45 protein-coding genes and 3 pseudogenes are annotated in these 41,163 nt (G+C 62.8%); 29 read left to right on the forward strand and 19 right to left on the reverse strand.

Annotation, left to right across the window (positions count from 1 at the left end; all coding sequences use genetic code 11):
* Nucleotides 1–179, forward strand: a pseudogene (locus V1479_RS24670) (SLC13 family permease); the annotation flags it as partial.
* Here V1479_RS24670 and cysG read toward each other — a convergent pair.
* The 7 genes from cysG to V1479_RS24705 all read right to left on the reverse strand — a co-directional run bounded on the left by cysG (nucleotide 144) and on the right by V1479_RS24705 (nucleotide 10,608).
* A complete protein-coding gene (gene cysG, locus V1479_RS24675) occupies nucleotides 144–1,670 on the reverse strand; it encodes a siroheme synthase CysG (RefSeq protein ID WP_173194038.1) in 1,527 nt (508 codons plus the stop codon). The pseudogene V1479_RS24670 and the gene cysG overlap by 36 nt on opposite strands.
* On the reverse strand, nucleotides 1,642–4,317 hold the full coding sequence (locus V1479_RS24680; RefSeq protein ID WP_368805182.1) for a nitrate reductase: 2,676 nt from the start codon (nucleotides 4,315–4,317) through the stop codon (nucleotides 1,642–1,644). The genes cysG and V1479_RS24680 overlap by 29 nt, the downstream gene beginning before the upstream one ends.
* 5 nt (nucleotides 4,318–4,322) lie before the next feature.
* A complete protein-coding gene (nirD, locus tag V1479_RS24685; RefSeq protein ID WP_173194036.1) occupies nucleotides 4,323–4,652 on the reverse strand; it encodes a nitrite reductase small subunit NirD in 330 nt (109 codons plus the stop codon).
* Nucleotides 4,653–4,656: 4 nt separating this feature from the next.
* Nucleotides 4,657–7,107 carry a nitrite reductase large subunit NirB gene (gene nirB / locus V1479_RS24690; protein ID WP_368805183.1) on the reverse strand — a complete coding sequence of 817 codons (2,451 nt, stop codon included), beginning with the start codon at nucleotides 7,105–7,107 and terminating at the stop codon, nucleotides 4,657–4,659.
* Between the two features lie 20 nt (nucleotides 7,108–7,127).
* A complete protein-coding gene (locus tag V1479_RS24695; RefSeq protein WP_244649369.1) occupies nucleotides 7,128–8,429 on the reverse strand; it encodes an MFS transporter in 1,302 nt (433 codons plus the stop codon).
* 365 nt (nucleotides 8,430–8,794) lie between these two features.
* Complete coding sequence (locus V1479_RS24700; protein ID WP_173194034.1) at nucleotides 8,795–10,006, reverse strand: CmpA/NrtA family ABC transporter substrate-binding protein; 1,212 nt, start codon at nucleotides 10,004–10,006, stop codon at nucleotides 8,795–8,797.
* Entirely contained in the window at nucleotides 10,003–10,608 is a 606-nt protein-coding gene (locus tag V1479_RS24705; protein ID WP_173194032.1) for an ANTAR domain-containing response regulator, read from the reverse strand. Before V1479_RS24705 ends, V1479_RS24700 begins: the two co-directional genes overlap by 4 nt.
* 653 nt (nucleotides 10,609–11,261) lie before the next feature.
* On the opposite strand from V1479_RS24705, the gene V1479_RS24710 reads away from it, so the two are divergent.
* Together V1479_RS24710 and V1479_RS24715 are read left to right on the forward strand one after the other, a co-directional pair.
* Complete coding sequence (locus tag V1479_RS24710; protein ID WP_368805185.1) at nucleotides 11,262–11,861, forward strand: Crp/Fnr family transcriptional regulator; 600 nt, start codon at nucleotides 11,262–11,264, stop codon at nucleotides 11,859–11,861.
* 150 nt (nucleotides 11,862–12,011) lie between these two features.
* Complete coding sequence (locus V1479_RS24715; RefSeq protein WP_173194030.1) at nucleotides 12,012–12,419, forward strand: VOC family protein; 408 nt, start codon at nucleotides 12,012–12,014, stop codon at nucleotides 12,417–12,419.
* An 87-nt stretch (nucleotides 12,420–12,506) separates the two neighbouring features.
* On the opposite strand, the gene V1479_RS24720 is transcribed toward V1479_RS24715, so the two are convergent.
* The 5 genes from V1479_RS24720 to V1479_RS24740 all read right to left on the reverse strand — a co-directional run bounded on the left by V1479_RS24720 (nucleotide 12,507) and on the right by V1479_RS24740 (nucleotide 16,674).
* Entirely contained in the window at nucleotides 12,507–12,962 is a 456-nt protein-coding gene (locus V1479_RS24720; RefSeq protein WP_368805186.1) for a Ros/MucR family transcriptional regulator, read from the reverse strand.
* A gap of 349 nt (nucleotides 12,963–13,311) precedes the next feature.
* Nucleotides 13,312–13,944: a TetR/AcrR family transcriptional regulator gene (locus V1479_RS24725; RefSeq protein ID WP_368805187.1), complete on the reverse strand. Its 633-nt coding sequence runs from the start codon at nucleotides 13,942–13,944 to the stop codon at nucleotides 13,312–13,314.
* Between the two features lie 47 nt (nucleotides 13,945–13,991).
* Nucleotides 13,992–14,477 (reverse strand): DUF1772 domain-containing protein, encoded by a 486-nt coding sequence (locus tag V1479_RS24730; RefSeq protein WP_173194028.1) that lies wholly within the window; start codon nucleotides 14,475–14,477, stop codon nucleotides 13,992–13,994.
* A gap of 1,035 nt (nucleotides 14,478–15,512) precedes the next feature.
* Nucleotides 15,513–15,977 carry a thermonuclease family protein gene (locus V1479_RS24735; protein ID WP_368805188.1) on the reverse strand — a complete coding sequence of 155 codons (465 nt, stop codon included), beginning with the start codon at nucleotides 15,975–15,977 and terminating at the stop codon, nucleotides 15,513–15,515.
* Nucleotides 15,978–16,113: 136 nt separating this feature from the next.
* The gene (locus tag V1479_RS24740) at nucleotides 16,114–16,674 is read right to left on the reverse strand and encodes a hypothetical protein (RefSeq protein ID WP_368805189.1); all 561 of its coding nucleotides are present in this window, start codon (nucleotides 16,672–16,674) and stop codon (nucleotides 16,114–16,116) included.
* A 916-nt stretch (nucleotides 16,675–17,590) separates the two neighbouring features.
* Between V1479_RS24740 and V1479_RS24745 the strand changes: the two genes are divergently transcribed.
* Complete coding sequence (locus V1479_RS24745; RefSeq protein WP_173194022.1) at nucleotides 17,591–17,875, forward strand: DUF982 domain-containing protein; 285 nt, start codon at nucleotides 17,591–17,593, stop codon at nucleotides 17,873–17,875.
* A gap of 273 nt (nucleotides 17,876–18,148) precedes the next feature.
* Here the strand turns inward: V1479_RS24745 and V1479_RS24750 are convergent, their stop codons facing one another.
* Complete coding sequence (locus V1479_RS24750; protein ID WP_368805207.1) at nucleotides 18,149–18,775, reverse strand: lipocalin-like domain-containing protein; 627 nt, start codon at nucleotides 18,773–18,775, stop codon at nucleotides 18,149–18,151.
* Nucleotides 18,776–18,844: 69 nt separating this feature from the next.
* Here V1479_RS24750 and V1479_RS24755 point away from each other — a divergent pair.
* From V1479_RS24755 to V1479_RS24810, 12 genes and pseudogenes are all read left to right on the forward strand, one after another.
* Nucleotides 18,845–19,024: pseudogene (locus V1479_RS24755) on the forward strand (winged helix-turn-helix domain-containing protein); the annotation flags it as partial.
* Between the two features lie 180 nt (nucleotides 19,025–19,204).
* On the forward strand, nucleotides 19,205–20,443 hold the full coding sequence (locus V1479_RS24760; RefSeq protein ID WP_368805209.1) for a hypothetical protein: 1,239 nt from the start codon (nucleotides 19,205–19,207) through the stop codon (nucleotides 20,441–20,443).
* 335 nt (nucleotides 20,444–20,778) lie between these two features.
* Nucleotides 20,779–21,882, forward strand: coding sequence for a copper-containing nitrite reductase (gene nirK / locus V1479_RS24765; protein WP_368805190.1), 1,104 nt, complete (start codon nucleotides 20,779–20,781; stop codon nucleotides 21,880–21,882).
* 51 nt (nucleotides 21,883–21,933) lie between these two features.
* Nucleotides 21,934–22,248 carry a hypothetical protein gene (locus tag V1479_RS24770; protein WP_368805191.1) on the forward strand — a complete coding sequence of 105 codons (315 nt, stop codon included), beginning with the start codon at nucleotides 21,934–21,936 and terminating at the stop codon, nucleotides 22,246–22,248.
* Between the two features lie 3 nt (nucleotides 22,249–22,251).
* Complete coding sequence (locus tag V1479_RS24775) at nucleotides 22,252–22,815, forward strand: SUMF1/EgtB/PvdO family nonheme iron enzyme (RefSeq protein WP_368805192.1); 564 nt, start codon at nucleotides 22,252–22,254, stop codon at nucleotides 22,813–22,815.
* Nucleotides 22,816–22,935: 120 nt separating this feature from the next.
* A complete protein-coding gene (locus V1479_RS24780; protein ID WP_368805193.1) occupies nucleotides 22,936–23,313 on the forward strand; it encodes a hypothetical protein in 378 nt (125 codons plus the stop codon).
* Nucleotides 23,310–24,554 (forward strand): NnrS family protein, encoded by a 1,245-nt coding sequence (locus tag V1479_RS24785; protein ID WP_368805194.1) that lies wholly within the window; start codon nucleotides 23,310–23,312, stop codon nucleotides 24,552–24,554. The genes V1479_RS24780 and V1479_RS24785 overlap by 4 nt, the downstream gene beginning before the upstream one ends.
* Nucleotides 24,555–24,701: 147 nt before the next feature.
* Nucleotides 24,702–24,869 (forward strand): periplasmic nitrate reductase, NapE protein, encoded by a 168-nt coding sequence (gene napE / locus V1479_RS24790; protein ID WP_368805208.1) that lies wholly within the window; start codon nucleotides 24,702–24,704, stop codon nucleotides 24,867–24,869.
* A 2-nt stretch (nucleotides 24,870–24,871) separates the two neighbouring features.
* Nucleotides 24,872–25,177 (forward strand): chaperone NapD, encoded by a 306-nt coding sequence (locus V1479_RS24795; protein ID WP_368805195.1) that lies wholly within the window; start codon nucleotides 24,872–24,874, stop codon nucleotides 25,175–25,177.
* Nucleotides 25,174–27,675 carry a periplasmic nitrate reductase subunit alpha gene (gene napA / locus V1479_RS24800; protein WP_368805196.1) on the forward strand — a complete coding sequence of 834 codons (2,502 nt, stop codon included), beginning with the start codon at nucleotides 25,174–25,176 and terminating at the stop codon, nucleotides 27,673–27,675. Before V1479_RS24795 ends, napA begins: the two co-directional genes overlap by 4 nt.
* Entirely contained in the window at nucleotides 27,648–28,145 is a 498-nt protein-coding gene (locus V1479_RS24805) for a nitrate reductase cytochrome c-type subunit (RefSeq protein WP_173194016.1), read from the forward strand. The genes napA and V1479_RS24805 overlap by 28 nt, the downstream gene beginning before the upstream one ends.
* Nucleotides 28,146–28,829 (forward strand): annotated as a pseudogene (locus V1479_RS24810) (cytochrome c3 family protein); the annotation flags it as partial.
* A 122-nt stretch (nucleotides 28,830–28,951) separates the two neighbouring features.
* Here the strand turns inward: V1479_RS24810 and V1479_RS24815 are convergent.
* Genes V1479_RS24815 through V1479_RS24825 form a run of 3 tightly spaced genes read right to left on the reverse strand, consistent with a single transcriptional unit; the run spans nucleotide 28,952 to nucleotide 29,959 of the window.
* Nucleotides 28,952–29,245: a DUF6522 family protein gene (locus V1479_RS24815; protein ID WP_368805197.1), complete on the reverse strand. Its 294-nt coding sequence runs from the start codon at nucleotides 29,243–29,245 to the stop codon at nucleotides 28,952–28,954.
* Nucleotides 29,238–29,459, reverse strand: a complete 222-nt coding sequence (locus tag V1479_RS24820; RefSeq protein WP_173193765.1) for a hypothetical protein — start codon at nucleotides 29,457–29,459, stop codon at nucleotides 29,238–29,240. Before V1479_RS24820 ends, V1479_RS24815 begins: the two co-directional genes overlap by 8 nt.
* A 56-nt stretch (nucleotides 29,460–29,515) precedes the next feature.
* Complete coding sequence (locus V1479_RS24825; protein WP_173194010.1) at nucleotides 29,516–29,959, reverse strand: pseudoazurin; 444 nt, start codon at nucleotides 29,957–29,959, stop codon at nucleotides 29,516–29,518.
* A gap of 139 nt (nucleotides 29,960–30,098) precedes the next feature.
* Here V1479_RS24825 and V1479_RS24830 point away from each other — a divergent pair, with 139 nt between their 5' ends.
* Complete coding sequence (locus V1479_RS24830) at nucleotides 30,099–30,797, forward strand: Crp/Fnr family transcriptional regulator (protein ID WP_173194008.1); 699 nt, start codon at nucleotides 30,099–30,101, stop codon at nucleotides 30,795–30,797.
* A gap of 27 nt (nucleotides 30,798–30,824) precedes the next feature.
* Here the strand turns inward: V1479_RS24830 and V1479_RS24835 are convergent, their stop codons facing one another.
* Genes V1479_RS24835 through V1479_RS24845 form a run of 3 tightly spaced genes read right to left on the reverse strand, consistent with a single transcriptional unit; the run spans nucleotide 30,825 to nucleotide 32,276 of the window.
* Nucleotides 30,825–31,688, reverse strand: coding sequence for a DUF6544 family protein (locus V1479_RS24835; protein ID WP_368805198.1), 864 nt, complete (start codon nucleotides 31,686–31,688; stop codon nucleotides 30,825–30,827).
* Nucleotides 31,689–31,747: 59 nt separating this feature from the next.
* Nucleotides 31,748–32,017: a DUF6455 family protein gene (locus V1479_RS24840; RefSeq protein ID WP_368805199.1), complete on the reverse strand. Its 270-nt coding sequence runs from the start codon at nucleotides 32,015–32,017 to the stop codon at nucleotides 31,748–31,750.
* A gap of 1 nt (nucleotide 32,018) precedes the next feature.
* Complete coding sequence (locus V1479_RS24845; protein ID WP_312860709.1) at nucleotides 32,019–32,276, reverse strand: DUF1858 domain-containing protein; 258 nt, start codon at nucleotides 32,274–32,276, stop codon at nucleotides 32,019–32,021.
* A 176-nt stretch (nucleotides 32,277–32,452) separates the two neighbouring features.
* Between V1479_RS24845 and V1479_RS24850 the strand changes: the two genes are divergently transcribed.
* The 12 genes from V1479_RS24850 to V1479_RS24905 are packed head-to-tail and all read left to right on the forward strand — an operon-like array spanning nucleotide 32,453 to nucleotide 40,922.
* Nucleotides 32,453–32,899 carry a group III truncated hemoglobin gene (locus V1479_RS24850; RefSeq protein WP_368805200.1) on the forward strand — a complete coding sequence of 149 codons (447 nt, stop codon included), beginning with the start codon at nucleotides 32,453–32,455 and terminating at the stop codon, nucleotides 32,897–32,899.
* A gap of 1 nt (nucleotide 32,900) precedes the next feature.
* On the forward strand, nucleotides 32,901–33,380 hold the full coding sequence (locus tag V1479_RS24855) for a DUF4149 domain-containing protein (RefSeq protein WP_368805201.1): 480 nt from the start codon (nucleotides 32,901–32,903) through the stop codon (nucleotides 33,378–33,380).
* 3 nt (nucleotides 33,381–33,383) lie between these two features.
* Nucleotides 33,384–33,839, forward strand: coding sequence for an Rrf2 family transcriptional regulator (locus V1479_RS24860; RefSeq protein WP_368805202.1), 456 nt, complete (start codon nucleotides 33,384–33,386; stop codon nucleotides 33,837–33,839).
* A gap of 34 nt (nucleotides 33,840–33,873) precedes the next feature.
* Nucleotides 33,874–35,508, forward strand: a complete 1,635-nt coding sequence (gene ccoN, locus V1479_RS24865) for a cytochrome-c oxidase, cbb3-type subunit I (RefSeq protein ID WP_173194530.1) — start codon at nucleotides 33,874–33,876, stop codon at nucleotides 35,506–35,508.
* Nucleotides 35,509–35,511: 3 nt separating this feature from the next.
* Nucleotides 35,512–36,264, forward strand: coding sequence for a cytochrome-c oxidase, cbb3-type subunit II (ccoO, locus tag V1479_RS24870; RefSeq protein WP_368805203.1), 753 nt, complete (start codon nucleotides 35,512–35,514; stop codon nucleotides 36,262–36,264).
* 10 nt (nucleotides 36,265–36,274) lie between these two features.
* Nucleotides 36,275–36,448 (forward strand): cbb3-type cytochrome c oxidase subunit 3, encoded by a 174-nt coding sequence (locus tag V1479_RS24875; protein WP_173193995.1) that lies wholly within the window; start codon nucleotides 36,275–36,277, stop codon nucleotides 36,446–36,448.
* The gene (gene ccoP / locus V1479_RS24880; protein WP_173193993.1) at nucleotides 36,436–37,317 is read left to right on the forward strand and encodes a cytochrome-c oxidase, cbb3-type subunit III; all 882 of its coding nucleotides are present in this window, start codon (nucleotides 36,436–36,438) and stop codon (nucleotides 37,315–37,317) included. Before V1479_RS24875 ends, ccoP begins: the two co-directional genes overlap by 13 nt.
* Nucleotides 37,314–37,502 (forward strand): hypothetical protein, encoded by a 189-nt coding sequence (locus tag V1479_RS24885; protein ID WP_173193991.1) that lies wholly within the window; start codon nucleotides 37,314–37,316, stop codon nucleotides 37,500–37,502. Before ccoP ends, V1479_RS24885 begins: the two co-directional genes overlap by 4 nt.
* Before the next feature lie 11 nt (nucleotides 37,503–37,513).
* Entirely contained in the window at nucleotides 37,514–38,332 is an 819-nt protein-coding gene (locus V1479_RS24890; protein ID WP_173193989.1) for a DUF2189 domain-containing protein, read from the forward strand.
* A 3-nt stretch (nucleotides 38,333–38,335) separates the two neighbouring features.
* Nucleotides 38,336–40,588 (forward strand): heavy metal translocating P-type ATPase, encoded by a 2,253-nt coding sequence (locus V1479_RS24895; RefSeq protein ID WP_368805204.1) that lies wholly within the window; start codon nucleotides 38,336–38,338, stop codon nucleotides 40,586–40,588.
* Complete coding sequence (gene ccoS / locus V1479_RS24900) at nucleotides 40,585–40,791, forward strand: cbb3-type cytochrome oxidase assembly protein CcoS (RefSeq protein WP_173193987.1); 207 nt, start codon at nucleotides 40,585–40,587, stop codon at nucleotides 40,789–40,791. Before V1479_RS24895 ends, ccoS begins: the two co-directional genes overlap by 4 nt.
* Complete coding sequence (locus tag V1479_RS24905) at nucleotides 40,791–40,922, forward strand: hypothetical protein (protein ID WP_368805205.1); 132 nt, start codon at nucleotides 40,791–40,793, stop codon at nucleotides 40,920–40,922. The genes ccoS and V1479_RS24905 overlap by 1 nt, the downstream gene beginning before the upstream one ends.
* The last annotated feature ends 241 nt before the right edge of the window (nucleotides 40,923–41,163 follow it).

Raw genomic sequence — 41,163 nt, forward strand, 5'->3', positions numbered from 1 at the left:
GTAGCCGTCATGTTTGGCGCAAGCGCGAGCTTTGCGACGCCTATTGGCTATCAGACCGCACGCTTGTCTACGGCGCCGGCAATTACAGGTTCAGCGACTTCGTTAAAATCGGGCTGCCGATGAACATCGTCGTCGGAATAGCGTCATGTTACGCGATCTATCTGTACTATGGTTTGTAAGGCGGCACGCCGCTCGAACGAGACTTGCGGGCAAGTGTCCCCGAACTCGTCCGTCCACGATGACCCTGCGGCCATGACGGTGGCTGGGTCCGCTCTTCTCTCGGCGAACACGGAACCGATTCCGATCACCACCGGACCTCCGTTGAGGAGGGTGTTGATCCCCTTTGACAGATCCGCCAGATCGCAACACAGTTTGGTCTCACCAATCCGCCCAATGTCGGCCGCAATAACAACCGGCGTCTCTGGCGGCATGCCATGAGAGATCAATAACGAAGCGATCGAGGAAGCTGTCCGTCCGCCCATATAGAAGATCGTCGTGGTCGAGGGGTCGGCTATCGCCATCCAATCGATATCATCGGGCAGGCCGCCATGCTGTGAATGCCCAGTGATGAAACGAACCGATCGCGCCTTGTCACGGTGCGTGAGGGAAACGCCAAGTGTGGCGGCCAAAGCGAGCCCGGCAGTGACCCCTGGCACCACGTCGTAGCCGATGCCATGCCTTTCCAGTTCAGCGATCTCCTCGCCTGCCCGCCCGAAGATCATTGGGTCGCCCGACTTTAGCCGTACCACCCGTCGCCCGGCGTTGGCGAGTTTTACCATCAGGTCGTTGATCTCGTGCTGTTTGCAACTTGCACGCCCCGCCCGCTTGCCCACGAGAATACGTTTTGCCTCGCGCCGGGCCAGTTCCAGCACCTCATCCGACACGAGATCGTCGAACAGGATGACGTCGGCCGCCTGCAGGGCACGTATCGCCTTCAGCGTGATGAGCTCTGCGTCTCCGGGACCTGCCCCGACGAAGGTGACGTGCCCGCGGGACTCGATGTCTTGCAGTCCGCCAAGGAGGGAGGCTTCACTGGTTTCATCCGCGGCTGGCCCGAACGCACGGTCGACGAAGCGCTCCCAGAACCTGCGCCTTGCCGGCCCAACCGGCAGCGCCTCGGCGACACGGCGGCGCCAATCCCGAGCCAGCCCCGCCCACCCAGCGAGTGTGGGCGGAAGCAGCGTCTCGATGCGCCGCCGGATCGCCTGCCCCAGCACGGGTGCTGCGCCTGACGTGGATATGCCGACCACGACCGGCGAGCGGTTGACGATCGTTCCGAACTGAAAGTGGCAATACTCCGGCCGGTCGATGATGTTGCACGGTACCCCAGCCTCGCGCGCCGCCTGCTCGAAAGCCACCGCCTCGACGTCGTGTTCGGCGTCGCAGAGCGCCACCGCCGCGCCATTCAAGTCTCCCGCGCGCCAGCTTCGCGGAAAGTGACGGATTGCCGGGTGACGCACCGCCACTTCCTCCATGCCCTCGGACAACTCGCCAGCATAGAGGTCGACGTTGGCACCTGCCGACACCAGCAGTTCGACCTTCCATGCGGCGGCCTCGCTGCCACCGACGACGACGGCACGTTTGCCTGTCAGGTCGAGGAAGACGGGAAGGACGCTCAGCGCTCCTATGCGCGGCGCGGGGTCACTCGGCAGCCTGGAGACGATGTGCATCGAGCAGTGTCCTGATTTCGGAGCGGCACGAGCCGCAATTGGTACCCGCGCGAAGCTGCTGACCGATGTCCTCCAACGATGCGGCCCCACGCGTTACTGCTGCCGCGATCTGATGTTCGCCGACGTTGAAGCAGGAGCAGATGACACGGCCGATCGACGGCATCGGCACGGGCGAACGTCCAGACAGAAGCGCCATGCGCTGCCCCGCCGCCAGCGGCTCACGCGCGCCAAGCAACGACACCAGCCAGTCTCGTGGAGGAAGTTGACCAGGGGGTGCCACCAGCAGTGCCTCGGCAAGAGCACCGGCCGGATCGAGGGCAGCAGCGCGGTATGTCAGGCCGCGCCGGTCGGTGTATTCCATAAACTGGTTGCGTGGCGACCCATCCAGCAGGCGGCGCGACAGGAGGATGCCCTGGTCCGGCGTTTCGGTGCCGCACAATTCGTAGACCCAGCCGCCGTCGACCGGATGCCGCGTCCAGTGGACGAAGCCCGTTGGCCGCAACTCGCGACGCGTCATCAGCACGCCCGTCCAGGCGATGGCCTCACGTTCAATGCGTACTGGAACGTTCTTCAGTTCCGGCTGGCCCGAGAACGGATCGCTCAGCGGCGTGGCAAGCGATCCCGCGCCTGCATTGGCGGCAAAATGGCCGCTCCAGTGCATCGGTAGGAAAGCTGTACCCGGTTTCTGATTGTCCGAGACGGTGACGCGTGCCCGGGCGAACCCGTAGCGGCTCGATATATGAGCGAGATCGCCATCCCTCAGCCCGCGCCGGTGTGCGTCCAGCGGGGCGATTTCGAGTGTCGGTGCGGGCACGTTCGCCATCAGACGGGGAACCCGGCCAGTTCGTGTCATGGTGTGCCACTGGTCGCGCAGCCTCCCGGAGTTGAGCGCGATGGGACGCTTCGCATCTACCGGCAGCGCCACGCCCTCCTGACGAACGGCAACAAAGCGCGCTCTTCCATCCGGTGTCGGGAACCGGCCGTCCACCAGCAGGCGCTCCGCGCATGGCTCACCACTCGCCTGTGGCCAGTGGCGAGGCGGGAAATGCTCATACTCGGCATCGGCAATCTCGGCCAACGCACCGATGTCGAAAAGCCTGTCGCCGTGGTTCTCGAACGCCGACAACCGGGCATGTTCCCGGAAAATTTCCAGCGGTCCATCATAGGTGAAGGCATCGCCGAATCCCATGCGCTGCGCGACATCGCAGATGATGCGCCAGTCCGCTCGCGCATTGCCGGGCACCGGCAGGAAGGGCCGCTGGCGCGACATGCGTCGCTCGGAATTGGTGACGGTGCCGCCTTTCTCGCCCCATGCGGCAGCTGGCAGCAGCACGTCGGCATAACGGGTCGTGTCGGTGCGGGTTACGTCCGAGACCACGACGAACTCGCACGATTTCAGAGCGGTGCGCACACGCGCCGAATCCGGCATCGAGACCGCCGGGTTGGTGCCCATCACCCACAGCGCCTTGGCTCGCCCGTCGCCGGCGGCGCGGAACATGTCCACCGCCTTCAGACCCGCCTGCCGCGCCATCGCAGGGGCGCTCCAGAACCGTTCGACGCGCTCGACGTCTTCCGGCCGGTCGAAATTCATGTGGGCGGCAAGCTGGTTGGCCAGCCCGCCGACCTCGCGCCCGCCCATTGCATTGGGCTGCCCCGTGACCGAAAACGGCCCCATGCCGGGCTGGCCAATGCGACCGGTCGCAAGGTGACAGTTGATGATGGCGTTGACCTTGTCGGTGCCATGCGCCGACTGGTTCACGCCCTGGCTGTAAACGGTGACGGTTCGCGACGTTGCGGCAAACAGCTCGTACAACAGCCGCACGTCGGCTTCCGCCAACCCGCATCCGGCGGCAACAGCGCCGGGCGAGGATGCTTCCGCGCTCGCGACCGAAAGCGCTTCGGCAAAGCCGGTCGTCGAAGAGTCGACAAAATTGCGGTCGATCACGCCGGCAATATCGAGATGGGCCAGCAATCCGTTGAACAGGAGCACGTCGGTGCCGGGGTCGACTGCGAGGTGCAGGTCGCATTCCTCTGCGGTGGCCGTGCGCCGGGGATCGATCACGACGATCTTGGTGCCCCGCGCCTCGCGAGCCGCCAGCAACCGCTGATAGAGGATCGGATGACACCATGCGGTGTTGGATCCGGTCAGCACCACAAGGTCGGCCTGATCGAGGTCCTCATAGGTGCCAGGGACGATATCCTCGCCGAAGGCGCGGCGATGGCCGGCAACCGACGACGCCATGCAGAGCCGCGAATTGGTGTCGATGTTGGCCGAACCGATGAAGCCCTTCATCAGCTTGTTGGCCACGTAATAGTCTTCGGTCAGCAATTGCCCGGAAATGTAGAACGCGACCGAATCCGGTCCATGTTTTTCGATGGTTTCCGAAAAACGACGCGCGACGAGGTCCAGCGCCTCGTCCCACGAAGTCTCGCGCCCGCCGATCTCCGGCACAAGCAGCCGTCCCTCGAGGCTGGTCGTCTCGCCCAGCGCCGAGCCCTTCGAGCACAGCCTGCCGAAATTCGCCGGATGGTCGGTGTCGCCGCGGACGGTCACGTTGCCGTCCGCGGCGACACGCGCCAGCACGCCGCAACCCACCCCGCAATAGGGGCAGGTCGTCCTCACTTCGGTTGCCGGCAGATCCTGCATTGCCGTCACTCCGCCGCCATCAGTGCGCGCTCGAGCCCCAGCAGGATGCGCCCGTCGATCACCCGCACAGGGATGGTCTTGACGGAGCCCTCATCCGCACCCAGCGCCTTGCCGGTTTCGAGCGAAAACACCCAGTTGTGCAGCGGGCACGTCACCGCGTTGCCGTGGACGATGCCCTGGCTCAGCGGACCGCCGCGATGCGGGCAATGATCCTCGATTGCATAGATCTCGTCGTCCGCCGTGCGGAACACGCCGATACGGCCCTGCGGCGTGGTCACGCAGCGTGCCCCGCGCGCCGGAATGTCCTCGATAGTGCCGATTTCATGCCAGTTCATCGCGTCACTCCGCTGCCTGCTGGAAGGAAAGGGCCGCCATTGGCTGGAACTCGTGCTTGTCCTTGCCGGACACGCGTTCCGACCACGGATCGACCTGCGCGAATTGCTGGCTGTAGACGAAGCGGTCGTAATAGGCCTTGCGGCGTTCGACATCGTCGAGCACCTGCCGCCGCACCTCGTCATATCCGATGCGCTTCGCCCACTTGTAGATGCGCTCCAGATAGCGGGCCTGCTCGCGATACATCTGCGTCAGCGCGACGATCACCTCGAGCGCCTCGTCCTCCGTCTTGACCAGACCGAGAACCTCGGTGCCCTTGATATCGAGCCCGGCGGCTCCGGCGAAGTGAATCTCGAAGCCGGAATCCACGCAGATGACGCCGACATCCTTGCAGGTGGCCTCGGCGCAGTTTCGCGGACAGCCCGACACCGCCATCTTCACCTTGGCGGGTGTCCACGAACCCCACATGAACTTCTCGATGCGGACGCCGAGACCGGTGGAATCCTGGGTGCCGAAACGGCACCAGTCCGACCCCACACAGGTCTTCACCGTGCGCAGCCCCTTGGCGTAGGCATGGCCGGAAACGAAACCCGCCTGCCCGAGATCGGCCCACACCGCGGGCAGGTCCTCCTTCCTGATGCCCAGCATGTCGATACGCTGGCCGCCGGTCACCTTCACGGTCGGGATCGCGAACTTGTCGACCACATCGGCGATGGCCCGCAATTCCTTCGAAGAGGTGACACCGCCCCACATGCGCGGCACGATCGAGTAGGTGCCGTCCTTCTGGATGTTGGCGTGAACCCGCTCGTTGATGAAGCGCGACTGGTAGTCGTCGGCATATTCGTCGGGCCAGTCGGCGACGAGATAGTAGTTGAGCGCGGGCCGGCATTTGGCGCAGCCGCAGGAGGTCTTCCACTCAAGCTCCTGCATCACGGCGGGGATCGTCTTGAGACCCTTCGCCTTGATGAGCCGACGCACCTCGTCATGGCCCAGTTCCGTGCAGGAGCACATCGGCTGAACCGCAGTGGGGTTGTAGCTGTCGCCGAGCGAAAGCTGCATCAGCTTCTCGACCAGCCCGGTGCACGTGCCACAGGAGGCGGACGCCTTGGTGTGGGCGCGCACGTCGTCCAGCGTCGTCAGTCCCTTGGAGGTAATGGTTGAAACGATCTTACCCTTGCAGACGCCGTTGCAGCCGCAGATTTCCGCATCATCCGCGAGTGCCGCAACGGCCGCCAAAGGGTCCGCCGAGGCACCCCCCTGAAACGCCTGCCCGAAGATCAGCGTGTCGCGCATCGCCGATACATCGGTCTGTTTCTTCTGCAGATCGGCGAACCATGCCCCGTCCGCCGTCTCGCCGAACAGCACCGTACCGATGATGCGGTCGTCCTTGAGCACAACGCGCTTGTAGATACCGGCCGAAGCGTCGCGCAGCACGATCTCCTCGCGGTCGTCGCCGTCGGCGAAATCCCCGACGGAGTAGAGATCGATGCCGGTGACCTTCAGCTTCGTCGGCGTGTCTGCATGGGCGAAATGGTCCTCGCCGGTTTCGGCCAGCACGGCCGCCGCCACGCGCGCCATCTGATAAAGTGGCGCAACCAGGCCGTAGACATGCCCGCCCACCTCCGCGCATTCGCCGAGCGCGAGGATATCCGGATCGGACGTGCGCATCCGGTCGTCCGTGACGATGCCCCGGTTGACCGTCAGCCCGACATCCTTTGCCAGCGTCACGTTGGGCCGGATGCCTACTGCCATCACCACCAGCGCGGCCGGAATGATGGTGCCGTCATCGAGTTCGACGCCCTCGACCTTGCCATCGCCAACGATCTGTTTCGTGTTTGCCCGCGTGACGACCTTTATGCCTCGCGCCTCGACCGCCCGCTGCAGCAGGTAGCCGGCGGCCGGATCGAGCTGACGCTCCATCAGCGTCGGCATGACGTGGAGCACCGTCACCTCCATGCCGCGCTCCTTCAGGCCGGCGGCGGCTTCGAGGCCGAGAAGGCCACCTCCAATCACAACCGCCTTCTGGCGCGACTGGGCGGCCAGAAGCATGGCGTCGACGTCGTCGAGATCGCGGTAGGTCAGCACGCCCGGCAGATCGTTGCCAGGCACCGGAATGATGAAAGGGACGGACCCAGTCGCGATCACGAGCTTGTCGTAGGATTCCGTCACGCCATGGTTAGACGTCACCGTCTTCGCCTCGCGGTCGATGGCGACGATCTTGTGGCCCTTGTAGAGCACGATGCCGTTGGCGACGTACCAGCCATCGCCATGGATCACGATCTCCTCGAAGCTCTTTTCGCCCGAAAGCACCGGCGACAGCATGATGCGGTCGTAGTTCACGCGCGGTTCGGCGTTGAAGATCGTGATGTCATAGCGGCCGGGCGCGGCTTCCAGCAGATGCTCCAGCATCCTGCCGGGAGCCATACCGTTGCCGATGATGACGAGTTTCTCTGTCATGGCCATCATCTCCCGCCCGATCATTCCGCGGCCTGGGCGAGCGAGCCCGACGGCTCGGCAGCGCGCTTTTCCATCTCCCGGATCGCCAGATGCATCCACATCAGGCAGACGCCCACCAGCACGAAGAGCAGCATGAAGCAGCTCGACCAGATACCGGTGAGGTCGTTGAGCGCGCCGAACGCGATGGGGAGGATGAAACCACCGAGGCCGCCGATCATGCCGACAAGGCCGCCCACCGCGCCGACATTGTCGGGATAGTAGACCGGGATGTGCTTGTAGACGGCCGCCTTGCCGAGGCTCATGAAGAAGCCCAGCACGAAGGCAACCGCCACGAAGGCAACCGGGCCGATGGCCATGTGGAATGCGATCTGCCCGTCGATGCCCTGCACGAGATAGTCGGTCGCCGGGATCGACAGCACTGCGCAGCACACGGCGGAGACCGCAAAGGTCCAGTAGAGCACGGTGCGTGCGCCAACGCGGTCGGAGAGCACGCCGCCATAAGCGCGGAAGATCGAGGCGGGGATGGAATAAGCCGCGCCGATCATGCCGGCGGTGGCGATGTCGAAGCCGTAGACGCCGATCAGGTAGCGCGGCAGCCACAGCGCCAGCGCGACGAAGGCGCCGAACGCGAAGAAGTAGTAGAGCGCGAAGCGCCAGACCCGCATGTCGCGCAGCGGTGCAAATTCGGCCAGGAAGCTGCGCGGCTGGCCGGCGCCGGTGAGGCGACGCTGGCGGATCACCGGGTCATCCTCAGTGGAGAGCCAGAAGACAGCGGCCATCAGCACAAGCGCGGCGGCCCACACCAGCGCCACGCTCTGCCAGCCCCATGCCAGCAGCACGAAGGGCGCCGCGAACTTGGTCACGGCCGCGCCGACATTGCCGACGCCGAAGATACCGAGCGCTGTACCCTGGCGCCCCGCCGGATAGAAGCGCGAGACATAGGCGACGCCAACCGCGAAGGAGCCGCCCGCAAGGCCGACGCCGAGCGCGGCAACCAGCATGTGCGCATAGGTGGTGGCAAAGGCGAGCAGGAACGTCGCCAGCGCCGATGCAAGCATGGTCGCGGTGTAGACCAGCCGGCCGCCGAGACGGTCGGTCCAGATGCCGAGCAGCATGCGGACGAGGGATCCGGTCAGGATCGGCATGCCGACCAGGAGGCCGAACTGCGTTTCGCTCAGGCCGAGCTCGTCTTTGATGCGAACGCCGATGATCGAGAAAATCGTCCACACGGCAAAGCAGACGGTGAATGCGATGGTGGACATCGAGAGCGCCCGGCTGGCCGAAGCGTCCGGAATGGGGGTGGTTTTGGCGGTTTCCGTCATTTCTGGCTCCATCATCAGCCCCTGGGAGTGGCTGTGCGCTGGCTGAAAACAAAAAAGCCGCCGATCAGTCCTCACGCGCACCGGTATACGGGCACGCGACAGAAGCTGATCGGCGGCTTTGCCTGATGCGCCCGTCATTGGACGCGAAATCTGAAGGCCCTTCATCAGGCCTGCAAATAACCAAGCAGTTTACGTGCCAGTTTCAGAATTGAAGTGAAGAACGAGCAATATCAGAGATTTACGCGCTTAAGCAGCTGTTTCGGGCTGATGCCGCTGACCACTTTTTATTCAAGGCGCCGTTGTTGCCAGCCCAAGATTTGTGCACTGCACGAAAATAGGCAGGTCGCAGGGCGCGGTCCAGGCCGCTATGACAGGCTCAGATATCGAGCGATTTGGTCTGGATCGAAGACCCCGCCATCGAAGAAGCCGTCGGGGCCCAGAACAAGGCTTGCCCCCGCCGATCCGACCGGTGTCGCCTTGACCAGCGATCCCTCCACCTTGGCGTTTGCACCCGGCAGGGCGACGCCGAGCGGACCGAGCGCGGCGCGGTAAAGATCCGGACGATAAGTCTCGCGCGCGATGTGCTCGCCAGCTTTGCTGGCCTCGATCTGGCCCCAGCGGGCCATCTGGCTGTAGAACCACAGCGCATGGCTTCGCCACGGGAAGGTGGCAGCCCGCGCAAGCGGTACAAAGAAGTCGTCGACGGCGATCACGCCCCCATCGCCATTCAGGAGTTGCCCCGACAGCGCCGGCATAAGCCATTCGACATCGCATCCGACATAGCCGGGCCGCGCGAGAATCGCCGCCAGTTCCGCATGGTTGGCGGCCTCGCCGCACCATTGCGCTGCACGATATAGCGCGCGCAGCAGCATGCCGAGCGACTCGGGATTGGCGTCCGCCCACTCGGCGGACACGCCCAGCACCTTCTCCGGGCTCGAACGCCAGATCTTCGATTTTGTCGTGACGATGCGGCCCGTGCCATGGAATACGGAGGCGCTGTTCCAAGGCTCACCTACGCAATAGCCGTCGATGCGGCCCGCTGCCAGCGCATCAGGCATCAACGGCGGGGGCACGATCACGATGTCTGTGTCCCGCTGTGGATCGATCCCGCACGCGGCCAGCCAGTAGCGTAATTCGTAGTTGTGCCCGGAATGCGGGTGCACCACCGCGAAGCGTAGCTTCTCTGTCCCTTGCCGCGATGCGATCACCTGTCGCAGCGCCGCGCCATTGATGGCAGGGTCAAGATCATGGGAAGCGCCTACCTCCCGCATCGCCGCCCACAGTCGTCCCGAAACAGTCACCGCATTGCCGCCCAGCCCCAGCGCCATCGGCGCGATGGTGGGTGTGGCCAGCGGTGCAAGGCCGAGATTGAAGGCAATCGGCATCGGCGCCAGCATATGTGCGGCGGCGAAATGGCCCACCGCAAGCCTGTCTCGGACGCTCGCCCAGGAGTTCTCGCGCACCAGCACGAGATCGATCCCTTCAGCTTCCGCAAACCCCTTTTCGCGCGCGGCGATGAGCAGAGCGCTATCCAGAAGTGGCAGGAAGCCGACCGTGATCCGGCAATCGGCGGTCATGTCTCATCTCCCGGTTCGAGCAATCCGGCTGCGGTGATGAGGCTCTGCGCGATCTCGGCGATCTTGCGATTCTGGTTCATGGCCGTCTTGCGCAAAAGCACATAGGCTTGGTCTTCCGAGATGCCGCGCGACTTCATCAAGATGCCCCTAGCCCGCTCGACCAGCTTGCGGTTCTCCAGTTCCGTACGCGCTTCCTCCAGTTCTCGCGCCATGCGCGAGAAGGCGTTGAAGCGGCTAATCGCCATGTCTACGATCGGCTTGACCCGTTCCTTGCGCAGTCCATCGATCACATAGGCCGATACGCCGGCCTCGACCGCGGCTTCGATCGAGGATGCATCCGAATGGTCCACAAACATTGCGATGGGACGCCTTACTGCCTTTGCAAGCTGGAAGAGGCTTTCCAGCATATCGCGATTTGGGTTCTCAAGATCGATCACGATTACATCTGGATCCAGTGTCTCGATCCTAGTGGCGATCCCGTCTATTTCGCTGACGACCCAAACATCTGCGTAGCCAGCCTCACGCAGTCCTGCCTCGATGATCGATGCACGGATCGTGTTTTCGTCGATGACGAGTATCTTAAGGTTAGAACGCACACTCATTCATAGCATCATGAATCAACGAACCTATTGTGCGTTGCAACATATACGTTGAGCTTTATATGGCTGTCCATGTATGTGAGCCCCGCGTCGGAGAGTGCCTCACTACCATGGACGGCCGTGCGGAATAAGCGCGCAAAAAAGAGGACCGTCTTGTGGGCTTGTAGTGGGGCTACTGCCCCTTCCTGGGACCGTTTCAACGGGTCTCGCCACTGCCCACAACCATCTTCTCGATCGTCACAGCCACGAAGCCGATCGGCGCGCCCTTACACCCCGCTAATGGCACTACTACATGGCGGCGCGAAATCATGAGAGCACCAACCTTGTGCGGTCACCTCAATCCAGCGCGAAGCTAGCGTCGGTTGCACAGCTCTTGCCTCGACGCACTCCCCCCCCCCCCCCGGACTTCCTGGCCAGGATCAGAGGTCCCGCCATAGGTGGTCTTGATCACCTGCGGCTCACACTACAGGACTGGATTGCCACGAAAGCGATGCTTCCGCGAATGCGTCACCGAGATTGGCGGACGGAGGATACCTCACAATCAGCCGTCAGCGGCCTCAATCTTCTCGGCGGCTTCGCGCCGCCTAATCATAATCAACTTGGCAAGGCAGCCACAGGCCATCAAGTTGATCCGCAAACGCCAAGGGATCAACGGAATGACGACGGCCGCATTCTTTGCCAAAATCCGCACCTATGCCGAGCTGTCCGGAGAAGCGGAGCAGGCCTGGGCGTCCCTCCTGCGTCCGCGCCATTATCGCAAGGACGAAAACTTCGTACAGGCAGGCACTGTTCCAACAACTTTCGCCTTCGTTGTCGAAGGTCTGCTGTGCCAGCACTATGTCGGTCGCGGGGGCGATCTGGTCATCAAATACTTCTTCCCGGAAAACCGCATTGGTGCGTCTGTGAGTGCAACGATGCTGCGCGAACCCAGCCTCTTTACGATTACAGCCATCGAGAACAGTCATGTCCTCGAATATGACTTCGCGGCTTTCAAGGCGCTGGTTTATACATATCCGGACATTGCAGCCTTCTATATCGCCTACATGGAGCGTCACTGGATCATCGAAAAGGAGCCGGTGGAGATCGCGTTCCGCCATGACGATGCCATGCAGCGTTACCTCGATTTCATTCGCAAGGAACCGCATCTTCATAAGCGCTTGAAACAGCATCACATCGCTGCCTGGCTCGGCATCACGCCGGAGAGCCTCAGCCGCTTGCGTAGAAAGATTGCCTTTGGCCGTTTGGGCAAGCGGTAGCTCGCATTCTTACCAAACATCAATTCGCCCGCGCTCCGATCACTCTAAGCGTCATGTCCAAGCAGTCGCCGTGGCGGTCACGCCGACGCTTCAACCCGCCGGCAGTCACTGCTCAAGCTGTTGCCGTCGGAAAATGGAGGGACATGAACAATGACCAGGATGATTTTCGTGAATCTGCCGGTTACCGACCTGGCCAGGTCGGAAGCTTTCTACGAAGCGCTGGGTTTCACCAAAAATCCGCAATTCAGCGATGACGGCAGCGCCTGCATGGTGGTGTCGGAGACGATCCATGTCATGCTGCTCACCCACGCGAAATGGAAGAGTTTCACCAGTCGTCAGATCGCACCCGCACATTCAAGCGAAGTGCTTTTGGCATTGTCGTGCGACAGCCGTGACGCGGTCGATGCGATGAATTCAGCAGCAGCGAAGCATGATGGCACAGCCGACATCAACCCGGCCCAAGACCTAGGCTTCATGTACAACCGCAACTTCGCTGACCCCGACGGTCACGTCTGGGAAGCAATGTACATGGACATGAGCACCATGCCGACAGATTAGTCACGATCGATCTGCCCTGAAATCGGACCGCCAAGGATCGTGGAGCTCGCGTCCAATGTCGAGTCGCTCCGGCGCCAGGGCGCCGGGTCAAGCGCTGGCTGCAGCCTTCTTGCGGCTGCGTTTCTTGGGAGCCGGCGCTGACGGCTTCCGCCCAAGTCCCATGGACTTGGCTAGAGCGGACCGCGCTGCTGAATAGCCCGGTGCTACCATGGGGTAGTCGTGCGGCAGCCCCCATTTGTCGCGGTACTCGGCTGGCGTGAGGCCAAAATGGACGCTGAGGTGACGCTTGAGCGACTTGAATTTTTTGCCGTCCTCAAGGCAGATGATGTAGTCGTCATGCACCGACTTCTTCACCGGAACTGCAGGCTTCAGTGGCGCCACGGTTTCCTGCACTGCACCGCTGGTCAATCCGGCAAGTGATATGTGGACGCTCTCGATCAGGTCAGCCAGTTCCCTCATCGGAAGGGGGTTCTTGGACACGTAGGCCGACACGATGTCGGCTGTCAGGGCGACGAGCTGGTCGCGTTCTCCCTGTTCATTCATAGCTTGACTCCTGTCGTCACTCGCGAGATTGCCGAATTCGGTTGGAGCGATAGACGGCTCTTACGCGGAACGCAATCCGCGCGCTTTTGCTAACGTCGTGTACGTGGTGGAACGGGTCCGAAGTCGTTTAGAGCCTCGCTCGGTAGCTCATCGCGCAGACCTGCACGCTATTTTAGCGTCTGGATGAGCGGAAATCGAGCGGGGAGGCACGCCAGTTCCCCGTCAAGTTTGAGCATATCCTTTCGCAAGAACATCGTGCTGGACGCTGACGCTATCAGATAGTCTGGAGCGCTTGCAGCCAAATCGTTGGCGGAAATATGAAGATGGTAATAAGGCGGCCGGCCAATATTCAAGCCCTCCTCCTCTGAACGGCTGATACGACGCCGTCGAGGATAAGACCTATTCCGAACTCGAATGCGCGATCGAAATCCCACTGACGCGGCAGCTCCATTTGTTCCAGCACCTTGAATCCGAACCCGTTAATGCGGTTTCTCTGGGTGGCCGCATTTGGCTCCAGGTCGACGTAGTCTCCGCGGCTCTGGTAGGTAGCCTGCATGAGCGTGAAGCTGACGAGCGTGAAATATGTTCGCACGCTATCAAGGTCCGACAGACCCGCCTGGCCGAGAGCTCTTAGGGTTATCTCCATAGGCGCGAAGGCGCTGGTGGGTGCGATATCAGGCCCCTCCAACAGGCGACTCAGGCCTGGATGCCGCAGGCAGAGGGCGCGAAACTCACTAAAGCAATAGACTACCTGGTCGCGCCAGCCCGAGGCGCCGCCGTCAAACATTGCTTTGTCGAGGACATATGATGCAATCGCGCGCAACAGATCGTCCTTGCTGTCGACGTGATTATAGAGGGCCATTGGCGTCACCCTCAGAGACTTAGCGACGGCTCGCATAGAGACGGCCTCCACCCCCTCTCGGTCGAGAAGACTGAGGCCGGCCTCAATGACCTTGCCCCGTGTTAGGTCGCGGGCTCTCATAGACGACCTCGCGGACGGTGAATCTGGGCGCTGCGGATACGCATCTCCTATTGTGTAAGTGCGACGGCCATTGCGATCAGGCTTAATGTTGCAAGGCCGGCGCGTGCCATATGCGAATACTCCCAGATATCCCTGAGCTGGCGCCAATCCGCATCCTGACCTGCAAAGGCGGAAAAGAACACCGAGCCCAAGCCTGAGATGCGTGTGTCCTTCAGCCAAACACTGTTCACGGGATGGGTAACGAACCAGTAGGTCAGATGCCCGACCACGAGAAACACAAATGCGGCAGCGATCCACCAGGAGCGCTCCGATCCGAAGGGCGTGAGCAGGAGCAGGATGGGCAGCAACAGCAGCGCACCCAACTCGCCGACGAGCCCGCCGATGGTGAACCCCGGATAGTAGATTGCCTGAACAAGGCGGTAGTCTTTTTCCTCGAGCCGGAGCTTGCCGGGAAATTCGAGCGCGTGGGCCAAGGCCAGTCCCATCGTGACGGCAACTAGGACGAGCGCGATCACGGCAAGAGCTTGGGTCATTGATAGATACCTCATGAGCGTCATCTTATCTCAGATATATATACAGTGTATATTTAGAATCCTGGAAGCGCAATGCCGCGAAAGCGTGTTCTTCAGATAGCGAATCGTCCCGGAAGTGCTGACACCGGACAGCCAGAGATGTCATTCGGGCTTTACGGCAAGAGCAGCTGCACGCTGGAAAAGGCTCCAGCCATCCGCCCGTAGATGATCAGACCGACCTTCCGCAGACGAATGCCAGCCCGACAACTTCATAGATCAAAATGCGCTGCTTTAGACGGCTTCGCTTGTATGCATGGGCGCCTACTTTCGGAACTGCATCTGTCCTCACGCGTTGGCACCTTTAGACACAGGAGGCGACAATGATGGCGTTCTTTCGCAGCCTGTTGGCTGAGTTATTGCCGCAAAAGCCCAAGGCCATCCGTCGACGGGCTCCCAAAGATCGCAGGCCAGCTCAACAGCCGAAACGACAGGAGCCCATAACGTTCGGTCGACGACGAAACCAGGTGCCGAAACGCGGCATGCGGTGAGGCATCAGGGGATTATCGTCTGCTGGCCTGTCGCAACGCGGAACCGTACCCCAGGGTGACGCATTGGCCGCAATGTCTCCTAACCTGATGGTGGAACTGGTGCGAGGCGCGGTGGTCGATGGCCGCTGGGAAGCCAGGATTGCCAAGTAGGCTCATTTCCGCTCATCGCGCACGGCAGCTGGCCGCTTTGTTGAGGTGCCGGCGCTCGTGTAGCTCGAATCCGCGCTGTACATGATCTTGCGCGAACAGGGTAAGACCCGCGCCGACCTGATGCGCTTACTCGATTGTAAGCGTGAACACGTGGATAGACTGTTCAGGCTCGACCACAACTCGCGCCTCGACTCCCTTGAGGATGCTTTCAGGGCGCTTGGTGTTCCGTTGCGGTTCGATATGCCATTTCCACATGCGGAAGCAGCCTGACAGGGAACCCCCGCCCCGGCAGGGTCTTTCTTTGCCCGGATGCGGATGGGAAAAGCACCAATCCTGTCAGCGGTTCAGAGCTTGCGAGCTAGCACCAGCTTTCCTTGAACCCTCGCCATTCGTGCGCCAGCCCCTTGCTGATCAGCTCCGCACCAACCTCGCGCTCGCCAACGCGGATCGTGGCCAGGGTGCGCCCGTAACGATCCTTGCCGTTGCGCTCGATGGTGAATGCACGGCCGTCGAGCGCGCGCCGGAGCTCATCTCGCGCCTGAACGGCCATCCGCCTTTCGCGGTCGCACGAGCCGTTCATCTCGGGCGCGTTGAAGCCTTCGAGGCGAATCTTCTCACCCCTCACCCAGATCGTGTCCCCATCGACTACGCAGTTGATGCGCTTGCCGCTGCCGCAGATCGGCATGGCGATGGTGTGGCCGGCCGAGACGATCGATGCAGCATCAACCCGGCGTTCCTCAGGCGCGATCTTCCATCCGATGATCCCGGCACCGGCAAGCGCCGCGCACAAGCCCACAAAGAATACCGGCGGTTGTCCGAACATGGCAGCCTCCCACTTCGGAGCTCATTGTCGATCATGCGAGTTACGAAGTCGGAAACTGAAACGGTGGAATGTGCGGCAATTGCCTCAGGTCGCGTCAAATCCATCGAAAGGATAATACGCGGCGGATGCGCAGAGTTCAGACTGCCCGGTAGGGTTCGCCCACCGGCATGAGGTGCTCAAATGAGCAGGACACCAGAACCCTCAGTAAAGCGTCGCCAATGCTCTCGCGGCCATGACCAGTCGCGAAGGTCAACTTCTTGCTATCCTCAAGAAACTCTAGCGGCCTTACCGCCACTGATCCATGCCCCCAGAGCACCCGTATTACGATGGAGCGCGTTTGGCGTGCCTTCATCGCGAATGAATCAGAGGACGTTGTATGGAACATGTCTGCCAGATGCTCGAAGAGCTGCGCCGCTACATCGGCGACCGGGACGACTTGCGAACCGAACTTGAGGAGGTCGATGCTCTTCTGAGCGTTGCGCTCGAAGAAGTTCGGCGGAAGCTGGCGGCGGACGCGGATCGCCAGTAGCAATGATGTCTGCCACAGCCTCTGCAGCCGCCAGGAGCCGGCATGCAGCCTTGGCGCCGAGTGAACGTCTTTATTGGCGATCTGCTCGCCGGTGCTGCAGTGAACGGCAAGCGCGTGGCATTTGCCTTTCATGGGATTGCCCAGAGCCGCCGGGCGGCCCGGGTTCATGCGAGCGTGCCGAGCGGACCCTGGCACACGTCGAAGGACGGCAGACTTGGCTGCATATTCGTTGTGATTGGAAACCTTCTTCACGCCCCGATGCGGGGACCAGCGCTGTCACGAGTCACGGCGGCGACGAGCGCTGATGAGCCCCGCTTGTGTCGCGTGGCCATGGTGTTCCTTTCACCCGGCGCTTGCCGGAAAGGGTTCGTTGTTGTTGATTATCGCACTGTCAGAGAAAGGTATAAGGAACCGATCAATGCAGTTGCATATGCGAGGTGTGGAACTGGTGGTCGAACTGCAGGATGCTGCCGACCGGGCGCATGAACTGACGCCATCGGAGATCAGACGTCTCCTCTTGGAAACCGCGTCAGTTCTCGGCGACTTACTGAAGCGGGACCTTCCCGCCAGACAACCCCATCGTTAACCGCGTCTCGGCGCTCACCGGTCGCTGCTTGGTACAAACCAGACTGTGGGCGGTTGGTGGGGCGGCAGGACTGCAGCCCTGCCGTATATCCCCTCAAAACTTGGCCGGCCTTCGTGCCGGCCCTTTCTTGTTAAGACCCGCTGCTGGCTTTGGGTGGCTGAAGCGCTCGTCTCGTTCCGGAGCGGTCTGCCGGGGGCCGGCATGGCGGCCGCAAGGTTCCGGTTTGGATAACCGTTATGTGCCGCAAGTTCTTCCATCTTGCGGCTACCACCACTCTGCAGCGTCGCGTCTGCGTTGTTTCTTGAGCAAGGGGGCTGGAACAAAACGCATGGTTTCTGGTTGGCGAGCGCGGACTTCCACTGGCCCTGCCGACACGCGACCTCCTGACTCGCTGGCCGGCTCAAGGCCGGCCGTTTTTTTGTGGTGTCGGTTAGGCAACCCTTTCAGCCGAACGGCGTTGAGCGATCGTCCCTATGCATCTTCGGGAGGAATGCCATCATGAGGCTGCATCTGCCAGTCACGGTTACTGTTGGGCTATCCGGTTCTCGGGATCTGCTTACAATCGGTGATCTCCTCGATTTCCTCGACGAATGGCCGCCAGCACGGCGTGGACCGATTCGCGAGAACGTCCGCCGATTATGTCTAGCAGCGCTGGCGCAGGAGGTGTCCGTAGAGGAAGCCCGCGAAGCGTTCGTCGCTTTTGCGAGGATGATGAATGTCCTCGAGCCGACGTTCGATCCGGTACCTGGCTATGACATGCGCAGCACTGCCGTTCGACGTTAACGCGTAGCTATCGGAACCGTTGAACGACACCGGCCGTCGGCGGATTCATCGAGGGCGCTTTGCAACCGCGCGACAGGGAAAGCCAGCTCCGGACCCTGTGGTTCGCTTCGACAATGGTTGTTGTGGCGAAGCCCGGCGCGGCAACAGAGGCACAGGCACAGTCGATGATGGCGGTTTCCCGCGCCGGGTCGACCACTTCCCCCAGATGAGCACGCGGTGAACGCATCCGCCTCGATGAGGCGGATGCGTTCAGGAGCCAGTGCCCCTTCTGGCTCAGTCCAGGCGTTTCCAGACGACCTCGACATGGCCGTCGCCGATCGTTGTCATAGGATTGGTGTAACGCCAGACGTCGCCCTCCACGCTGGATTCGCGACGCTGCTTTTCGCCCTCCCAGTTCGGAAACGTGCTGACCTCGACATTGAAGGTCACGGTCTGGTTTTCTTCGTCGACCTCGTATGTCCCATACAAAGCGTTCGATCCCTTTCCGATCGCGGTGTATTCCTCGGCCGTACCTTGCATGCGGTTGTTGCCCGCATAGAGCGGGAGGCTGGAGCGGGTGATGATGTTCACGAAGCGACCGTTCGGATCCATGATCTGGATTCCTCGCGGTTTCTCGCCGAACAGCTCGACCTTCTTGTCGGTCTGGTGGACCGTGAGCGAGACGAGCGACCATGTTCCCACGACCTGCTCCTTCAGGCTCTTGGCATCGCTTGCAGCGGCGGAATGACACGCTGCGAGAAGTGAAATCGCTGAGGCAGCGACGAGAGTGCTTTTGCGTTCCATTGGTGTTCCTCCTGTAATGCCCGGAAAGCACGCGAAGCCTGCTCTGTCTCCCGGCGGGACGCATGTATTCGCGCTGCAATTTTCCTCTAATACGGGTATAATTTCGGCTGATCGCATGCGTGCGAGGGAGGAATGAATACGGCAAGACGATATCGGTTCGGCTCCTTCGTTCTTGATATGGAACGAATGGCGCTCACTGAAGGTGAACACCAGATCGAGCTGCGGCCGAAGGCATTCGATACGCTGCGTTTCCTTGTCGAGCACTCCGGTCGCCTGGTCACCAAAGATGAACTGGTAGCCGTCGTGTGGCCCGATGTAATCGTAAACGACGATGCGCTTGCTCAATGCGTGCGCGACGTTCGCAAAGCGCTCGGCGACGATGATCATTGCTTGATCAAGACAGTGCCGCGACGCGGCTATCTTTTTGCTGGAGGCGTCACTGAGGAAAACGACGGGCATTTTCCGCGCCCGATGCCGCATCCCCTCTGGCGTCGACCTCTGGCGGCGCTCACGGCTCTATTGGCGGTGGCGGCGGTTGTGGCCGGCATGGCATGGACACACTTCGCTGCTGATGTCAGCAGCGCGGCAGGGCGTGATCCCAGACCCTCTGTCGCCGTCCTGCCATTCCGAACCAGCACCGAAAGCGATGTCGACGCCTGGCTGGGCGAAGGCGTCGCTGAGGATGTCATCATGGCGCTGTCGCGTTTCCGTGACATTGCGGTCATCGCCCGCAATTCGAGCTTTCGGTTCGACACCGACGACGATCTGCCTCGTATCCGTGAGGGGCTTCGCGCTGACTTCCTGCTGCAGGGGAGCCTGCGACGGAACGGCGATGAACTGCGCCTCGCTGTCCAGCTTGTCGACCTGGAGACCGGGGTCAACCGCTGGACAGAGCGTTTCGACCGTCCTTGGGGTGACGTCTTTGCAATTCAGGAATCGATCGCCTCGGATGTCGCTGCACAACTTGCAGCACAAACAAGAAATGCGGCGGTCATCCGCTCGCAGGGCAAGCCGCCGGCGGTGCTGGACGCCTATGATCTGGTCTTGCGCGGCCGCAAGGCTCACCTGACCTTCAGCCATGAAGGCGCGGTCGAGGCGCTCGAACTGGCGCGGCGCGCGGTTGCGTTCGATCCAAACTACGCGGTCGCCTGGGAGCTTCTCTCCCAGCTCTTGATTCAGTTCTTTATTCAACCCTACGACGAACGCCGGGGCGATCTCGCCGTACTGGCGGAGGCAAGAGCCGCAGTCGCAAAATCGGTGCAGCTAGACCCGCATTACTCCACCGCGCGCGCCGGGCTCGGAGCCCTGATCGCTCGTGAGGGCGATTTCGACACCGGTCTCGCGGAACTGCGCGAGGCCCTGCGCCTCAACCCAAACGACGCCTCCACGCTTGGAACATATGCCGATACGCTGGCGCGTGCTGGCCTTCACTCTGATTCCCTTGCGGCCTGGAATGAGCTCGAACGGCTTGATCCGGCCGGAACGCCTCTGGCAGCGGCACTGAAGTCGCGCGCGGAGTTCTTTACGGGTAATTACGACGCGGCACTGGCCTCTGCACGTAAGTGCGCCGCTGTCGCGCCGAAGCTCCAGCCCTGCCTGCTGTTCCTGACGATCGCTGCTTCGGCCGCAGGAGAAGCGGAGGAGGCGATAGCGGCCGCTGGCCGCCTCATCGATCTCAATCCCAACTTCTCGATAGCGCGCCATTTCACCATCATTCCATTCCGCAACCCCGCCGACGTGGAGGCGATGGCGGTCCACCTGCGCGCCGCCGGTCTGCCGGACTGAGGCCTGAGAGCCAACCACTGCTGTTCAGTTATCGCCTTTGGAGCCGGACCTTCCGAATCCGGCCTCCAATGCGCCGGGAGGTTTTGCGCGCCCTATGTGGTCGTATACGCCCCACTGTTTCGCCACCAGCTCGGGGCATTCGAGAGAGGAGCGGCGGTCTATTTCGTCCAACAGACAGCCACATATCTTCCGGATTCCCTTGTCGGTCCCGAAGGTTGGAGTGAGCGCTTCTCACGCTGGAAACCGTCAATAGTTTGTTCCAGCACAAACACGAAGGCAGCGTTAAGGCGTAGGTTTTCCCCATCGACAACGATGGATCAAAACGGAGAACCGAGATGTTCACGCGCCGCCAGGCGCTGATGGGAGCGGCGGCCGCCGCCATGCTGGCCGCGATGCCCCCGATGGCCGCTTTCGCGAACGAAGCCGAGATCGAAGCGCTGCCGCGCGAGCAGGTCACGCTCGTCGCTCCGCCCTTCGTTCACGCACACCAGCAGGCAACCAAGGAAGGGCCGAAGGTGGTCGAGTTCACCATGACCATCGAGGAAAAGCCTGTTGTCATCGACGACGAGGGCACAGTCCTCCAGGGCATGACCTTCGACGGCTCGATCCCTGGTCCGATGATGGTCGTCCACGAGGGCGACTATGTCGAACTGACACTGGTGAACCCCGGCAGCAATTCGATGCCGCACAACATCGATTTCCACGCAGCGACTGGTGCGTTGGGCGGAGGGGCGCTGACGTTGGTCAACCCCGGAGAGCAGGTGAAGCTACGCTTCAAGGCGACTCGCGCTGGCACCTTCGTCTACCACTGCGCACCGGAAGGGCCGATGATCCCCTGGCACGTCGTGTCGGGCATGTCGGGGACGATCATGGTGCTGCCGCGCGATGGGCTGAAGAACGACAAGGGCGAACAGATCACCTACGACAAGGTCTTCTACATCGGCGAAAACGACTTCTACGTCCCGCGTGACGAGGATGGAAACTTCAAGACCTACGAGAGCCACGGGGACAGCTATGCCGATACCCTCGAGGTCATGAAGAGCCTTACTCCGACGCATGTGGTCTTCAACGGTGCCAAGGGCGCGCTGACCGGCGACAACGCCATGAAGGCGCGGGTCGGGGAAACCGTCCTGATCGTCCACAGCCAGGCTAATCGCGACACTCGCCCGCACCTGATCGGCGGCCATGGCGATTATGTCTGGGAAGAGGGCAAGTTCGCCAACCCGCCCGCCAAGGACCTGGAGACGTGGTTCATTCGCGGCGGCTCGGCGGGAGCGGCGCTCTACACCTTCTTGCAGCCGGGCGTGTACGCCTACGTAAACCACAACCTCATCGAGGCAGTGGAACTCGGAGCGACCGCGCACTTTCTGGTCGAGGGCGACTGGAACGACGACCTGATGAAGCAGGTCGAGGCTCCCGGCCCGATCCCCACTCACTGACTGCAAGACGGCCCGGTCTCGCTCCGGGCCGCCACCCCTTCGAGAACCGCTATGTCACATCACCTCATTGACGTTCTGGTCGGCGCGGCTGCTGCGCTTGCCGTGCCCGCCACCGCGGCCGGAATCGCCCACCATGCCTCCATGGCCGGCGACATCGCGGAGACGGTCGAGATCAGGACCGTCACTCTGGACTTCCCAGCTCCGGGAGAATTCCTGACCAAGGGCGTTCCGACGGCACCCACGGTTGAACCACTCAAGGTGAGCGCCTTCCGCATCATGAAACAGCAGGTCGGCGCCGCGGCGTATGCCCTGTGCGTCGAGGACGGTGCCTGCGATCCGGCCGACGGCCCGATCGGGGTCGGCTAGGACGTGCCTGTCACCGGGGTAGACTACCGCGACGCGACCGCGTTCGCCGCTTGGTACTCGCATAAGACAGGATACCCGTGGCGGCTTCCGACTGCGGACGAGGCAGCGGCCGCCGCGGGTGAGCGCTTCGCAGGAGACGCCTTCTCCGCCGCGGCCGAGAACCCGGCCAATCCGGCGGTCGCCTGGCTGCGCCGCTACAAGGAAGAATCGGCGGCTAAGCGCCCGGCCGATCCCGCCGTCAAGGCGCGCGGCTTCTACGGCGCTAACGCGAACGGCATCGATGACTTCGGCGGCAATGTCTGGGAGTGGACGTCGACCTGCTATGCTCGGACGACGCTCGCTCCGGACGGTTCCGTCGAGTCCCGTACGGACAATTGCGGCGTTCGCGTCCTGGAGGGGCTTCACCGGGCCTACATGTCGAGCTTCGTGCGCGACGGCAAGAGTGGCGGGTGCGCGGTGGGCACGCCGCCGGAGCATCTCGGTTTCCGGCTCGTCCGTGACGACACTCCCTTGGCCCATGTCAAGCTCGCCGCCGCGCGCCTGTGGGACAGGGCGGCAGGCTTCTGATGACGTCTGGAGCTGTCAAACTGGTCGCGGAGGTAATCGAGATTCCAAACGTGCCGGAAGCGAGGCCGGCTGAGGCCGCGTCGATGCCGCGGAGGCCGTCCTTCGCAAGGAGACAACCAAATGCGTAGTCACGTCCGCAGAACTCCATCCCACCTCGTCCAGCCTTTCGAGAACATGCCGTCGCTCGTCGAAAGGCTTCGGCGAGAGCTATCGGAAGCGCGCCTCGACTGCGGCTGCCAGGAGACAGCAAACAAAATGCTCGACCGTGTCGACGCCGAGGACGAACTGGTGCGGCGGGGTGCGGGACTCGCGGACGCAAGGCGCATGCGTGACGCCATCGTGATCGTGCTCGCTCTTCTGGGAGAACTGGACGAGTTGATGCCTGACGAGCCCGACGGCTCCGCATTCATGGAAATCGCCGACCTGTTCGATGACGTATCCGGCTTCGCGGCGGCCGGCGCGCAGGCAGCCCGGAAGGCTGCGGGAGGAGGCCGATGAGCGCCGAGGCCGCTTCAGCAGGGATCGACAGGTCGGTCCTTCGCACCCTGCGCAAGGCCGGCGACACGTCGCGAGATGGGCGGGGCCGCGTAACAGGCATGCCTCCGATACTCCAGTACGGGTTCCGACCGTTTTTCTTCCTGGCCGCTCTGCACGCGGGCGTTGCCATCCCGGCATGGCTCTCGATGTACTTCACCGGACAGGCCCTGCCAGGACCGTTTCCCGGCCTGTACTGGCATGCCCACGAGATGGTCTTCGGCTACCTGCAGGCCGTCGTCGCAGGGTTCGTTCTGACGGCCATCCCCAACTGGACGGGTCGGCTGCCTCTGAGCGGCTGGCCGCTGGCCGCGCTGGTCCTGCTATGGACTGCGGGGCGTGTGGCCTGCGCCGGTCTTCCTGACCCCTTGGTGGCGATGGCCGTCGACGTCACGTTTCCAGCCGTTCTGGCTTTCGCCGTCTGGCGGGAAGTCCTGGCCGGCCGCAACTGGAAGAACGCGCCCGTGGCCGTCATGATCTCCCTCTTCGGGATGGCGAACGTACTTGACCACGCCGCGAACCTCGATCTCGTCACACCCGGCGTGGGGCTTCGCCTGGCCTTGGGCTCGATTGCCATGCTCCTGGCTCTGATTGGCGGCCGCATTGTTCCGAGCTTTACACGCAACTGGCTTGTCAAGCAGCGCTGCACCAAGCTGCCCGCGAGCTTCGGTCTGCTCGACAAGGTGGCCCTGGGCACTACCGCCGCCGCCTCCACGGCTTGGGTCGCCGTGCCGGACGAAACCTTCACCGCATTTGCGCTTATCCTCGCAGGAATACTGCTGGGCGCGCGGCTGGTGCGCTGGCGCGGCCACAGAACGGCTGTCGAGCCGATCGTGCTCGTCCTTCATGTCGGCTACGGCTGGCTTGCCGTGGCCTTGGCATTGCTGGGATTGGCATCCGTCGAGGGAATCCCTGAAAGTGCCGCATTGCACGCGCTGACTGCCGGCGCGATCGGGACGATGACTCTGGCTGTCATGACCCGTGCCAGCCTTGGCCATACCGGACGCGAGATCGCCGCAGACCGGACCATCGCCGCCATGTACATCACGGTCACCGCCGGAGCGGCACTGCGGGTTGCAGCGCCCTTCGCCGGCGACGGGTATGCTCCGGTGCTGATTGCAGGCGGAGCACTGTGGAGCACGGCTTTCATGCTGTTTGCCATCCGGTACGCGCCGATCCTATGGGGTCGCCGCCGCGGGGTGTGATGCATCGAGCCGCCGACCGACAGTAAATTGGGTATTGAAAATACCATTTAAAACGCTAGCCTGCACTGCGAGGCTGGCGCATGCGACCAGCAGTCCAAGGCACATGATGAGGAGGTCATGACCCAGGACAGCGACAACACGCTCTCGATGCCGCAGGCTCCGCGATCGAAGGTCAGACGGCGCGAATTGGTCGCGTTCCTCGCGCTCGCCTTCGGGATCTGGCCCATCGTTGCCGTGGGCGTGGTCGGCGGTTACGGCTTCCTCGTGTGGATGTTCCAGATCGTCTACGGGCCGCCCGGCCCTCCGGGAGGCTGACGATGTCCAACCGCACTGCAGTGACACGCAGATCATTCCTCACGGGCGCGTCCGTGGCCCGGCATCACATATCAAGCGCCGTCGTCGTGGCCTTCCCCGCAAGGCGTGAGCAAATCGCAAAGCAGCTCGCGGAAATCGCCGGCGTGGAAGTCCATGCCGGCGAAGGCAGCCGCATCGTGGTGACGATCGAGGGATCGAGCAGCGGCATGCTCGGCGAGACGCTGGTCCGTATTTCTTCGATGGACGGCGTGATCTCCGCGAACATGGTGTTCGAGCATATCGACGAACAGGAGGGGCACGTGACATGACGACTTCGATCACGCGCCGCGAACTCCTGAAGGCACACGCTGCCTCGCTGGCCGCTGCTTCCGCGGGCATCGCGCTTCCTGCGGCTGCCCAGCCGGTGCCCGGCGGCGTGGAGGCGCTGGAGATCAAATGGTCGAAGGCGCCCTGTCGTTTCTGCGGCACCGGATGCGGCGTGATGGTCGGCGTCAAGGACGGTCACGTCGTCGCCACCCACGGCGACATGCAGGCCGAAGTCAATCGCGGCTTGAATTGCGTGAAGGGCTACTTTCTCTCCAAGATCATGTACGGCGAGGACCGTCTGACGACCCCGCTGATGCGCAAGCGCGGCGGCGTCTACGACAAGGACGGCGAGTTCGAACCCGTGTCCTGGGACGAGGCCCTCGACCTGATGGCGGAAAAGTGCAAGGCGGTGCTCCGTGAGAAAGGGCCGGAGGCCATCGGCATGTTCGGCTCGGGCCAGTGGACGATTTTCGAGGGCTACGCCGCCACCAAACTGATGCGGGCAGGTTTCCGCTCCAACAATCTCGACCCCAATGCCCGCCACTGCATGGCTTCGGCCGCGGTGGCCTTCATGCGCACCTTCGGCATGGACGAGCCGATGGGTTGCTACGACGATTTCGAGCACGCCGACGCCTTCGTGCTGTGGGGCTCCAACATGGCGGAGATGCACCCGATTCTGTGGACCCGGGTCGCCGACCGCAGGCTGGGACATCCGCACGTACGCTGCGCGGTGCTGTCGACCTTCACCCATCGATCGATGGACCTTGCCGACATACCGATCGTCTTCAAGCCCGGCACCGACCTTGCGATCCTGAATTACATCGCGAACCACATCATCCAGACCGGTCAGGTCAACGAGCAGTTCGTCCGTGATCACGCTGTGTTCATGAGCGGTGCGACCGACATCGGATACGGGCTTCGTCCCGACAACCCGGTGGAAGTGGCGGCCAAGGGCGCCCAAGACCCGGGCAAGACCGAGCCGATCGACTTCGACGCATTCAAAGCGATGGTCGCCGACTACACGCTCGACATGGTGTCGGACCTCTCCGGCGTTGAGCCTGAGTTCCTGAAGGAGTTGGCCGAGCTCTACGCCAATCCCGACGTGAAGGTGATGTCGCTTTGGACGATGGGCTTCAACCAGCATGTCCGGGGCGTGTGGGCCAATCAGATGGTCTACAACATCCACCTTCTCACCGGAAAAATCTCCGAGCCCGGCAACAGCCCTTTCTCGCTGACGGGCCAGCCTTCGGCCTGCGGCACCGCGCGCGAGGTCGGCACCTTCGCGCACCGATTGCCGGCCGACATGGTGGTGACCAACCCGGAACACCGTCACCATGCCGAGGAAATCTGGCAGCTGCCGCAGGGGCTGCTTCCGGAAAAGCCCGGTTTCCACGCCGTCCAGCAGGACAGGATGCTGCACGACGGCAAGCTCAATTTCTATTGGGTCCAGGTCAACAACAACGTCCAGGCCGCACCCAACAGCTCGAACGAGACGTATCCGGGCTATCGCAACCCAGATAACTTTATCGTCGTCTCCGACGCCTATCCGACCGTCACCGCGCTATCGGCCGATATGATCCTACCCGCTGCGATGTGGGTTGAAAAAGAAGGGGCTTACGGCAACGCCGAGCGACGGACTCACGTCTGGAGACAGCTTGTGAACGCCCCGGGCGAGGCTCGCTCGGACCTGTGGCAGCTCACCGAGTTTGCCAAGCGCTTCACCACCGACGAGGTGTGGCCGTCCGACCTCCTCGACGCCAATCCGGACTACAAGGGCAAGACGCTGTTCGACGTCCTGTTCCGGAACGGCAAGGTCGACCGCTTCCCGCTTTCGGACCTCGATGCCGAGTATGAGAACCGCGAATCCCGGGAATACGGTTTCTATCTTCAGAAAGGTCTGTTCGAGGAATACGCCGAATTCGGACGTGGCCATGGCCACGACCTCGCGCCCTTCGACACCTACCACGAGGTGCGTGGCCTTCGCTGGCCCGTCGTCGCCGGCAAGGAAACGAAATGGCGCTACCGTGAAGGTTTCGATCCCTACGTGAAGCCGGGCGAAGGGGTGAAATTCTACGGCAGGCCCGATGGCAAGGCCGTCATCCTCGCCGTGCCCTATGAGCCGCCGGCTGAATCTCCAGACGACGAGTTCGACGTCTGGCTGGTGACGGGACGTGTGCTTGAGCATTGGCATTCCGGCTCGATGACCATGCGGGTGCCGGAGCTCTACAAGGCGTTCCCGGGTGCAGTCTGCTTCATGAACGCCGACGACGCTCGCCGGCGCGGCATCAACCAGGGAGCCGAGGTGCGCGTGGTCTCCCGGCGCGGGGAGATCAGGGTCCGCGTCGAGACGAGGGGGCGCAACCGCATGCCTCGGGGCGTGGTCTTCGTTCCCTGGTTCGACGCGAGCAAGCTGATCAACAAGGTGACGCTCGACGCCACAGACCCGATCTCCAAGCAGACGGATTTCAAGAAATGCGCAGTCAAGATCATCCCCGTCTGAGGCGTCGTGTGCGCGCCATCCTCGTCGCGGTGCTCGCCGTCGCGGCCGGCTCGGCGGCATTCGCGCAGATGAGCGCCGAAATCGTTCCGCCGCTCACCGGAGCGGGTCAGCCCATGGAGGAAGTACCCGCCGGACCGATCCCGAAGTGGACCGTCGACGACATCCGCAGGATGCGGGCTTATCCTGACCAGCCTCCGGTGATTCCACATTCGATCGAGGGCTACCAGCTTTCCGTCAATACGAACCGCTGCGTGTCATGCCACAAGCGCGAGTTCACGGAAGGCTCGGGAGCGCCGATGATCAGCGTCACGCACTACATGACGCGCGAGGGACAGATGCTCGCGGACGTTTCGCCGCGCCGGTACTTCTGCACGGCCTGCCATGTCCCCCAGGCGGACACCGCGCCGCTCATCGGCAACACCTTCACCGACATGAGCGAGCTGGGCGTCGGCCATGCGGGGGACGAATAGATGTGGTCACGCCTGAAGGCGTTGGTCGCCTGGGCATGGGGCATCGTCGCAACTCCAGCCGCGACGCTCAGCCTCGGCTTCCTGACGCTTGGCGGCTTCCTCGGCGGTGTGATCTTCTGGGGCGCGTTCAACACCGCCCTTGAGCTAACCAACACGGAAGAGTTCTGCATCTCCTGCCACGAGATGGAAAACAACGTCTATGAGGAGCTGACGCGGACCGTCCACTTCTCGAACCGCTCAGGCGTGCGCGCGTCCTGCCCGGACTGCCACGTGCCGCACGAGTGGACCGACAAGATCGCCCGTAAGATGCAGGCGTCGAAGGAAGTCTGGGGCAAGATCTTCGGCACCATCAACACACGTCGCAAGTTCCTCGACCACCGCCTCGAACTCGCCCAGCACGAGTGGGCGCGGCTGAAGGCCAACGACAGCCTCGAGTGCCGCAACTGCCATTCGTCCGTGGCGATGGACCTCTCCAGGCAGACAGAGCGCGCCGCGACGATCCATACGCGCTACCTCCTGTCCGGCGAAGCGACCTGCATCGACTGCCACAAGGGCATCGCGCACGAGCTGCCGGACATGGAAGGGGTGGATCCAGGCTGGAAGGTTCCCCCAGAGCTCCAGGGGGACGAACTACCAGAGGCGTCTGTGTTCGACAGGCTGGAGCGGCTGGCCCATTCCCCGCACCGGACCATGTGGAGCCTGGACGAAGAGCTGTCCGCCATGTCCATGGATTCGATTGCCTCTGCCCGGGGCGGAACCAGCTCCGCCGGAGCAGCTGCCGAGTAGGTGTCTCCGCCTGTCAATGTCTATCCAATGGGTGATCGGATAGGCCTCGGCCTTCCATGGTCCAGCCTCAGGCGCTGAAGCACCTGACCCGCCCCGTCTACGATCACCCGGAACCTGAGGTTTCCGTGCCAGAACGTCAGGCGGACACGCCCGTCATCCTCCCCAGTGCCGCGTTCGAAGCGGGAGGTGATGGATCCGTCGCGGAGCATCGAGGGGACGGCGTCGGGGCGCAGCCGAAGCCCTTCCGCCACCAGTGCGGCGTCGACGGTCACCCCACCGTCCTCGAAAATGACATCCAAGTGGGCCTCAGCCATCGGCCGACCCCGCGTGCGAGGCCGTCGCAACGAGCCAGTCCTCAAGTAGTCGCCGGTCCTCCTTCGAGAAGGAAGACCGGCGCACCAGGTCGGCAAACGTGTCGTCCGGATGGCAGCGTTCGTACTGCCGCAACGTCTTCCCCATGATCGCGGCGTCGTGCCTCTGCGCATCTCGACCGTTCGCGCGGGCTGCTTTTCCATCCGGCCTGGTCATCGTCCGCCTCCTAGCCCGGATCCCTCGACATCCGGGCATTGGTGAAGCATTCACGGCTACTTTGCCGCGACCACCTGGCCGAACAGCTCGGCGAACACGGTCTTTGCCTTGCCCGCCTGCTTCACGGCCTTGGCATCCTCGACGTTGACGGGCTGGCCCACTTCGATGAGGGCCACCATGCCCATCGCGTAGTGCGGTGCGCACTTCACGCCATAGACCCCTTCCGCCGCCAGCGTGATCTCGAAAGTCTCGTTGAACTTGCTTTTGAAGGCCTCTGCGCCCTCGGGTAGCATTCCCTTGATCGTCTCGACGTTATGGCCCTTGTCAGTCGGCACGAAGCGGATCGTGTCCCCCGGAGCCGCCTTGATGAAGTCGGGCTCGAACACCATGTTGCCCTTCTCGCCCTTGTTCAACATCATGACCTCGAACTCGGCAGCTCCGGCCGCTCCTGCTGCGATGACTGCGGCGCCGAGCGCCAGGGCTGCTATGATCCGTTTCATTTTTCTGTCCTTTCTTGGTACCCGGCTGCGATCGCCGTTGCATTCGTGATACCTTCCCGAGGCGATATGCTGTTTGCGCCAGAGCAAACAGCAGCTAGAAACCGTATCGGAAGCAGTGCCGGAGACCGCTGGAATCAGGATGACGTTGGACAGGAGCCTTATCGCCGGACTACCCGCGTTCGCGGATCTCGACGGTCCCGGACTCGACGCCGTGCTGGCCCGGGCGCGGTCGTCGCGCTTTCCCAAGGATTCCGAAGTCTTTTCTCAGGGCGGGGAAGCAGCTTCCTTCTTCCTGCTGCTGGCGGGCCACATCAGGGTCGTGCGGACCTCGCCCGAAGGCCATCAGGTGATCGCGCGCTACATCAACGAAGGCGAACTTTTCGGAATCGCCGTGGCGATGGGACGGAGCACTTATCCAGCGTCCGCAGTTGCCGCGGTCGACTGCGTCGTTCTCACCTGGCCCAACGCCGCGTGGCCTGATCTTCAGGCCCGCGTCCCCTCCTTCGCTGCGAGCGCATACCAGACAATCGGCTCGCGGCTGCAGGACACGCAGGCGCAGGTCATGGAGATGTCGACGCAGCAGGTGGAGCAGCGGATCGCGCATGCCCTGCTGCGGATCGTCAGCCAGTCAGGCAGGAAGACCGAACAAGGCATCGAAGTCGACTTTCCGATCACGAGGCAGGACATTGCCGAGATGACGGGAACGACGCTTCACACGGTGAGCAGGTTGCTCAGCGCCTGGGAAGACGAAGGCCTCGTGAAGGGCGGGCGCCAGCGGGTCGTCGTGACAAATCCGCACGGCCTCATGGTCGTGGCGGAGAACCGTCGCAGGAAATAGGCCTCGGGCGCCGTCCGCGTTTGGCAGTCAGGGCTCTTCGATGAACCTGATGCTGAGAACACGGGCTCGATAGAACGGGAAGTAGTCCGGCGTGCCGATGAAGTTTCCCCCTTCGATCCGCGTCGGCAGCATATAACCATCAAAGGAGCGGAACTCGGAGAGCCTGCCCCCGAATGGCTGAATCCGGTATTCCCTCTGGGGGTTGGCGTTGCTCCACCGCGGAATGACGACCGTGTGGGGCCGTCCTTCCTCGTCGACCGAAACGTCGACCGACTGGACCATGTCGCGATAGCTGACTGTGGCGCGCGCTGTGTCAGGGCTGACGGCTTCCCACTCGACTCCTTTGCCAGGCAGCAGTGCGGCGGGCGCGAAGAAGACCGATTCAGCGACGACGCGTCCGAACGCCGACCGGGCGTGGTCCGGATTGCCTCCTTCCCGAACAACCGGAATCGACTGCAGGAGCCAAAACCGGACCCACGACCGCGATCTGTCGAAACCATCCGACCCTGACAAGGACATCAACCCCAATCCCGCGTCCACCTTCCACACAAATCCGCGCGGGGGCGCGATGACCTGATGGCCCCTCATGGCGAGATAGCGAGGGTCGGATCTGTCGCCAAGGCCGATCTCCCCTTCCATCTCGATTTCCGCGACGGTCCGAATCGGCACGCCCCCTCCGATCGTATAGAGAAAATAGCGACGGGCGGGCTCTGGCAGCCCGTCGACCATGGAGCGATCGAACTCCGCCACATCCTGCACCGAATCGGACCAGAGCGACTTCCACAGGGTATTAGCGTTCCGCTGATCGGACATGCGCAGCACCGTCAGCGCCACGACCGCGGCGATCACGACTGCCAACGCCCACCAGACGATTCCTGCCAGGATGACCATCGGCCTGCCTTTCTTTCCCGCAGAGGCCTCCGACGAAGCGCCGTCGCATCAGATGGGGGTCAAGCAACCGACGCCGCGTGGGTGCCGCCCGCGCTGGCATATTTCGCATAGATGCCCCGGTTGGGACAGAAGTCGGGAATGTCAGTTCGTCCCGCAGCCAGCCAGACGCGGCAATCGTCGCCGTGACGGCAAAGAACGCAGCGCCAGATCGCGTTCCGCATGTCGTTTTCCGCAGCGAAGCCGCCCTCGGCCATATTGACGCGGCCCCGCGCCATGATCTCGCCGGACTGATCCAGCCTTGCTTGTACCCGTCCCATGATGTTCATCATCTCACCTCGCTCCGGTTGTTTCGAACACCGACGGCCCGCTCACCAGGTCGTCGTTCGTCATGGCTGCCAGAAGCTCGCGCGAGACTGTCTCCTCATCGAGGCGGTGTGCGTCACACGCGTCCGTCAAATTGTGGAACACGCCGATCGGGCAGCCGATGCACAGCATCCGGTGTCGAATGAACACCCGGATCGTGGCAGGCCATCGTCGCATGATCTCATCGACCGTCATGTCCGGGTCGATCGTCAGTGGTGGTTTCACGTCCAGCATCTCCAAAGAACACCATATGACCACCTCGGTGGCGTCCGAACTTTGCGCCGGCGCAAACAAATCGACGGTACGCAGCGTTTCGCGCCAGCCGCGACATCAGCGCACTTGCGATCGGAGGAGCTGGCTCGTAAAAGTGGCTAAAGAGATGCCACTTTTTGGTGACCGCCATGATTCCTGCCGCAAGAGATGCCATCCGACCGCAGCCCGAGCAGCCGCTCGTGCATCCCCTCATGGACCGCGCGTTCATCGGCGCGCTTGTCAGGGACTTCTATTCCCGCGTGCGCGCCGATAGCCGCCTGGGCCCGATATTCGCTTCGGAAATCGACGGCGACTGGGAACCCCACCTGGAGAAAATGACCGACTTCTGGTGCTCGGTGATCCTGAAGAACGGCGCTTACAGCGGCAGACCGGTACCAGCTCATCTCAAGCTGAAACAGGTGCGGGAGGAGGACTTCGATATCTGGCTCGGCATTTTCAAACAGACGGCAACAGAACTCTGCGAGCCGGCGGTCGCTGCCGTCTTTGTCGAGCGCGCCGAGCGCATCGCCCAGAGCCTAAAACTTGCAATGTTCTACCGACTTTCGGCTCCCGGCACGTCACCCTCGGAGAGCTAAGATGCCCCTTCGCTCCACCGATCCTTTTCCCGACGCCGTGACCGCCTTTGTGGCAACAGCCTGGTTGGGCATGCTGATTGGCGTGTCGTTCCTTGCGACGCCTATTAAGTTTCAGGCTCCTTCACTGGCGCTCCCCAGTGCACTTGAAGTGGGACAAGTGACCTTTGCTGTGTTTTCAAAGGTGGAATGGGGTCTATCTACGTTCCTCGTCATAGCCACTTTCATTCCAAGAGCACCACGTGCGGAGGTGGTGCTGTCTTTTGCGGCCGTTCTAATCGTTCTGACACAGGCGCTTTGGCTGCTGCCTGCTCTCGACGCACGTGTCGATGCAGTTCTTTCTGGCCAGCCGATGCCGCCCTCTGCCCATCATCTGCTCTACGCGACGCTGGAAGCGAGCAAGGCAACGGCCCTGGCTGCGGTCGCATTGGTGGCACTATTCAGGCTAGGTTGGCGGGACAAGCCCCAGACGAGCGTGGAATAAGCGATGAAACTGACCCTCTACACCGATTACTCACTGCGCATGCTGATCTTCCTCGCATTGCGCGAAGGGCGATCCACGACTGTGTCCGATATCGCCGATGCGTACGGTCTCTCACGTAATCACCTTCTGAAGGTCGCGCTGAATCTCGGCCGCCTTGGCTATGTCAGAACGACCCGAGGCCGGTTAGGAGGCATCGCCCTTGCCCAGCTGCCAGAGGACATTAACCTCGGTGATGTCGTGCGCGGAACCGAGGACGGATTCGCGATGGTGGAATGTCAGCGGTCGGATGGCGGGACGTGCGTCATATCGCCGGCGTGCAGGTTGAAGGGCATTGTCGGCAAGGCCGTTGAAGCTTTCCTCGCGGTGTTCGATGCTTATACTCTGGCGGATATCGTCGCAAATCGAACATTGCTCGAAGCGTTGTTGGAAACACCTTCAACCCCACCCAGGGCCGCATGAGGCAGGTTATCCAGTACAGCATGGAGGCAACATGATCGAACAGCTCACGTCCAGCGAGCGGCAGAACGCAGCCATTATCCTTCTCACCCTTGCTGTTGCTGGAGCCGCACTCGCCATACTAGGCCGGAATGACACTCTGGGCGTTCATGGCGTGATTATCATGGTGTTCGCGGGCGCGCTGCTCTATCTGGTTCTTTCTTCCTTCTATGGCCCCGAGCCAAACGAGGACCGGGCCGCATCCTACTACGACGATCCGATCAAGGTCGGCATCGTGCTTTCGATGGCCTGGGCCGTGTTCGGCATGTTCATGGGTGTCTGGGTTGCTGCCCAGTTGGCCTGGCCCGAACTGGCCTTCGACGCCGCATGGTCTTCCTTCGGTCGGCTTCGTCCGGCCCACACCAGCGGCGTGATATTCGGCTTCGGCGGCAATGCGCTGATCGCGACCTCATTCCACGTTGTCCAGAGGACATCGCGTGCGAGGCTAGCGGGACAGGTCAGCCCGTGGTTCGTGCTGCTAGGCTTCAACCTGTTCTGTTTGCTCGCCGTTTCCGGCTACCTCCTCGGCGTAACCCAGTCGAAGGAATATGCCGAGGCCGAGTGGTACGCCGACTTGTGGCTGGTGATCGTGTGGGTGACCTACTTCGTCCTCTACATTGCGACGATCGCACGGCGGAAGGAACCGCACATCTACGTCGCCAACTGGTACTTCATGGCCTTCATCCTGGTCGTGGCCATCCTCCATATCGTCAACAATCTGGCGGTCCCGATCTCCTGGGGGCACGCCAAGAGCTACACGATCTGGCCGGGCGTGCAGGACGCGATGGTGCAGTGGTGGTACGGGCACAACGCGGTCGCCTTCTTCCTGACGGCAGGCTTCCTGGGGATGTTGTACTACTACCTGCCCGTGCGGGCACAGCGCCCGATCTTTTCCTATCGGCTTTCGATCCTCAGCTTCTGGGGCATCACCTTCTTCTATATGTGGGCCGGCTCGCATCATCTGCACTACACCGCCCTGCCCCACTGGGTACAGACGCTCGGAATGACCTTCTCGGTCATGCTGCTCGTGCCGTCATGGGCGTCGGCGGGTAACGCGCTGTTGACCCTCAACGGCGCCTGGCACCGGGTGCGGGACGATGCGACGTTGCGCTTCATGATGGCAGCGGCCGTATTCTACGGGCTTTCGACCTTCGAGGGCTCGTTCATGGCGATCCGCCCGGTCAACTCGCTCAGCCACTACACCGACTGGACCGTCGGTCACGTCCACGCAGGGGCGCTCGGCTGGGTAGCGCTCATCACCTTCGGCTCGCTCTACACACTGGTGCCGAGCCTTTGGAAACGCGAGCGCATGTACTCGGCCGCGCTCGTCGAGGTCCATTTCTGGCTCGCGATCGCGGGAACCCTGATCTACGTCTTCGCGATGTGGAATTCGGGCATCATCCAGGGGCTGATGTGGAGGACGTACACGGAGGAAGGCGCACTTGCCTATTCGTTCGTCGACAGCCTGGTCGCCATGTATCCCTACTACATCGCCCGCGCCTTCGGAGGCCTTTTGTTCCTCATTGGCACGATCATCGGCTGCTACAACATCTGGATGACGGTCAGGGCGGCCCCGCTCGCCGCCACCCGCTCCGATGCGCCTGTCCAGCCAGCGGCCGTTCCGGGAGAATGATTGATGCCTGAACTCTTCCATCGCAAGCTCGAGCGCTCGGCCATCGGCTTCGTTCTCGCGATCATTGCAGCAGCCAGCGTCGGCGGCATCGTCGAGATTGCGCCGCTGTTCACAATCGACGAGACCGTCGAGGAAGCCCCCGACATGCGGATGTACACGCCGCTCGAACTGGCCGGGCGCAACATCTACGTCCGCGAGGGTTGCTATGCCTGCCACAGCCAGATGATCAGGACGCTGCGCGACGAGGTGGAGCGCTACGGCCCGTATTCGCTGGCGGTGGAGTCGCAGTACGACCGCCCGATGCTGTGGGGCTCGAAACGGACCGGTCCGGACCTTGCCCGCGTCGGCGGCAAGTATTCGGACTTCTGGCACGTTGCGCACCTCAACAATCCGCGGGACGTCGTTCCGGAATCCAACATGCCCGCCTATCGCTGGCTGGCACGCACGCCGCTCAGGATGAAAGACCTGCCCAAGCATCTGGCGGCGCAGCAATCATTGGGCGTGCCCTACACCGACGAGATGGTGGAGAACGCCGCGCGCGACGCCTACGGCCAGGCCACCCCGGACACCGAATTCGCTTCCGGCGTGACCGAGCGCTACGGCCAAGAAACCACCGTCAACGCCTTCGACGGCGTCGCCACGCAGGTCACGGAGATGGATGCCCTCGTGGCCTACCTTCAGGTGCTGGGCCGCCTGACCAACGCCGCCTACACGGATACCGCGGCCACCGAGCAGCCATCGGATCCGGAAGACTAAGGAGGCAGACATGGACTTCTCTTACGAAACGCTGGTCGCCTTCTCCAAGAGCTGGGGCCTATTCTACATGATGGCGTTTTTTCTGGCCGCCTGCGTCTACGCCTTCTGGCCGAAGAACAGGAAGCGGTTCGACCGGGCCAAGCACAGCATCCTCGAACGGGACGACACGCCATGGCGGAAGTAGAACGCGACCCCGTCACTGGACGCGAGACGACGGGCCACGAGTGGAACGGCATCAAGGAACTGGATACGCCTGTTCCTCGCGGGGTGCTAATGTTCCTGATCGTCACCCACGTGTGGGCGATCTTCTGGTGGTTCATGGTGCCTGCCTGGCCACTTGGCGTAACCTATACGAAGGGCCTGCTCGGTATCGACCAACAGACGACTGTCGAGGCGCGGGTCCTCGACGGCCAGCAGCAGCGCTCTGTCTGGACGACGCGGCTGGAAAACGAACCCTATGACACGATCCTCGCCGACGAGGCGTTGATGCGGACCGTGCGCGACACCGGGCGGCAGCTGTTCGGCGACAACTGCGCTGCGTGCCACGGTCGCGACGGCAGGGGCCGCGCCAACTATCCCGACCTGACGGACGATGACTGGCTGTGGGGTGGCGGCCCGGAGCTGATCGAGCAGACGATGCGCGTCGGCATCAACACCGCGCATCCAGAAAGCCGGGTCGCCCAGATGCCTGCCTTTGGCCGCGACGAGATGCTCGACCGCGAACAGGTCCGCAGCGTCGCCGCCTATGTCTATTCGTTGACGCACCCCGACTATTCCACACCGGAGAACCTCGATCGCATCAACACCGGCCGCGAGGTCTTCGCCACCACCTGCGCCGCCTGTCACGGCGACAGCGCGCAGGGAGACGTGGAAGTCGGCGCGCCGAACCTGACCGATGCCTACTGGGTCTATGGCGGCGATCTCGATACGATCATCGCATCCGTGCATGGCGGCCGTCAGGGTCACATGCCGACCTGGGACGAGCGGCTGAGCAAGGCTGAGATCAGGACGCTGGCAGTCTACGTCCACGATCTCGGGACGGCGCAGCCATGAGGGGACGCGCGCGGCTCCCCGGCGGATGGCTGCCATGGGTCCTTGTCCCGGCGGGCCTTCTGCTCTTCGCTGGCGCGAACGCGCACCTCGTCTACGTCGCGTTCCAGTCGCAGCCGGAATGTGTCGAACATCTGAAGTCCGCCGACGGCGATGGTGGCTACCGCGCCGCCAAGTCGGCCTGCTGAGGGAGGAAATCATGGGCGAAGCCGACAAGGGATACTGGCTGCTCAGCGAGACGTCTGGCATCGGCGAGACCCGCGACCCAGCCCTTCAGCGCGACCTGCCACTGCTCGAGGGCCAGCGCTGGCTTGCCGCTGGGTGGCGTGATTTCTGGAACGGCGCCTCGTCGAGCCTCGCATACGGCCTGGGCGTCTTCGTGCTGTCCGTGCTCTTCGTCTGGACGCTCGTCGGCTTCGGCAGGGATTACATCCTGTTCCCGGCGCTGGCGGGTTTCCTGATCGTCGCCCCCTTCCTTGCCATTGGGCTCTACGAGAAGAGCCGCGCAATCGGGGAAGGCAGGCCAATCACACTCGGATCGATGCTGCGCGTCAGGCCAAGGGCTGGAGCCCAGGTGTTCTTCACCGGGCTCCTGCTCAGCCTTTTGATGCTGCTGTGGACGCGCGCCGCCGTCCTGCTCTGGTCGCTGTTCTTCGGGGTCACCGCCTTCCCGGGCCTCGACCATGTCATCGGTATCCTCCTTGGCACGCCCTCCGGCTGGGCGATGGTCGTCATCGGCACGGCCATAGGCGGCCTGTTTGCCGCATTCGCCTACTCGGTCAGCGTCTTTGCCGTTCCCATGCTGCTTGATCGCCGCGTCGACGCGCTCACCGCCATGGGCACGAGCGTGAAGCTCGTCTGGAACAACCTGCCTACGATGATCGCCTGGGGAGCCATGGTCCTAGGGCTCTTTGCCGTCTGCGTGGCGACGGGACTGGTCGGCATGATCGTCATCTTCCCGCTTCTCGGGCACGCTACATGGCATGCCTACAAGGCCGTCGCGCGCCCGGAGGAATGAGCCTTGAGCTGCTGCGCGCCCGGAACCGAAGCGGCCCTCGAAATCGGACCTGGCCGCCTTCTCGATGACCGCGAGATCCTTCTCGCCAGTCGTGACCTCGGTGACGGCACGTTGCAAACCGACCTGTCGGTTCCGGCAGCGCACTGCGCCGGATGCATCCGGACCATCGAAGGAACGCTCGCGAGACTGGAGGGCGTCGTTTCTGCACGGGTCAACCTGTCCGCCAGACGCGTCGCCGTGAAATGGCGGCGAGAAACCGGCGTACCTCCGCTGGTCGATGTGCTACGGGGCGCGGGATACGCCGCCAGCCTGACGGAGGCTGCAGACAGCTCCGCCGATCCCGAGATGGCGCGGCTCCTGCGGGCTACTGCCGTGGCGGGCTTCGCGGCAATGAACATCATGCTGCTCTCTGTCTCGGTCTGGTCAGGTGCTGGCAACGAGACGCGGCAAGCCTTCCATGTAATCTCGGCCGCGCTGGCTCTTCCCGCGCTGATCTATTCGGGACGCATCTTCTTTCTGTCTGCCTGGGGCGCGTTGCGCGTCGGACGCACTAACATGGACGTGCCAATCAGCGTCGGCGTCCTGCTCGCATTTTTCATGAGCCTCTACGATACCGTGGCGGGAGGCCCGCACGCCTATTTCGACGCGTTGACCTCGCTACTGTTTTTTCTGCTGGCCGGACGGACCGTCGACCGGGCGATGCGCGGACGTGCCCGCGACGCGGTCAGGTCGCTCGCCAGGATGATGCCGCGCGGGGCGACGGTGGTCGCGCCGGACGGCGGCCGCGAGTATCGTGAGACCTCGGCGATCGGAGCCGGGGAAACAGTTCTCGTTCTTGCCGGCGAACGGGTGCCCGTCGACGGAACCGTCGTGTCGGGCACCGCTTCGCTGGACCTGTCGGTCGTGACCGGCGAGTCCGCCGCTGAACAGGTCGGTCCGGGATCGCAGATCCTGTCGGGTTCGCTCAACCTCGACGGGCCGCTGACCGTAACCGTGGACCGTCAGCAGAAGGATTCGTTCCTCTCCGACATGGTGCGGCTGATGGAGGCGGCCGAAGGCGGCAGGGCGCGCTACCGCCGCATCGCCGACCGGGCCGCCTCGCTCTACTCCCCTGTCGTCCATGGCGTCGCCTTTACGGCCTTCCTTGCATGGCTCTGGGCCACCGGGGACATGCACAGGTCGCTAACGGTCGCCATCGCCGTCCTGATCATAACGTGCCCGTGTGCTTTGGGGCTCGCAGTTCCGATGGTCCAGGCGGTCGCAGCGCGGCGGCTGTTCTCGTTCGGATTGACGCTCAAGGACGGGGCTGCGCTGGAACGGTTGGCGGAGGTCGACCACGTCGTCCTAGACAAGACCGGCACGCTGACGGAGGGAATGGCCCGGGTGATGTCATTCACCGTGCCCGAGCGCGAACTGGGGGCCGCCGCCGCGCTTGCCCGAATGTCGCGGCATCCTGCCTCGCGGGCAGTGGCCGCGCTTGCGCCCGCGCCTTCGCTGATCGTCGAGGACGTGCGCGAGACGCCAGGAAACGGCATCGAAGGCAGGATAGCGGGCCGAACCTACAGGCTTGGCCGCCAGGACTGGGTTGGTGCTTCAGCTGCCAGCCAAGTTCCTGCCGCGTCCTGGCTCTCCGTCGACGGTCGCGTGCTGGGCGGCTTCGAGATCGCCGACACGCTGCGGCCCAGCGCCTGCGAAGCGGTGAGGCAGCTGCGTCGGCTCGGACTATCTGCAGAAATCCTGTCGGGCGACGAAGAGGAGGCGGTCGCCGAGGCGGCAAGTACCGCGGGGATCGATCAGGCGAAGGGACGCATGCTTCCCCGCGACAAGGTCGCTCGCCTCGAAGCCCTCGCATCTCATGGCCGCAAGATCCTCATGGTCGGCGACGGGCTCAACGATGCCCCCGCTCTCGGCGCGGCCCACGTTTCGATGGCGCCCTCGTCGGCAGCCGATGTCGGCCGGAACGCAGCCGATCTGGTCTTCCTTGGCTCCAGTCTCAACAGCGTGCCGGAGGCGATCGTGGTCGCGCGCCAGGCGAAGCGGCTTGTTACGCAGAATATCGGGCTCTCGATCGCCTATAATGCGATGGCACTGCCGCTTGCGCTCGCAGGATACGTGACCCCCCTTGTTGCCGCGGTGGCAATGTCGACTTCGTCGGTTCTGGTCGTCGCCAACGCACTGCGCCTTGCAGGCCGAGGCGGAGCGCCATCACGCGACGGGACCGCCTGGAAGTCGCTTCGGCTTTCGGAGGCGACATGAGCCTGTTGTCGTGGCTGGTCCCGCTTGCGCTGGGCATGGGGCTTGTTGGCCTGATCGCCTTCCTGTGGTCAATGAGGAGTGGGCAGCTGGAAGACCTGGACGGCGCGGCCGAGCGAGTTTTGCTGCACGAGATAGACGACGCACCGCTACGGGATCGGAACGATCGTGAGCGCACCAACGTTGCGGAAACAGGGAGCGAATGATGCGCGAGCATACCGACAGGAAGTTCGACTGGGTTGCGGCGCTCGCATTCGGTTCGGGCGTAGCCGTGATGGTACCCAGCATGATCGCTCTGGCAGTCGCGTCGATGGCTGTGCTCGCTCTGCTGTTCTGAGAGAGCAGCAACACGCACAGCTGCCTCTGGATGCCCGGAATCGTCGAGCTGGTCATTGCATGAAGCGTAGTCGGCGCTATTGTGGGACTTGGAAACGCTTGAGTTCGTGCCGTGCCCACTTCTCGAATGGACAGGACATCATCGCGGACCCGCATCCGGTTCATGAACCACGCGGGCAGCCTTATCGCATGCATCTAGCCCTGGCGCGGCCGCAAGGCCGTCGACCGGGGGCCGGAAATCC

This window comes from Neoaquamicrobium sediminum (genome assembly GCF_040970315.1).
Classification (GTDB): domain Bacteria; phylum Pseudomonadota; class Alphaproteobacteria; order Rhizobiales; family Rhizobiaceae; genus Aerobium; species Aerobium sediminum.

Excerpts from the sequence above, each read along its gene's own strand:
- cysG (WP_173194038.1), bottom strand. The coding sequence starts at position 1,670 with ATGCACATCGTCTCCAGGCTGCCGAGTGACCCCGCGCCGCGCATAGGA.
- V1479_RS24680 (WP_368805182.1), bottom strand. The coding sequence starts at position 4,317 with ATGCAGGATCTGCCGGCAACCGAAGTGAGGACGACCTGCCCCTATTGC.
- nirD (WP_173194036.1), bottom strand. The coding sequence starts at position 4,652 with ATGAACTGGCATGAAATCGGCACTATCGAGGACATTCCGGCGCGCGGG.
- nirB (WP_368805183.1), bottom strand. The coding sequence starts at position 7,107 with ATGACAGAGAAACTCGTCATCATCGGCAACGGTATGGCTCCCGGCAGG.
- V1479_RS24695 (WP_244649369.1), bottom strand. The coding sequence starts at position 8,429 with ATGACGGAAACCGCCAAAACCACCCCCATTCCGGACGCTTCGGCCAGC.
- V1479_RS24700 (WP_173194034.1), bottom strand. The coding sequence starts at position 10,006 with ATGACCGCCGATTGCCGGATCACGGTCGGCTTCCTGCCACTTCTGGAT.
- V1479_RS24705 (WP_173194032.1), bottom strand. The coding sequence starts at position 10,608 with ATGAGTGTGCGTTCTAACCTTAAGATACTCGTCATCGACGAAAACACG.
- V1479_RS24710 (WP_368805185.1), top strand. The coding sequence starts at position 11,262 with ATGACGACGGCCGCATTCTTTGCCAAAATCCGCACCTATGCCGAGCTG.
- V1479_RS24715 (WP_173194030.1), top strand. The coding sequence starts at position 12,012 with ATGACCAGGATGATTTTCGTGAATCTGCCGGTTACCGACCTGGCCAGG.
- V1479_RS24720 (WP_368805186.1), bottom strand. The coding sequence starts at position 12,962 with ATGAATGAACAGGGAGAACGCGACCAGCTCGTCGCCCTGACAGCCGAC.
- V1479_RS24725 (WP_368805187.1), bottom strand. The coding sequence starts at position 13,944 with ATGAGAGCCCGCGACCTAACACGGGGCAAGGTCATTGAGGCCGGCCTC.
- V1479_RS24730 (WP_173194028.1), bottom strand. The coding sequence starts at position 14,477 with ATGACCCAAGCTCTTGCCGTGATCGCGCTCGTCCTAGTTGCCGTCACG.
- V1479_RS24735 (WP_368805188.1), bottom strand. The coding sequence starts at position 15,977 with ATGTTCGGACAACCGCCGGTATTCTTTGTGGGCTTGTGCGCGGCGCTT.
- V1479_RS24740 (WP_368805189.1), bottom strand. The coding sequence starts at position 16,674 with ATGAACCCGGGCCGCCCGGCGGCTCTGGGCAATCCCATGAAAGGCAAA.
- V1479_RS24745 (WP_173194022.1), top strand. The coding sequence starts at position 17,591 with ATGAGGCTGCATCTGCCAGTCACGGTTACTGTTGGGCTATCCGGTTCT.
- V1479_RS24750 (WP_368805207.1), bottom strand. The coding sequence starts at position 18,775 with ATGCGATCAGCCGAAATTATACCCGTATTAGAGGAAAATTGCAGCGCG.
- V1479_RS24760 (WP_368805209.1), top strand. The coding sequence starts at position 19,205 with ATGGCATGGACACACTTCGCTGCTGATGTCAGCAGCGCGGCAGGGCGT.
- nirK (WP_368805190.1), top strand. The coding sequence starts at position 20,779 with ATGTTCACGCGCCGCCAGGCGCTGATGGGAGCGGCGGCCGCCGCCATG.
- V1479_RS24770 (WP_368805191.1), top strand. The coding sequence starts at position 21,934 with ATGTCACATCACCTCATTGACGTTCTGGTCGGCGCGGCTGCTGCGCTT.
- V1479_RS24780 (WP_368805193.1), top strand. The coding sequence starts at position 22,936 with ATGCGTAGTCACGTCCGCAGAACTCCATCCCACCTCGTCCAGCCTTTC.
- V1479_RS24785 (WP_368805194.1), top strand. The coding sequence starts at position 23,310 with ATGAGCGCCGAGGCCGCTTCAGCAGGGATCGACAGGTCGGTCCTTCGC.
- napE (WP_368805208.1), top strand. The coding sequence starts at position 24,702 with ATGCCGCAGGCTCCGCGATCGAAGGTCAGACGGCGCGAATTGGTCGCG.
- V1479_RS24795 (WP_368805195.1), top strand. The coding sequence starts at position 24,872 with ATGTCCAACCGCACTGCAGTGACACGCAGATCATTCCTCACGGGCGCG.
- napA (WP_368805196.1), top strand. The coding sequence starts at position 25,174 with ATGACGACTTCGATCACGCGCCGCGAACTCCTGAAGGCACACGCTGCC.
- V1479_RS24805 (WP_173194016.1), top strand. The coding sequence starts at position 27,648 with ATGCGCAGTCAAGATCATCCCCGTCTGAGGCGTCGTGTGCGCGCCATC.
- V1479_RS24815 (WP_368805197.1), bottom strand. The coding sequence starts at position 29,245 with ATGGCTGAGGCCCACTTGGATGTCATTTTCGAGGACGGTGGGGTGACC.
- V1479_RS24820 (WP_173193765.1), bottom strand. The coding sequence starts at position 29,459 with ATGACCAGGCCGGATGGAAAAGCAGCCCGCGCGAACGGTCGAGATGCG.
- V1479_RS24825 (WP_173194010.1), bottom strand. The coding sequence starts at position 29,959 with ATGAAACGGATCATAGCAGCCCTGGCGCTCGGCGCCGCAGTCATCGCA.
- V1479_RS24830 (WP_173194008.1), top strand. The coding sequence starts at position 30,099 with ATGACGTTGGACAGGAGCCTTATCGCCGGACTACCCGCGTTCGCGGAT.
- V1479_RS24835 (WP_368805198.1), bottom strand. The coding sequence starts at position 31,688 with ATGGTCATCCTGGCAGGAATCGTCTGGTGGGCGTTGGCAGTCGTGATC.
- V1479_RS24840 (WP_368805199.1), bottom strand. The coding sequence starts at position 32,017 with ATGATGAACATCATGGGACGGGTACAAGCAAGGCTGGATCAGTCCGGC.
- V1479_RS24850 (WP_368805200.1), top strand. The coding sequence starts at position 32,453 with ATGATTCCTGCCGCAAGAGATGCCATCCGACCGCAGCCCGAGCAGCCG.
- V1479_RS24855 (WP_368805201.1), top strand. The coding sequence starts at position 32,901 with ATGCCCCTTCGCTCCACCGATCCTTTTCCCGACGCCGTGACCGCCTTT.
- V1479_RS24860 (WP_368805202.1), top strand. The coding sequence starts at position 33,384 with ATGAAACTGACCCTCTACACCGATTACTCACTGCGCATGCTGATCTTC.
- ccoO (WP_368805203.1), top strand. The coding sequence starts at position 35,512 with ATGCCTGAACTCTTCCATCGCAAGCTCGAGCGCTCGGCCATCGGCTTC.
- V1479_RS24875 (WP_173193995.1), top strand. The coding sequence starts at position 36,275 with ATGGACTTCTCTTACGAAACGCTGGTCGCCTTCTCCAAGAGCTGGGGC.
- ccoP (WP_173193993.1), top strand. The coding sequence starts at position 36,436 with ATGGCGGAAGTAGAACGCGACCCCGTCACTGGACGCGAGACGACGGGC.
- V1479_RS24885 (WP_173193991.1), top strand. The coding sequence starts at position 37,314 with ATGAGGGGACGCGCGCGGCTCCCCGGCGGATGGCTGCCATGGGTCCTT.
- V1479_RS24890 (WP_173193989.1), top strand. The coding sequence starts at position 37,514 with ATGGGCGAAGCCGACAAGGGATACTGGCTGCTCAGCGAGACGTCTGGC.
- ccoS (WP_173193987.1), top strand. The coding sequence starts at position 40,585 with ATGAGCCTGTTGTCGTGGCTGGTCCCGCTTGCGCTGGGCATGGGGCTT.
- V1479_RS24905 (WP_368805205.1), top strand. The coding sequence starts at position 40,791 with ATGCGCGAGCATACCGACAGGAAGTTCGACTGGGTTGCGGCGCTCGCA.